The 56,715-nt window shown below is 68.1% G+C and carries 52 protein-coding genes (2 of these 52 cut by a window edge); 36 read left to right on the forward strand and 16 right to left on the reverse strand.

Going from position 1 to position 56,715, the window contains the following annotated elements; all coding sequences use genetic code 11:
- The 6 genes from E0H75_RS12165 to E0H75_RS12190 form a co-directional block, all read left to right on the forward strand.
- Positions 1–661, forward strand: the 3' portion of a protein-coding gene (locus E0H75_RS12165; protein WP_131513602.1) for an ABC transporter permease. Its footprint begins 338 nt before the window's first position; 661 of the gene's 999 nt are visible here — the last part of the coding sequence; its start codon lies beyond the left edge, outside the window; the stop codon is at positions 659–661.
- Entirely contained in the window at positions 658–1,602 is a 945-nt protein-coding gene (locus E0H75_RS12170) for a carbohydrate ABC transporter permease (RefSeq protein WP_131513603.1), read from the forward strand. The genes E0H75_RS12165 and E0H75_RS12170 overlap by 4 nt, the downstream gene beginning before the upstream one ends.
- Positions 1,603–1,657: 55 nt before the next feature.
- Positions 1,658–3,319, forward strand: coding sequence for a type 2 periplasmic-binding domain-containing protein (locus tag E0H75_RS12175; RefSeq protein WP_131513604.1), 1,662 nt, complete (start codon positions 1,658–1,660; stop codon positions 3,317–3,319).
- A gap of 6 nt (positions 3,320–3,325) precedes the next feature.
- Positions 3,326–3,520 carry a glycoside hydrolase N-terminal domain-containing protein gene (locus E0H75_RS12180; RefSeq protein WP_131513605.1) on the forward strand — a complete coding sequence of 65 codons (195 nt, stop codon included), beginning with the start codon at positions 3,326–3,328 and terminating at the stop codon, positions 3,518–3,520.
- Between the two features lie 25 nt (positions 3,521–3,545).
- The gene (locus E0H75_RS12185) at positions 3,546–4,169 is read left to right on the forward strand and encodes a glycosyl hydrolase family 95 catalytic domain-containing protein (protein WP_131513606.1); all 624 of its coding nucleotides are present in this window, start codon (positions 3,546–3,548) and stop codon (positions 4,167–4,169) included.
- A 103-nt stretch (positions 4,170–4,272) separates the two neighbouring features.
- Positions 4,273–5,289, forward strand: a complete 1,017-nt coding sequence (locus tag E0H75_RS12190) for an ABC transporter substrate-binding protein (RefSeq protein ID WP_131513607.1) — start codon at positions 4,273–4,275, stop codon at positions 5,287–5,289.
- A gap of 242 nt (positions 5,290–5,531) precedes the next feature.
- On the opposite strand, the gene E0H75_RS12195 is transcribed toward E0H75_RS12190, so the two are convergent.
- On the reverse strand, positions 5,532–5,951 hold the full coding sequence (locus E0H75_RS12195) for a carboxymuconolactone decarboxylase family protein (RefSeq protein WP_131513608.1): 420 nt from the start codon (positions 5,949–5,951) through the stop codon (positions 5,532–5,534).
- A gap of 25 nt (positions 5,952–5,976) precedes the next feature.
- Positions 5,977–6,585: a hypothetical protein gene (locus E0H75_RS12200; RefSeq protein ID WP_131513609.1), complete on the reverse strand. Its 609-nt coding sequence runs from the start codon at positions 6,583–6,585 to the stop codon at positions 5,977–5,979.
- A gap of 151 nt (positions 6,586–6,736) precedes the next feature.
- On the opposite strand from E0H75_RS12200, the gene E0H75_RS12205 reads away from it, so the two are divergent.
- The 8 genes from E0H75_RS12205 to E0H75_RS12240 all read left to right on the forward strand — a co-directional run bounded on the left by E0H75_RS12205 (position 6,737) and on the right by E0H75_RS12240 (position 15,204).
- Positions 6,737–7,732: an endonuclease/exonuclease/phosphatase family protein gene (locus E0H75_RS12205; protein WP_131513610.1), complete on the forward strand. Its 996-nt coding sequence runs from the start codon at positions 6,737–6,739 to the stop codon at positions 7,730–7,732.
- Between the two features lie 100 nt (positions 7,733–7,832).
- Entirely contained in the window at positions 7,833–9,512 is a 1,680-nt protein-coding gene (locus E0H75_RS12210) for a sodium:solute symporter family protein (RefSeq protein ID WP_131513611.1), read from the forward strand.
- Positions 9,513–9,525: 13 nt separating this feature from the next.
- Positions 9,526–9,795 carry a hypothetical protein gene (locus E0H75_RS12215; protein ID WP_131513612.1) on the forward strand — a complete coding sequence of 90 codons (270 nt, stop codon included), beginning with the start codon at positions 9,526–9,528 and terminating at the stop codon, positions 9,793–9,795.
- A gap of 64 nt (positions 9,796–9,859) precedes the next feature.
- Positions 9,860–10,753 carry a hypothetical protein gene (locus E0H75_RS12220; protein ID WP_131513613.1) on the forward strand — a complete coding sequence of 298 codons (894 nt, stop codon included), beginning with the start codon at positions 9,860–9,862 and terminating at the stop codon, positions 10,751–10,753.
- Positions 10,753–12,522, forward strand: coding sequence for a GMC oxidoreductase (locus E0H75_RS12225; protein WP_131513614.1), 1,770 nt, complete (start codon positions 10,753–10,755; stop codon positions 12,520–12,522). Before E0H75_RS12220 ends, E0H75_RS12225 begins: the two co-directional genes overlap by 1 nt.
- Before the next feature lie 97 nt (positions 12,523–12,619).
- Positions 12,620–13,387 carry a phytanoyl-CoA dioxygenase family protein gene (locus E0H75_RS12230; RefSeq protein ID WP_131513615.1) on the forward strand — a complete coding sequence of 256 codons (768 nt, stop codon included), beginning with the start codon at positions 12,620–12,622 and terminating at the stop codon, positions 13,385–13,387.
- A complete protein-coding gene (locus E0H75_RS12235; protein ID WP_131513616.1) occupies positions 13,384–14,274 on the forward strand; it encodes a helix-turn-helix domain-containing protein in 891 nt (296 codons plus the stop codon). Before E0H75_RS12230 ends, E0H75_RS12235 begins: the two co-directional genes overlap by 4 nt.
- 45 nt (positions 14,275–14,319) lie before the next feature.
- Positions 14,320–15,204 (forward strand): LLM class flavin-dependent oxidoreductase, encoded by an 885-nt coding sequence (locus tag E0H75_RS12240; RefSeq protein ID WP_202872967.1) that lies wholly within the window; start codon positions 14,320–14,322, stop codon positions 15,202–15,204.
- A gap of 4 nt (positions 15,205–15,208) precedes the next feature.
- On the opposite strand, the gene E0H75_RS12245 is transcribed toward E0H75_RS12240, so the two are convergent.
- Positions 15,209–15,664, reverse strand: a complete 456-nt coding sequence (locus E0H75_RS12245) for a hypothetical protein (RefSeq protein ID WP_131513617.1) — start codon at positions 15,662–15,664, stop codon at positions 15,209–15,211.
- Positions 15,665–15,745: 81 nt separating this feature from the next.
- Here E0H75_RS12245 and E0H75_RS12250 point away from each other — a divergent pair, with 81 nt between their 5' ends.
- The 5 genes from E0H75_RS12250 to E0H75_RS12270 all read left to right on the forward strand — a co-directional run bounded on the left by E0H75_RS12250 (position 15,746) and on the right by E0H75_RS12270 (position 22,519).
- Positions 15,746–16,360 (forward strand): TetR/AcrR family transcriptional regulator C-terminal domain-containing protein, encoded by a 615-nt coding sequence (locus E0H75_RS12250; RefSeq protein WP_131513618.1) that lies wholly within the window; start codon positions 15,746–15,748, stop codon positions 16,358–16,360.
- Positions 16,361–16,588: 228 nt separating this feature from the next.
- Positions 16,589–19,012 carry a leucine--tRNA ligase gene (leuS, locus tag E0H75_RS12255; RefSeq protein WP_131514091.1) on the forward strand — a complete coding sequence of 808 codons (2,424 nt, stop codon included), beginning with the start codon at positions 16,589–16,591 and terminating at the stop codon, positions 19,010–19,012.
- Between the two features lie 49 nt (positions 19,013–19,061).
- Positions 19,062–19,481 (forward strand): secondary thiamine-phosphate synthase enzyme YjbQ, encoded by a 420-nt coding sequence (locus tag E0H75_RS12260; protein WP_131513619.1) that lies wholly within the window; start codon positions 19,062–19,064, stop codon positions 19,479–19,481.
- A 100-nt stretch (positions 19,482–19,581) separates the two neighbouring features.
- Complete coding sequence (locus E0H75_RS12265) at positions 19,582–19,788, forward strand: hypothetical protein (RefSeq protein ID WP_131513620.1); 207 nt, start codon at positions 19,582–19,584, stop codon at positions 19,786–19,788.
- A 169-nt stretch (positions 19,789–19,957) separates the two neighbouring features.
- Positions 19,958–22,519 (forward strand): ATP-binding protein, encoded by a 2,562-nt coding sequence (locus E0H75_RS12270; RefSeq protein WP_131513621.1) that lies wholly within the window; start codon positions 19,958–19,960, stop codon positions 22,517–22,519.
- Between the two features lie 672 nt (positions 22,520–23,191).
- Here the strand turns inward: E0H75_RS12270 and E0H75_RS12275 are convergent.
- Positions 23,192–23,719, reverse strand: a complete 528-nt coding sequence (locus E0H75_RS12275; protein WP_131513622.1) for a pyridoxamine 5'-phosphate oxidase family protein — start codon at positions 23,717–23,719, stop codon at positions 23,192–23,194.
- Positions 23,720–23,770: 51 nt separating this feature from the next.
- On the opposite strand from E0H75_RS12275, the gene E0H75_RS12280 reads away from it, so the two are divergent.
- The 3 genes from E0H75_RS12280 (at position 23,771) to E0H75_RS12290 (ending at position 28,020) form a co-directional block, all read left to right on the forward strand.
- The gene (locus tag E0H75_RS12280) at positions 23,771–24,613 is read left to right on the forward strand and encodes a DegV family protein (RefSeq protein ID WP_131513623.1); all 843 of its coding nucleotides are present in this window, start codon (positions 23,771–23,773) and stop codon (positions 24,611–24,613) included.
- A gap of 70 nt (positions 24,614–24,683) precedes the next feature.
- On the forward strand, positions 24,684–25,589 hold the full coding sequence (locus tag E0H75_RS12285; RefSeq protein ID WP_238162978.1) for a ComEA family DNA-binding protein: 906 nt from the start codon (positions 24,684–24,686) through the stop codon (positions 25,587–25,589).
- Complete coding sequence (locus tag E0H75_RS12290) at positions 25,576–28,020, forward strand: ComEC/Rec2 family competence protein (RefSeq protein WP_131513624.1); 2,445 nt, start codon at positions 25,576–25,578, stop codon at positions 28,018–28,020. Before E0H75_RS12285 ends, E0H75_RS12290 begins: the two co-directional genes overlap by 14 nt.
- A 58-nt stretch (positions 28,021–28,078) precedes the next feature.
- On the opposite strand, the gene E0H75_RS12295 is transcribed toward E0H75_RS12290, so the two are convergent.
- Positions 28,079–28,642, reverse strand: coding sequence for an isochorismatase family protein (locus E0H75_RS12295; RefSeq protein WP_131513625.1), 564 nt, complete (start codon positions 28,640–28,642; stop codon positions 28,079–28,081).
- Between the two features lie 73 nt (positions 28,643–28,715).
- Between E0H75_RS12295 and holA the strand changes: the two genes are divergently transcribed.
- Positions 28,716–29,714, forward strand: coding sequence for a DNA polymerase III subunit delta (holA, locus tag E0H75_RS12300; protein WP_131513626.1), 999 nt, complete (start codon positions 28,716–28,718; stop codon positions 29,712–29,714).
- A gap of 159 nt (positions 29,715–29,873) precedes the next feature.
- On the opposite strand, the gene rpsT is transcribed toward holA, so the two are convergent.
- Together rpsT and E0H75_RS12310 are read right to left on the reverse strand one after the other, a co-directional pair.
- Positions 29,874–30,134 carry a 30S ribosomal protein S20 gene (gene rpsT, locus E0H75_RS12305; RefSeq protein ID WP_131513627.1) on the reverse strand — a complete coding sequence of 87 codons (261 nt, stop codon included), beginning with the start codon at positions 30,132–30,134 and terminating at the stop codon, positions 29,874–29,876.
- A gap of 165 nt (positions 30,135–30,299) precedes the next feature.
- Complete coding sequence (locus E0H75_RS12310; protein WP_131513628.1) at positions 30,300–30,812, reverse strand: SRPBCC family protein; 513 nt, start codon at positions 30,810–30,812, stop codon at positions 30,300–30,302.
- Positions 30,813–30,953: 141 nt separating this feature from the next.
- On the opposite strand from E0H75_RS12310, the gene E0H75_RS12315 reads away from it, so the two are divergent.
- Positions 30,954–33,818, forward strand: a complete 2,865-nt coding sequence (locus tag E0H75_RS12315) for a S8 family peptidase (RefSeq protein WP_238162979.1) — start codon at positions 30,954–30,956, stop codon at positions 33,816–33,818.
- A 46-nt stretch (positions 33,819–33,864) separates the two neighbouring features.
- Here the strand turns inward: E0H75_RS12315 and E0H75_RS12320 are convergent, their stop codons facing one another.
- From E0H75_RS12320 to E0H75_RS12330, 3 genes are read right to left on the reverse strand one after another with little or no spacing between them, the layout of a single operon-like run.
- Complete coding sequence (locus E0H75_RS12320) at positions 33,865–35,025, reverse strand: hypothetical protein (RefSeq protein ID WP_131513630.1); 1,161 nt, start codon at positions 35,023–35,025, stop codon at positions 33,865–33,867.
- Complete coding sequence (locus tag E0H75_RS12325; RefSeq protein ID WP_131513631.1) at positions 35,022–35,549, reverse strand: RNA polymerase sigma factor; 528 nt, start codon at positions 35,547–35,549, stop codon at positions 35,022–35,024. Before E0H75_RS12325 ends, E0H75_RS12320 begins: the two co-directional genes overlap by 4 nt.
- Positions 35,550–35,595: 46 nt before the next feature.
- Positions 35,596–36,495 (reverse strand): aminoglycoside phosphotransferase family protein, encoded by a 900-nt coding sequence (locus tag E0H75_RS12330; protein ID WP_131513632.1) that lies wholly within the window; start codon positions 36,493–36,495, stop codon positions 35,596–35,598.
- A gap of 115 nt (positions 36,496–36,610) precedes the next feature.
- On the opposite strand from E0H75_RS12330, the gene lepA reads away from it, so the two are divergent.
- From lepA to E0H75_RS12350, 4 genes are read left to right on the forward strand one after another with little or no spacing between them, the layout of a single operon-like run.
- A complete protein-coding gene (lepA, locus tag E0H75_RS12335) occupies positions 36,611–38,497 on the forward strand; it encodes a translation elongation factor 4 (protein ID WP_202872968.1) in 1,887 nt (628 codons plus the stop codon).
- Positions 38,497–39,402, forward strand: coding sequence for an aminoglycoside phosphotransferase family protein (locus tag E0H75_RS12340; protein ID WP_131513633.1), 906 nt, complete (start codon positions 38,497–38,499; stop codon positions 39,400–39,402). Before lepA ends, E0H75_RS12340 begins: the two co-directional genes overlap by 1 nt.
- A 44-nt stretch (positions 39,403–39,446) precedes the next feature.
- Positions 39,447–40,073, forward strand: coding sequence for an MOSC domain-containing protein (locus tag E0H75_RS12345; protein ID WP_131513634.1), 627 nt, complete (start codon positions 39,447–39,449; stop codon positions 40,071–40,073).
- On the forward strand, positions 40,070–41,281 hold the full coding sequence (locus E0H75_RS12350) for an MFS transporter (RefSeq protein WP_131513635.1): 1,212 nt from the start codon (positions 40,070–40,072) through the stop codon (positions 41,279–41,281). The genes E0H75_RS12345 and E0H75_RS12350 overlap by 4 nt, the downstream gene beginning before the upstream one ends.
- Positions 41,282–41,445: 164 nt before the next feature.
- Here E0H75_RS12350 and E0H75_RS12355 read toward each other — a convergent pair whose 3' ends face one another.
- The 3 genes from E0H75_RS12355 to kduI are packed head-to-tail and all read right to left on the reverse strand — an operon-like array spanning position 41,446 to position 43,825.
- A complete protein-coding gene (locus tag E0H75_RS12355; RefSeq protein ID WP_238162980.1) occupies positions 41,446–42,210 on the reverse strand; it encodes an IclR family transcriptional regulator in 765 nt (254 codons plus the stop codon).
- Between the two features lie 20 nt (positions 42,211–42,230).
- Positions 42,231–42,992, reverse strand: a complete 762-nt coding sequence (locus E0H75_RS12360) for an SDR family oxidoreductase (RefSeq protein ID WP_131513636.1) — start codon at positions 42,990–42,992, stop codon at positions 42,231–42,233.
- Positions 42,989–43,825, reverse strand: coding sequence for a 5-dehydro-4-deoxy-D-glucuronate isomerase (gene kduI, locus E0H75_RS12365; RefSeq protein ID WP_131513637.1), 837 nt, complete (start codon positions 43,823–43,825; stop codon positions 42,989–42,991). The genes E0H75_RS12360 and kduI overlap by 4 nt, the downstream gene beginning before the upstream one ends.
- Before the next feature lie 141 nt (positions 43,826–43,966).
- Between kduI and E0H75_RS12370 the strand changes: the two genes are divergently transcribed.
- The 5 genes from E0H75_RS12370 (at position 43,967) to E0H75_RS12390 (ending at position 51,750) form a co-directional block, all read left to right on the forward strand.
- A complete protein-coding gene (locus E0H75_RS12370; RefSeq protein ID WP_131513638.1) occupies positions 43,967–45,469 on the forward strand; it encodes a sodium:solute symporter family protein in 1,503 nt (500 codons plus the stop codon).
- A gap of 53 nt (positions 45,470–45,522) precedes the next feature.
- Positions 45,523–45,708, forward strand: a complete 186-nt coding sequence (locus E0H75_RS12375; RefSeq protein WP_131513639.1) for a tautomerase family protein — start codon at positions 45,523–45,525, stop codon at positions 45,706–45,708.
- A 192-nt stretch (positions 45,709–45,900) separates the two neighbouring features.
- Positions 45,901–46,926, forward strand: coding sequence for an aspartate-semialdehyde dehydrogenase (locus tag E0H75_RS12380; RefSeq protein WP_131513640.1), 1,026 nt, complete (start codon positions 45,901–45,903; stop codon positions 46,924–46,926).
- Between the two features lie 92 nt (positions 46,927–47,018).
- The gene (locus E0H75_RS12385) at positions 47,019–49,784 is read left to right on the forward strand and encodes an AfsR/SARP family transcriptional regulator (protein ID WP_131513641.1); all 2,766 of its coding nucleotides are present in this window, start codon (positions 47,019–47,021) and stop codon (positions 49,782–49,784) included.
- Positions 49,785–49,926: 142 nt separating this feature from the next.
- Positions 49,927–51,750, forward strand: coding sequence for an AMP-dependent synthetase/ligase (locus E0H75_RS12390; protein ID WP_131513642.1), 1,824 nt, complete (start codon positions 49,927–49,929; stop codon positions 51,748–51,750).
- Between the two features lie 172 nt (positions 51,751–51,922).
- Here E0H75_RS12390 and E0H75_RS12395 read toward each other — a convergent pair whose 3' ends face one another.
- Positions 51,923–52,438: a hypothetical protein gene (locus E0H75_RS12395; protein WP_131513643.1), complete on the reverse strand. Its 516-nt coding sequence runs from the start codon at positions 52,436–52,438 to the stop codon at positions 51,923–51,925.
- A 128-nt stretch (positions 52,439–52,566) separates the two neighbouring features.
- On the opposite strand from E0H75_RS12395, the gene E0H75_RS12400 reads away from it, so the two are divergent.
- Positions 52,567–53,433: a phosphotransferase gene (locus E0H75_RS12400; RefSeq protein WP_202872969.1), complete on the forward strand. Its 867-nt coding sequence runs from the start codon at positions 52,567–52,569 to the stop codon at positions 53,431–53,433.
- Positions 53,434–53,473: 40 nt separating this feature from the next.
- Here the strand turns inward: E0H75_RS12400 and E0H75_RS12405 are convergent, their stop codons facing one another.
- Positions 53,474–54,343, reverse strand: a complete 870-nt coding sequence (locus tag E0H75_RS12405) for an alpha/beta fold hydrolase (protein ID WP_131513644.1) — start codon at positions 54,341–54,343, stop codon at positions 53,474–53,476.
- 41 nt (positions 54,344–54,384) lie between these two features.
- On the opposite strand from E0H75_RS12405, the gene E0H75_RS12410 reads away from it, so the two are divergent.
- Positions 54,385–54,543 (forward strand): SMI1/KNR4 family protein, encoded by a 159-nt coding sequence (locus E0H75_RS12410; protein ID WP_131513645.1) that lies wholly within the window; start codon positions 54,385–54,387, stop codon positions 54,541–54,543.
- 201 nt (positions 54,544–54,744) lie between these two features.
- Entirely contained in the window at positions 54,745–55,503 is a 759-nt protein-coding gene (locus E0H75_RS12415; RefSeq protein ID WP_131513646.1) for an alpha/beta fold hydrolase, read from the forward strand.
- A 186-nt stretch (positions 55,504–55,689) separates the two neighbouring features.
- Here the strand turns inward: E0H75_RS12415 and E0H75_RS12420 are convergent, their stop codons facing one another.
- On the reverse strand, positions 55,690–56,715 hold the 3' portion of the coding sequence (locus E0H75_RS12420) for an MFS transporter (protein ID WP_131513647.1). It continues 204 nt past the right edge of the window; 1,026 of the gene's 1,230 nt are visible here — the last part of the coding sequence; the start codon falls outside the window, past its right edge — the gene reads right to left on this strand; its stop codon occupies positions 55,690–55,692.

The following is a 56,715-nucleotide window of genomic DNA, read 5'->3' on the forward strand; positions in this document are numbered from 1 at the left end:
CGTGCTCGCGAGCTTCCCGATCCCGATCATCCTGGCGATCGCGCTGAACGAGATTCGCAACGGCCGGTTCAAGAAGACCGTGCAGCTGGTCACCTACGCGCCGTACTTCATCTCCACCGTGGTGGTCGTGTCGATGACGATCCTGGTGCTGTCGCCGCGGCTCGGCTTCGTCAACGACGCGATCGGCCTGTTCGGGGTCCCGCAGATCGACTTCCTCGGCCGGCCGGACTACTTCCGGCACATCTACGTCTGGTCCGACGTCTGGCAGACCACGGGGTACTCCGCCGTCATCTACCTGGCCGCGCTGTCCGGGATCGACCCGGCGCTGCACGAGTCGGCCCGGATCGACGGCGCCAGCCGGCTGCAGCGGATCTGGAATGTCGACCTGCCCGGGATCATGCCGACCGCGGTGATCATCCTGGTCCTCGGCGTCGGCAACATCATGTCGATCGGGTTCGAGAAGGCCTTCCTGCTGCAGAACCCGCTGAACACCGCCCAGTCCGAGATCATCGCCACCTACGTCTACAAGACCGGCCTGCTGAACGCCGACTTCAGCATGGCGACCGCGATCGGACTGTTCAACTCGGTGATCAACCTCTTCCTCCTGCTCGGCGTGAACTTCGTCGCCAAGCGCATCACAGGGAACGGACTCTGGTCATGAGCGTTACCTTGCAGGGATTCCGGCGTACGGCGGCCGGCCGATCGGAACGCACCGCGATCGAGGAGACCAAGACCGACCGGATCTTCCTGATCGGCGTGAAGATCATGCTCTGGATCGCGCTGATCATCGTCGCGGTGCCGCTGATCTACATCGTCGCGAACTCGTTCAGCAGCGCGTCGGCGGTGAGCGCCGGCCGGGTCCTGCTCTGGCCGGTCGAGCCGAGCATCCGTGCGTACAAGGAGGCCTTCAGCGACCCTCTCATCATGAAGGGCTACCTGAACTCCTTCATCTACGCGATCGGCGGCACCCTGATCAGCGTCACGCTGACGATCGCGATCGCCTATCCGCTGTCACGCCGGACCTTCTTCGGCCGCAACGTGATCATGAGTCTGCTGGTCTTCACCATGCTGTTCTCCGGCGGCCTGATCCCGACGTACCTGGTGGTGCAGGACCTGGGCATGCTGAACACCCGGTGGGCGATGGTCATCCCCAGCGCGATCGGGGTGTGGCAGGTGATCATCGCGCGCACGTTCTTCCGCTCGACCATCCCCGACGAGCTGTACGAGGCGGCCACCATCGACGGGGCCAGCGACCTGCGCTTCCTCTGGTCGATCGTGCTGCCGCTGTCCAAGCCGGTGATCGCGGTGATCGCACTGATGTACGCGATCTTCCAGTGGAACAGCTACTTCGACGCCCTGGTCTACCTGAAGGACCCGAGCCTGTACCCGTTGCAGATCGTGCTGCGGAATGTGCTGATCCTGAACACCCTCACCGGGTCGACCACTACCACCAACCTGGCCCAGCAGCTCGAACAGCAACAGCTGGCCAATGTTCTCAAGTACGCGCTCATCGTCATCTCGAGTCTGCCCGTACTGGTCATCTACCCGTTCGTCGCCCGCCACTTCACCAAGGGCGTGATGGTCGGCGCGGTCAAGGGCTGAAAACCCGTTCACAGCGGTCAAGGGCCGTGCGCCCACTTCAGAAGGGAACACCGCAATGCGCTCATCCGTGAGCAAAGTCGCCGCGCTGGTCGCGGCCGGAGCACTCGCCCTGGTGGCGTGCAGCTCGGACAAGTCGGCGAAGGGGGCGGCGAACGAGACGACGGCGGACGGCAAGGTCGTCATCGACACCTTCACGCCGTCGGACCAGACGATGAACCTGGACACCAACCAGGTCACGAAGATCATGAGCGACAAGTTCAAGATCCAGTTCCGCTGGCAGACCACCACGTTCGACGCCGGGCCGGCCAAGGAGAAGCGCCAGATCGCGCTGGCCAGCAACGACTACCCGGACCTGTTCTTCCTGATCCCGTGGGTCGACGCCTTCACCCAGGCCGAGGTGCTCAAGCTCGGTCAGCAGGGTGTCGCGGTCCCGCTCGAGCAGCTGATCAAGGACAACGCGCCGAACATCCAGAAGGCGCTGGACTCGAACAAGACCTACAAGGAGATGTCGACCGCGCCCGACGGTCACATCTACGCGCTGCCGCAGTGGGCCGACTGCTACCACTGCAACTACTCGGACAAGCTGTGGATGAACAGCACCTGGCTGAAGAAGCTCGGCCTGCAGGTCCCGAAGACGACCGAGGACCTGCGCAAGGTACTCGAGGCGTTCAAGACCAAGGACCCGAACGGAAACGGCAAGGCCGACGAGATCCCGATGACGTCCGACGTCCAGGACAGCGCGCTGATCCCGTACCTGATGGGCGCCTTCGCCTACGACCCGGTCGGCGCGAACAACGGCGTCCGCTCGCTGCTCACGCTGAACGGCGACAAGGTCGTGACGCCGGTGACCTCGCCGGAGTGGAAAGAGGGGCTGAAGTACATCGCCTCCCTCTACAAGGAAGGCCTGATCGACCAGGCCGCGTTCACCCAGAACGCGCAGGCACTGCAGGCCCAAGGCAACAACCCGAAGGCGATCACGCTCGGCTCGGTACCGGTGCTGCACCCGTACATCTTCGTCCAGGCCGACTCCAAGGACGGCCGGGACAAGCAGTACGACGTCGTACCGCCGCTGACCGGTCCGGGCGGCAAGAGCTTCACCGGCTGGAACTACCCGACCTCCACCGGCTACACGTTCATGCTGACCAACAAGGCCAGCAAGGAGGCCCAGGTCGCGGCGATCAAGATGCTCGACTACATCTACACCGACGAGGGCCAGATGATCACCAACATGGGCCCGGAGGGTGTCGGCTGGAACAAGCCCGGGCCTGGTGACATCGCGCTGGACGACAAGACCAAGCCGCTGTACAAGCCGGTGCAGAACGCGCCGAAGAACATCAGCTGGGGCGCGCTGGGTCAGTACAACAACACGCTCGCCTACCGCAACGCGCAGGTCGTGCCGGCCGACATCTACACCGGGGCGGGCTACGAGCGGCGACTGTTCCAGGCGACCAAGCTGTACGACGGCCACCAGGACAAGGCGCAGTACTTCCCGCAGACCTCGGTCTGGCCGGACCCGAGCCTGAGCGGTGAGCTCGCGACCCTGCAGACGAACCTCAACACCTACGTGAACCAGAACCAGTTGGCCTTCATCACCGGGTCGAAGAACATCGACACCGACTGGGACGCCTATGTGAAGGGGCTCGACAGCACCGGGATGCCGCGGTACCTGGAGATCAACCAGCAGGCCTACGACAAGTACAAGTCCGGGAGCAAGTAACTCCTCATGTCGCACGAACTGTGGTTCCGCACCCCCGCGCCGGACTGGTTCGAGGCGTTGCCGCTGGGCAACGGTCACCTCAGTGCCAAGGTGTTCGGCCGGGTCGGTGCGGAGCGGATCGCCCTCAACCTCGACGACGTGTGGTCCGGCGACGCCCCGCGCGAGCTGACTGGATGCGGTTGCCCTGGACAAGCTTCGTGAGCGGCACGTCGACGATCACGTCGCGTTGTACGACCACGCCGAGTTGGTGCTGGGTGAGCCGAGTGAGCTGCCGACCGACGAGCGGATCAAAGCGGTTGCTGCCGGGGGCAACGATCCGGACCTGGTCGCGTTGATGTTCGGCTTCGGGCGGTACCTGCTGATGGCGTCCTCCCGGCCCGGGACCCAGGCCGCCAACCTGCAAGGCATCTGGAACCAGGACCGCCGGCCGATGTGGGCGAGCGACTGGACCAACAACATCAACACCCAGATGAACTACTGGCCGGCGGATCTGACCGGTCTGGGGGAGTGCTTCGACCCGCTCACCGACCTGCTCGAGGGTCTGGCGTCGTCGGGCGCGGAGACTGCGCGAATCCTGTATGGCTCTCCGGGCTGGGTCTCGCATCACAACGCGGACATCTGGCGTTCGACCTGGCCGGTCGGCGAAGGTGGCGACGACCCGGTGTGGTCGACGTGCGCGACCTGTGGTGTTTGGCTGACCGCGCATCTGATGGAGCACTACCGCTTCCAGCAGGACGTGGGCTTCCTCCGGGACCGCGCGTACCCGGTGATCGCGGGTGCCGCGGAGTTCCTGCGTGTCTGGTCGCACTGTGGGCGCGGCTGTTCGAGCCGGAGAAGGCGGCCGAGGTGATCCGTGACTATCTGAGCCGACTCGTCTCGGACAACCTGCTGCACGGCCAACAAGTGGACCTGGTTAGGACTGCCTAACCAAAGTTGTTGTAGTCTCAACGTCCGTGAAGACGCGCATCGCAGTAGTCGTTACGGCGGCCCTGCTGGTCCTGGCCGGATGTGGTGGTGGCAACGACACCGGCAGTGCCGACACGGGGGTCGGTGACACCGACGTCGCGACCGGCGGACGGCTGTTCAAGACCGCGGACGAGGACACCGCCAAGCTCGGCTCGGACGCGCAGCCGGGCGTCTTCCCGCGGACGGTGAAGCACGCGCTCGGCGAGGCGAAGCTGGACAAGAAGCCCGAGCGGGTCGTCGTACTGGACAGTGGTGAGCTGGACGACGTACTGGCGCTCGGCATCACCCCGGTCGGGATGGCGACGACCGCGGGGCAGGCCAGCGTACCGTCGTACCTCGCGGACAGGGCGCAGGGGATCAAGACGGTCGGCGGGATCAGCGAGCTGAACCTGGAGGCGATCGCGGCGCTGAAGCCGGACCTGATCCTCGGCAGCAAGCTGCGGGCCAACGACCTGTACGACGAGCTGAACGCGATCGCGCCGACGGTGATGAGCATCCGGCCCGGGTTCCCGTGGAAGGAGAACTTCCTGCTGGTCGCGGACGCGGTCGGCGAGGAGGACAAGGCCACCGGGATCCTGAACGACTACCAGAAGCGCGCCGACGAGGTGAAGTCGAAGGTGGACGGTTCGCCGACGATCTCGCTGGTCCGGTTCCGGCCGGCCGAGATCCGGCTGTACGGCAACCTGTCGTTCATCGGCGTGATCCTGAAGGACATCGGACTGCCGCGGCCGAAGATCCAGGACGTGCAGGACCTCGCGGTCGAGGTGTCGCAGGAGAACATCTCGCAGGCGGCCGGTGACTGGATCTTCTACTCCAGCTACGGCAAGCCGAACACCACCGCCGAGAACACCGTTGTCAACGGCAACCTCTGGAAGGCGCTGCCGGCCGTGAAGGACGGCCACGTTGCCCGCGTCGACGACGAGGTCTGGTTCCTCGGCCTGGGCCCCCTCGGCGCCATGGACGTCCTCACCGACCTCGAAAAACTCCTCGGCCCCAACGGCTAGTTCCCCCGGCACCCACCCGGCCTTGAGTCGCAGGCTTTCGCCTGCGTGGTGGGTGCTGCCGCACCCGGTGGTGCGGGCTGCCGCCCGCCGGGTGACTGACGGGTGGTTGCGGCTGGAGGTGGTTCGTCGATGGCGTGTGCTTCGCGAACCGCCAGGCCATCACAATCGGTAGGCACGGCGGTGCGACCAGCGGGCAGGCAGCGTATTCAGCGCCGTTGTGCCGGCCAGGCGGTCCGCCGGGGCTAGGTGGCGATTGGGAGGAGGTCGCGTTCGGCGAAGACCTTCTTCGCCACGGTGACGGCGTTCAGGGCTCGGGGGAAGCCGCAGTAACCGGCGGCGTGGGTGAGGGATTCGACGATCTCGGTGGGGGTGAGGCCTACGTTGAGGGCTGTCTTCAGGTGGACTTCGAGTTGTGGTTCGCAGCCGCCGAGGGCGGTCAGGATGCCGAGCGTGACCAGTTGCCGTTGCTTGGGGTCGAGGCCGGGGCGCGCGTAGATGTCGCCGAAGCCGAACGCGACGATGTGGTGCGCGAGCGCGGGTGCGACGTCGGCGAGGCTGTCCATCACGGCGGGCGCTGATCCACCATCCACAGTGGCCAGTACCTCGAGACCTCGCTCGTACCGCTCTTGTTCCGCAGGGCTGTTGATGTCGGGTGCGGTCATGCCCCGACGCTAGCCGGGCCTCGGATCAGTTCCGGCCGCGGTCGGTGACGGTGATGTCCGGGGCGTAGCGGGCGACGGCTGCGACGAGGTCGTCGTAGGGGAGGGGGCGGCCGAGGATCTCGACGGTGCCGGGCCAGCGGCAGGACGGGCCCCAGGTCCTCGAACTCCGGGCCAGCGAGGTTTCGTCGTGCACCAGGACGACGAGGTACGGTTCCCAGACCTCGTCGCCTTCGGCGTTCACCTCGTGCCGCTCCACCCGGCAGACACCGTGGACGTCGGGCCAGGCGATCGTGCGGCGTTGCTCACCGCCCAGGTGGATCCCGGCCGCGTCGATCGACAGCAGTACGTCGTCGGAGTCGGCCTCGCGCCGTTCCTCGATCGTTGTCACGGCACCGACCAGCAGCAGCACCGGAAGGCCGACCGCGAAGATCAGCGGTGTTCCGCCGAAGGACAGCCAGATGGCCTCGAGCGGATCGCGGATCGGGTCGCCCCGGATCAGTTGCACGACGACGCAGAGCACGGTGAGCAGGACCATCAGCGCGAACAGCAGCGTGCCCAGGTACAGGACAGTCTTCGTCGTCCCGAGTCCGCGACGCTTGACGACGAACGGCTCGGCGGTCTGCACAGACGGCATGATCGCATTGTCAGGGCTCTCAGCCCTTCGCACCACCGTCCTCACACAACGCTAATCATTTCGGTCCGGACCGGTCCTTCCTAGGGATGAAAAGCCACGCCGGACCCTGCGTCGGCTTTGGTCCGGACCGTGTGTCCGCAACAATCGCTTCATGTCGGACCGCCAGACCACTGTCGCCGCAGCGAAACCGCCGTCGCGGGCCACTACCCGTCGGCGCGGGAAGAACGGTAAGTGGCGTCGTGGCTGGTTCATCGCCTTCCTCGCGGTGCTGTCCGCTCTTCCACTGCTCTTCCATCGCTGGGTGCCGAACTCGGTCGGCAACCTCGGCAGCCTGCTCGACACCTTCCTGCCCTGGGTCGGCGTCGCCGTACCGGTCCTCGCCATCGCGGCCGTGGTACGACGTTCCGCCACCGCCGGTGTCGCGTTGCTGGTCCCGGCGGTGGTGTGGGGCCTGATGTTCGGCAACCTGCTGATCCCCGGCAAGGGCGGCGGTGCCTACGACGTACGCGTCCTGTCGCACAACGTCGACGCGGACAACCCGAACCCGAAGGCGACCGCGCAGGACCTGCTCACCGCCGACGCGGACGTGATCGCGCTCGAGGAGGTCACCGCGGCGGACATGAAGGTCTACAAGGCGGCGTTCGCCAAGACGTACCCGTACGAGGTGGCCCGCGACACCGTGGCGCTCTGGTCGAAGTTCCCGGTGGCGCAGAGTGAGTCGGTCGACGTCGGCTTCAAGTGGACCCGAGCGCTGCGGGCCGAGGTGAGCACCCCCGAGGGCAAGGTGGCGGTGTACGTCGCCCACCTCGCCTCCGTCCGGGTCGGCGCCAGCGGCTTCACCTCGGACCAGCGCAACGACACGATCAAGGCGCTCGGCCGGCAGATCTCCGACGAGAAGCTGGCCGGGGTGATCGTGATGGGCGACTTCAACGGTACGGCGAACGACCGCAGCCTGGCCCCGTTGACCACCGGACTGCGCTCGGCGCAGGGCGCGGCCGGCTACGGGTTCGGCTTCACCTGGCCGGCCAAGTTCCCGATGGCGCGGATCGACCACATCATGGTGCGCGGCGTCACCCCGACCAAGGCCTGGGTGATGAGCTCCACCGGCAGCGACCACCGCCCCGTCGTCGCCGAGATCCGCATCTGACGCCGCTCGTTGGTGGGTCGGCGCGACCGTAGTTGAAAGCAGGAGTAACGTTCCTCACCGGTACTGCCACGATGCGTCACATCGAGGATCCGGAGGGCCGATGCTTGCACTTGAATCCATCCTGAGGCTGGATGCCACGGCGATCGACTACATCATCATCGCCACGTACTTCGTCTTCGTGCTCGGGATCGGGTACCTGGCCAAGAGCGCGGTGTCCAACAGCCTGGACTTCTTCCTGTCCGGCCGCTCGCTGCCGGCCTGGGTGACGGGCCTCGCCTTCATCTCGGCCAACCTCGGCGCGATCGAGATCATGGGCATGTCGGCGAACGGCGCGCAGTACGGCATGCCGACCGTGCACTACTTCTGGATCGGCGCGGTCCCGGCGATGCTGTTCCTCGGCGTCGTGATGATGCCGTTCTACTACGGCTCCAAGGTGCGCAGCGTCCCGGAGTTCATGCTGCGCCGGTTCGGCAAGCCGGCGCACCTGGTGAACGCGATCAGCTTCGCCGTCGCCCAGGTGCTGATCGCCGGGGTGAACTTGTTCCTGCTGGCGACCATCGTGAACGTGCTGCTCGGCTGGCCGATCTGGGTGTCGGTGATCGCCGCCGCGGCGATCGTGCTCAGTTACATCACCCTGGGCGGTCTGTCCGCGGCGATCTACAACGAGGTGCTGCAGTTCTTCGTGATCGTGGCCGCGCTGCTGCCGCTGACGCTGGTCGGTCTGCACAAGGTCGGTGGCTGGGAGGGCCTCGTCGACAAGGTGAGCGCTTCCCCGGGAGGCGCGGAGCAGATGAGCGCCTGGCCCGGCAACGCCTTGAGCGGGTTCAGCTCGGACTTCCTCTCCGTGATCGGTCTGGTCTTCGGTCTCGGCTTCGTGCTGTCCTTCGGCTACTGGACGACGAACTTCGTCGAGGTCCAGCGGGCGATGGCGTCGAAGAACATGTCGGCGGCCCGGCGTACGCCGATCATCGGCTCCTACCCGAAGATGTTCATCCCGTTCATCGTGATCATCCCCGGCATCATCGCGGCCGTGATCGTGCCCGAACTGGCCCAGTTCAAGGCTGACGGCACCGGCGAGGTGACCTACAACGACGCGTTGCTGCTGCTGATGCGCGACCTGCTGCCGAACGGCATGCTCGGCCTGGCCATCACCGGTCTGCTGGCCTCCTTCATGGCCGGGATGGCGGCCAACCTCAGCTCGTTCAACACCGTCATGACCTACGACCTGATCGAGCGGTACATCGTCAAGGAACGCAGCGACGACTTCTACCTGCGGACCGGTCGCTGGATCACCGTCGCCGGCACCTTTATCGCGATCGGTACAGCGGCGATCGCTTCCGGCTACAGCAACCTGATGGACTACCTGCAGCAGTTGTTCTCGTTCTTCAACGCACCGCTGTTCGCGACGTTCATCCTCGGTATGTTCTGGAAGCGGATGACCGCGACCGCCGGGTGGACCGGTCTGGTCAGCGGTACGGCGACGGCGATCCTGGTGTTCATCCTGTCCGAGAACGGCGTGATCGACCTGCCGGGCCAGGGAGCCAGCTTCGTCGGTGCCGGTGCCGCCTTCGTGGTCGACATCCTGGTCAGTGTGCTGGTCAGCCTGGCGACGGCACCCAAGCGAGAGTCCGAACTGGTCGGCCTGGTCTATTCGCTGACACCAAAGGAGCAGCGGACCGAGGTGGCGCAGGCAGGCGACCAGGGCTGGTACCGCAGGCCGGTGCTGCTGGCCGGCATCTCACTGGCCATGGTCATCGTCCTCAACATCATCTTCGGCTGACGGAGGTACAGAAATGGCTGAGCAGCAGAAGAAGACCGGAGCGTTCGACATCCGGGTGGTGATCGCGGCGCTGGTCGGGATCTACGGTCTGGTGCTGACGATCCTCGGCATCATCGCCGACCCGGACGAGGTCGCCAAGGCGGCCGGTATCAACATCAACCTGTGGGGCGGCATCGCGATGCTCGTGTTCGCGGCCCTGTTCGTCCTCTGGGCCCGGCTCCGGCCCATCGTCGTACCAGTCGAGGAGCAGGCCGCCGCCGAGGCCGCAAAGACCAAGGAGTAACCCCGATCCGCGCAACTCGTTGTCGGACCAACAGCGCAACTGGTCCCACAACGGAGGACGTCGCATGGTCGGTGCTCGAGTACATTCCAGAAGAGCCTTCCTGGCTCGGGTCGGCGTGCTCGGCGCGGCGGTCGGTGGCGGCGGTCTGCTCACGCGCAGCCTGCTCGCTCCGGCTGACGCGGCGACCGACTCGCTGCTCCCGCCGGCCGTCGACCTGATCCGGCCGGTGCTGGCCGAGCTCGCTCGGGACACCCTGAACGGGCTCACCGTCTTCGCGATGCCCGGCCGGGATCCGTACTCGCGGACCCAGGGCACGCCGAGTCCGACGCCGGGTGCGATCGAGGCGGGCGCGACCGACTTCATCATCAACTCGCTGGACAACTTCGTCCCGTTCCCGGACGCGATCGCCCAGCCGGTCGGGTCCGCCCTGGTGACCGGCCTGGCTGACTCGGGCATCGCACTGCCGGGACTCGAGGTGCTCCCGGTCGACCTCCGCCGGCTGGATCGCGCCCTGGCGACGTACCTGGAGAGCGACGAGGCGCTGCCGCTGTCGTTCCCGATCGCCGGCCTGCTGAACCTGATGGCGACCCAGGTCAACCCGCTCGCGGTGAACGGGCCGCATCTGTCGCCGTTCGCCCGGCTCTCGTACGCCGAGAAGGCGGCGGCGTTCGAGCTGATCGAGCGGACCGACGCGGACCTCGTCGAACTGCTCGACGTCCAGTTCCCGGAGCCGCTCAAGGCGTCGGTGTCCGGGCTGCTGAAGTTCGTCGGCGGCGCGCTGATCGAGTTCGCCACCTTCGGTGCGTACGGCGAATCGGCCGTCTACGACAAGGTCACCCGCACGCTGCGGAAGCGGCCGGTCGGCTGGAACCACACCGGCTATCAGCCGGACGGCCCGGTCGAGGGCTGGGACGACTTCATCGGCTACTACCAGGGTCGGCAGAAGGTGAGCGACTGATGCGCGACGTCATCGTGATCGGGGCCGGCGGCGGCGGTCCCGTGGTGGCCAAGGAGTTGGCGGCGCAGGGCCTCGACGTACTGCTGCTCGAGGCCGGTCCGCGCCATGCCAAGCCGCGCGAGGAGTGGACGACGTTCGAGGACGACGCGAACAACCCGCTCACCGGCTACCTGCGCTGGGGCCCGTCCGACCGGGACAAGCCGGCCTGGTACCGGGAATGGCCGCAGAACTCGTTCGTCTGGCAACTGTCCGGCGTCGGCGGCACCACCCAGCACTTCTACGGCAACTACCCGCGCGCCTACCCGGGCGTCTTCGAGGGGTACGACGGCCCGGACCGCAACGGCTACGACGTCGACCACCGGTTCCCGTTCACGTACGGCGAGCTGGTGCCGTACTTCGAATGGGTCGAGGCGACCATGCCGGTGATGACGGCCGCTATGGGGCACAAGGAGCAGACGTTCTTCCGCGGCGCGGAGACGCTCGGGCTGCCGGTGCAGACCACCAAGACCACGCATCGGCCGTCGTACCGCCCGCAGGAGAACGCGATCTTGCAGCCGGGCGGCACGGCCGGGAAGACGGCCGACAAGGATCTGCTGGTCTATCCGAAGGCGACCGGCTGCACCTTCTGCGGCTACTGCTTCCAGGGGTGCATGCGGCCGAACGGTGCCCCGCGCAACCAGTTCGCGAAGCGCTCGACCGACAACAGCTACGTGCCGATGGCGCTGACCGCGGAGGTGTGGTCGCGCGGCGGCAAACCGGTCGAGCTGATCGCCGACGCCTTCGTCACCCAGGTGCACACCGAGAAGCGGCACGGCGTACTGACCGCTACCGGGGTGACGTGGCGCTCCGGTGACACCGAGCATCGTGAGGACGCGCGTGTCGTCGTGATGTCCGGCGGCTGCACGGAGAACCCGCGGCTCTGGTTCAGCAGCGGCCTGCCGAACCCGAACGGCTGGGTCGGGCGCGGCTACACCGATCACTTCTTCGACTGGGTGTTCGGCGTCTTCGGCGACTACACCGGCAACCCGAAGGGCGTCGGTTCGAGTGCGCGGCTGGACTACCCGCCGTACGGCGGTCTGGAGAACGTCGGTCTGCCGCCGGCGCTCGCGGCGTTCGCGGGGACCTTGTCGGACAGCGGGATCCGCGGGCACTACAAGAACGGTCGTGGGCGGACCGGGCCGTGGGACGGTCCGGCCGGCCGGGTGATGGGGCCGGAGTTGAAGGAGGTCCTGTCGCACGGGATGGACCGCCTGCTGAGTGTGCTGGTGATCACCGACGACGACGTCGAGGCGCAGAACCGGGTCACCCTGTCGGCGCTGCCGGCGGACGAGAACGGGCCGATCCCGAAGGTCACCTTCAAGCAGCGCCAGCGCACCGCGCGGACGCTGAGGAATCGCGAGTTCATGGCCCGCAAGGCGGCCGAATTGCTGCGCGGTGCCGGCGCGGAGAAGGTGTACCGGATCGACTGGGCGCCGCTGATCCTGCACGTCCAGTCGTCGATGCGGATGGGCTCGTCGGAGCAGAACTCCGTGGTCGATCCGCGGGGCGAGACCCGCGCGGTCAAGGGCCTGTTCATCGCCGACAACTCGGCGCTGTCGAACGGTCTGGGCGGCCCGAACCCGACGCTGACCGCGCAGGCGCTGGCGACCCGGACGGCCGAGAAGATCTTCGCGACGTACTTCGACGGCGATCCGTGGGTGCGGTCGAGTGCGCCCGTGGTCTCGACGGATCCCCGGATCAGCGTGCGGCTGGCACAGCTCGGACTGTAGTCATGTCCGTTTGACGAACATCGGCGTCCGGTCCGGTCCTGCCACCCGGGCGCCGGTGTTCGTAGTCTCGAAGTACCCGAGGAGGAGGAACTTCGAGATGACTGTCACCTCTGCCAAGCCCGATCTGTCGACCTTGGCGCACCAGTACGCCGAGGACGGCTTCGTCCTGGTGAAAGGCCTGCTCAGCAAGGAGGAGGCGGCCTACTACCGGCAGCGCAGCCACGACCTGCTGGCCCAGCTGAACAGCAACGAGGACGCCACCTGGAAGTCCGCGATGGGACTGTCCGACGGGGCGACCCGGCTGCAGCATCTGCACGACGCGCAGTTCTACGACGCCGAGTTCAGCAAGCTCGTGATCGACCCGCGGTTCACCGACGTGGCCGCCGCGGTGATGGGTGTCGACAACGTGCAGCTGCACCACACCAAGCTGTTCGTGAAGCCGCCGGAGAACGGCTCGCCGTTCCCGCTGCACCAGGACTACCCGTTCTTCCCGCACAAGTACCACCGGATGGGCGCCGCGATCTTCCACTTCGACGACGCGCCGGTGGAGAAGGGCTGCGTCCGGGTGATCCCGGGCAGCCACAAGGACGGGCCGCGCGAGCACGAGGCGGAGGGGTCGTACCACCTCATCGATCCGCCGTTCGAGGCGGCGACGCCGCAGCCGGCCGAGGCGGGCGACGTACTGTTCTTCACCTATCTGACCGTGCACGGGTCCGGGGTGAACACCAGCGACGAGGCCCGGACCACCTGGCTGATCCAGTACCGCGACCCGGCGGACCCGCCGACGGTGAAGACGCACGACCACTCGCTCGGGCAGGGCATGATGCTGCGAGGAGTCGACCCGACCGGCAGGAGCGCTGTTTGACCCTCGCGGACGTCGCGACCGCGGACCGTTTCGTCGACCTCGCCGGACTGCTCGAGTCCTGCGAGGTCGACGGGTTCCGTGCTGACTTCCTCAGCTGGGGGCACTACCAGCCGGAGTACTGGCGCAACTACTGGCACAGCCATTCGTTCCACGAGGTCTGCCTGGCCTACTCCGGCACGGGCCGCTTCAACTCAGGAGACCTGAGGTACGACGTTCAGCCGGGCTCGGTGTTCCTGGCCCGCCCCGGCGACGTCCACGAGATCGAGTCCAGCCGGAGCGAGCCCCTCGGCATCGCCTTCTGGGGCTTCACCTTCAGGCCTGGCTCTGATGAACCCGGGTGGTGGTCCGGCCTGACGCGTTCAGGCGGACCGGTGATGTCAGACCGGACCGGCTCACTCCCCGCACTGATCACTGCGCTGGCGGCCGAGGCAGCAGCACCGGTGTCCGGCTACAGCACCGCACTGGGCGCTCTGGGCGCCACTCTGGTCATGGAGACCGCCCGAGCCTTCGCCCTCGACGAGGACCTCGCAGTCGAGCCGGTACGGCGTGACCGCGGCCCTCTGGTGGTTGAGGCGATGCAGCGCCACCTCCGCGACAACCTGTCCCGCCCGATCACCGTGCGGGACGTAGCAGCCGCCGCGCACCTCTCGGAGCGCCACGCCGAGCGACTCTTCCAGCAGCAGACCGGCGCCTCGATCATGTCCACCCTGCGCCGCCTCCGCCTGGAGCTGGCCGCCCAGCTACTGCTCGACCCCGCGGTCACTGTCACCGAGGTGGCCCGGTCCTGCGGCTACTCCGACGTACGCCCGTTCTCCACTGCGTTCCGCCGCCACTACGGCCGCACTCCCGGCGATCACCGCCGCGCCGGTGGCACCGAGTTCGTGTAGGGAGAATTTGACCTCGACTTTGGTTGAGGTCCGAAGCTGGCTCCCATGATGAAGATCGGTGTCATCCTGCCCTCCGTCGACGTCCAGCGAACCGAACACCTCGACCTGCGCGCGGCGGCCAGGTACGCCGAGGAGGCGGGGCTGGACAGCATCTGGATGGGCGACCACCTCGCCACCGGTGCCGCGACCGTGGATATGACGATCGGGTTGGCGACCGCGGCGGCCGCCACGGAGCGGGTCGCGATCGGCGCGAGTGTCTTCGTACCGGCGATCCGGCCACTGGCCTGGGCTGCCAAGCAGATCGCCTCGTTGCAGTACGTCTCCGGCGAACGGGTGATCCTCGGGGTCGGATCGGGTGGTGGCGAGGAGCAGTGGCGGGCGGCCGAGGTTCCGTTCGCCGAGCGCGGGCGACGTACCGACCGGGCACTGCGCTCGCTGCCCGACCTGCTGGCCGGCAAGCCGGTGGAGATCGGCCCCGACGGACAGGCCGTTCAGTTGGCGCCCGCCGTCGCGAGGCCACGCTTCTGGGTCGGCAACGATTCCGCGGTGGCACGTCGACGGGCGGCGCAACTGGGTGACGGCTGGTTCCCCTCGCTCGTGCCGGTCGAGGACGTAGCCACCGGCCGCGAGCATCTCGAGGAGCTCGCGGGCCGGTACGCCAGGCCCGTGCCCACGATCGCCATCGGCGGGGTGTCAGCCGGGGGTGCCGACGACGGTGCCGTCCGAGCATTGGCAGCGGGGATCGCCGACGGCTACGGCATGCCGTACGAACGGGCGCTGTCCTTGCCGCTCACAGGCACTGCCGAGCAGGCGGCCGATCGGCTCGGTCAGTACGCCGACGCCGGCGCGACTCACGCCGTACTGGGCGTTGGCGGCACCGACTGGCGAGTCCAGGTCGTCCACCTCGCCGCCGTACGCGCACTGCTCTGACCGGTCAGGTCCGGCGGCGCCAGAGACCCACAACCGCGACCAGTCCGGCCAGAGACGGCAGCACTCCGATGACGCCGTGCAGCGGCGGGACGATCGTGCTGTAAGCCTCGCCGCCGACGGACAGATCGGTGAGTTGGATGGTCGCTCCGAGCAGGAGCAGGGTGGTGCTGACCCAGCGGGCCCAGCGCTTGTTCCGGGCGACGCCGACGATCGACGTCAGCCAGCCTGCGAGCCCGACGACGCCGACGGCGACCAGATAGATCGTGATCGCGGCGCGGTCCTTGGCGACGTCGTCAGCCGACCAGCTCGGGTAGGCAGCGCGGACGTGGTCACCGATGCTGTCGGCCGTGGCGAGATCGATCAGCGGCGCGAGCGTGGCCAGAACGGTCAGCAGCAGGCCGGCGTACAGCGCCGGTCTGACGTATGCCGGTGAGCGGGGTGGTGCGGCGATGGTGGTCATCGCGATCCTCCTGATTCTTATGGTGTATGTTTCAGGGTATACTTACGCCGTAAGAATGATCAAACGAGATTCAGGGACCCGATGACTGCACGCCGTACCCGTGGCCACAGCGTGGGGCTGACCCGTGAGGCAGTACTGCGGGCCGCTCTCGCACTGGCCGATCGCGAAGGGCTGAAGGCGCTCTCGATGCGCCGGCTCGGTGCCGAGTTGGACGTCGAGGCCATGACGATCTACCACCACGTGCCGAACAAGGACGCACTGCTGGACGGCCTGGTCGAGCAACTCGTCGCCGCGATCGCCCCTCCGGTGTTCGAGACGCCCTGGCAGGACGGGATCCGTCGATATGCGCTGGATCTGCGGGCCGCCCTCCTCGCGCACCCCAATCTGGTCCCACTGATCGCGTCCCGGCCGGCCATCACCGCACAGAACCTTCAGACGCTGGAGAGCGCGTTGGAGAGCCTGCGGTCTGCCGGTCTCGCACCCGCTGACGCACTGGATGTCATCTACGCGGTGACCGGCTTCGTCGTCGGCCAAGTCGTCACCGCATCGGAGGGCGATCCGGTCGATCAGTTGGTGCCGCTCGACCTCTCCGGTTTCCCGTTGCTGGCCGAGGCCGCGAAGGGACCGCGGGACGCGGAAGCACGCTTCGTGTTCGCACTTGACGCCCTGGTGTCCGGTCTCGGCTCGACGCGCTAGACTGGTCGCATGCGAGTGAGCCTGCTCCTTAGTTAGCCGTACTGGCATCCAGGCGCCGATGAGCGCCGGTCAGTGCGGCGTCCCCTCCTGTGTGAGGGGCTTTTTCATTTCTGGGAATGCCGTCTGGCAGATTTGGGCTCAACAACACACGAGTGCGGGAGTAGGACCGTGAGCGAGCAGGTGGAGGCTGAAACCCCGATCGACCGGGGTGGGTACGACTTCAATGTCATGCAGGCCAAGTGGCGGCCGGTGTGGGAGAAGCTGGACCCGTTCAAGGCACGTGACGACGGCTCGGCCGAGCGGCGTTACGCGCTCACGATGTTCTCCTACCCTTCCGGCGACCTGCACATGGGCCACGCCGAGGTTTTCGCGCTGCACGACCTGCTGTCGCGGTACTGGTTCCAGAAGGGGTACGACGTACTGAACCCGATCGGCTGGGACTCCTTCGGGCTGCCCGCCGAGAACGCGGCGATCAAGCGCAACGAGCACCCGGCGACGTACACCTACGCCAACATCGAGACGCAGGCCGAGTCGATCCGGCGCTACGGCATGAGCTTCGACTGGTCGCGCCGGCTGCACACGTCCGACCCGGAGTACTACAAGTGGACGCAGTGGCTGTTCCTGCGGTTCTACGAGCGCGGGCTGGCGTACCGCAAGGCGTCGTTCGTGAACTGGTGCCCGTACGACCAGACCGTGCTGGCCAACGAGCAGGTGATCCAGGGTCGCTGTGAGCGGTGCGGGCACGAGGTCACCAAGCGCGAGCTGACCCAGTGGTACTTCAAGACCACGGAGTACGCCCAGCGACTGCTGGACGACATGGAGCTGCTGCAGTGGCCGGAGGAGATCCTGCTGATGCAGCGCAACTGGATCGGCCGGTCCGAGGGCGCGTTCGCGAACTTCCAGGTCGAGGGTCGCGACGAGCCGATCAAGGTCTTCACGACCAGGCCGGACACGCTGTTCGGTGCCACCTTCATGGTGGTCGCGCCCGATGCGAAGCTGGCCGCCGAGCTGGTCACCCCTGACCAGCAGGCCGCCTTCGACGAGTACCTGACCGCGGTCAAGTCGACCACCGAGATCGAGCGGCTGAGCACCGAGCGGGACAAGACCGGTGTGTTCCTGGGGTCGTACGCGATCAACCCGGTGACCGGGGAGCGGATCCAGATCTGGGCCGCCGACTACGTGCTGGCCGACTACGGCACCGGCGCGATCATGGCGGTGCCCGGCCAGGACACCCGGGACTGGGAGTTCGCGGAGAAGTTCGGCCTGCCGATCGTGCGCACCGTGCAGCCGTCGGCAGACTTCGAGGGGAAGGCGTACACCGGCGAGGGCCCGGCGATCAACAGCGCGAACGACGAGATCAGCCTGGACGGGCTGGGCGTCGACCAGGCCAAGGCCCGGATCATCGACTGGCTGGACAGCAAGGGGCTGGGCGAGCGGACGATCAACTACCGGCTGCGCGACTGGCTGCTGAGCCGGCAGCGGTTCTGGGGCGCGCCGATCCCGATCATCCACTGCCCGGCGTGTGGCGAGGTGCCGGTCCCGGACGATCAGCTGCCGATGGAGCTGCCCGACCTGCGCGGTGCCGATCTGGCGCCGAAGGGTGTGTCGCCGCTGGCCGCGGACCGCGAGTGGGTCGAGGTCGACTGCCCGAAGTGCGGTGGCAAGGCCGAGCGTGACACCGACACGATGGACACCTTCGTCGACTCGTCCTGGTACTTCCTGCGCTACCTGTCGCCGGAGTACACCGACGGCCCGTACGACCCGGCCGCCGCCGAGCGGTGGATGTCGGTCTACCAGTACGTCGGCGGCAAGGAGCACGCCGTACTGCATCTGCTGTACGCGCGGTTCTTCGTCAAGGCGCTGCACGACATGGGCCTGCTGAGCGTGGTCGAGCCGTTCACCCGGCTGCTGAACCAGGGCCAGGTGATCAACCAGGGCAAGTCGATGAGCAAGTCGCTGGGCAATGGCGTGAACCTGGGCGACCAGATCGACCTGTACGGCGTCGACGCGGTCCGGCTGACCATGGTCTTCGCCGGTCCGCCGGCCGACGACATCGACTGGGCCGACATGTCGCCGGGAGGCTCGCTGAAGTTCCTGCAACGGGCCTGGCGGCTGGCGGGATCGGTCGAGGCGCCGCTGGGCTCGGATCCCTCGACCGGTGACGTCGAGCTGCGCCGGATCACCCACCGGACGATCGCGGACTCGGCCGAGCTGATCGACTCGATGCGGTTCAACGTGATGGTTGCCCGGATCATGGAACTGGTGAACGCGACCCGGAAGGCGATCGACGCCGGCCCGGGTGCGGCAGATCCGGCGGTGCGGGAGGCGGTCGAGACGGTGGCGGTGCTGCTGAGCCTGGTCGCGCCGTACACGGCCGAGGACATGTGGGAGACGCTGGGCTACGAGCCGACCGTCGCCAAGGCCGGCTGGCCGGAGGTCGACCCGGCCCTGCTGGTCCAGGACACGGTCACCTGCGTTGTCCAGATCGCCGGCAAGGTGCGGGACCGGCTGGAGGTCGCGCCCGACATCGGCGACGCCGATCTGGAGCAGCTGGCGCTGGCCTCCGATGCGATCCAGAAGGCGCTGGACGGCCGTGGTGTCCGCAAGGTCATCGTCCGCGCGCCGAAGCTGGTCAACGTCGTTCCGGCCTGATCCTTCCGGCCTGGCCCGTGCCCAGGTGGGCACGGGCTAGGCTGCTCAGATGCGTTCTGAGCTGATCGATGTCACGACCGGCGGTACGGAAGTCGTCTTCGACCTGACGAGCAGGTGTGAGCAGTTCGTCGACTCCGAGGCTCATCAGGCCCAAGGCGACGGATTGCTGCACATCTTCGTCCCGCACGCGACGGCGGGGATCGCCATCCTCGAGACCGGGGCCGGCAGCGACACCGACCTGCTCGCGGTGCTCGAGCAGGTGCTGCCGCGCGACTTCGGGTGGCAGCACCGGCACGGTACGCCGGGGCACGGGCGCGACCACGTGGTGCCCGCGCTGATTCCGCCGTACGCGACGATCCCGGTGCTGGACGGGCGGATGATGCTCGGCACCTGGCAGTCGATCTGCCTGGTCGACACCAATGTCGACAATCCCCGGCGGCAGGTCCGGCTTTCCTGGCTGCCCTGTTAACGGACTACCAGGTAACTCGCCGGGAGGGATTTCGGTGACTTATCGTGATGTTGCCGATCGCGTTACGTTCGCGAAACACGGCTCCGATTGAATTGCCCACATGGCAGCCCTTGAGACTCTGCGGGACCACTGGCATGGCCTCGGCACCGAACTCCTGATCCGCGCCACCCGCGGCATTTGTGTCGGCAGCCTGACGAATGCCGATTCCGGCCGCGCGGACACCCGGGCCCGGCTCGACGACTGGGCCGGAATCCTTTCCCTCTACGCCGGCGACAATGAATCCGCCTCGGTTCGCGCAAGTGCTTGAATCACCGGGTGGGATGTTTTTCTGCGCGTTCAGTAATTGCGTTCTGAAGTAAACTAGTTGCCTTGGTCAACAGTTCTGTGTGACACCGCTCACTGGACGCACCCGGCACCGACCGCTCAGTCACGCTATGTTGTGACAGGAACGTGAGGCTCTAGAGGGGTGACGGGCTTTGTCGGACACGGATGGCCGGGCTGAGGGGCGGCGGGGCTTCGCCGATCTCCTGCTCGACTTGAGAGTCCAGTCGGGCCTGTCCCAGGAGGAGCTGGCCGACCGGGCCGGGCTCAGCGTGCGGAGCATCCGCGAGATGGAAGCCGGCCGGGTGGCGCGTCCCCGGAAGGACTCCGTCCGGTTGCTCGCCGAGGGTCTCGGGCTCGGACCCGGCGACGCGGACCGCTTCCTCGCCGCGGCCGGGCACGGCGCCGTACGACCGGTGATCTCGGTCGCCGACCCGGCACCCACCGGACTGCGCTGGCGCGGGACGCGGCCGATCCCGGACGGCCTCGTCGGCCGTGAGCAGGAGCTGCTGGAGCTGGAAGGGCTGCTGCGGCAGAACCGGCTCGTCACGCTCGTCGGCCCTGGTGGGGTCGGGAAGACCGAGCTCGCACTCGCCGCCGCCGACAAGTTCTCCGGTGCTGACACGACGGTGGTGGTCGTCGACCTCACGACCGTCCAGCGGGACGCCGCCGTACCGTCGGCCATCCTGGACGCCTTTGGCACGGCTCCCGGTACGTCGGACCTGGACGACGTACTGTCCGGCCGCCGGCCGGGTGACTTGGTGATCGTCGAGGACAACGCCGAGCATGTGCTCGACGGGGTGGCGACGGTGGCGAACCGGATGGTCCGCAGCTTCCCGGGCATCGGCGTACTGGTGACTTCGCGGATCCCGCTCGGGCTGCCGGACGAGGTCGTCCGCCGGGTGCAGGTGCTCGGCGTACCGGAGAACGATCGAGACTTCGAGGACATCGCGGCCAGTCCGGCGGTGGAGATGTTCTGCCGACGGGTGGCTCGGGTCCGTCCCGACTTCGTGCTGAGCGAGGAGAACGCGTCGATCGTCGCGCGGCTGTGTCGCCGGCTGGACGGGCTGCCGCTGGCGCTGGAGCTGGCGGCCGCGCGGGCCGGGTCGCTGTCGGTGGAAACGATTCTGGCCGCGTTGGACGACCGGTTCCGGCTGCTGTCCGGACCGAGGCGGTTCGGTGCGCCGCATCAGCGGACACTGGCCGATACGATCGCGTGGAGTGTGGACGCGCTGTCCGACGCCGCGCGGCAGCTGCTGTACCGCACCTCGGTGCTCGGGTCGCCGTTCACGCTGGACGCTGTGGCCGGCGTGTGTACGGGCGATCCAATCGACGCGGCCGACGTACCGATGCTGCTGGCCGAGCTGGTGGACAAGTCGCTGCTGCAGCCGGTGCATGAGTTCGAGCAGTTGTACGGCGCCCGGTACAAGCTGCTGGAGACCATCCGCGAGCACGCGTACGCCGGTCTGTCGTCGCAGGGCGACGATCTGATCGAGTTCCGGGATCGCGCGGTGGCGTGGTGCTCCAACTACGTCTCCGGGCTCGAGGGCGCGTGGTCGTCGCCCGATCGGGAACAGCGCTACCGGGCTGCGAACGCGAACTCGGCGCTCTTCGAGGTGGCGCTGGCTCGCGCCGCCGAGCTCGGGCAGTGGGATGTCGCCGCGAGGATTGTGCTCGGCTTCCGGATCGCGTGGCAGTACCAGGCGAGTGTGGCCGAGAGCGGGATCCGCTGGGCGACCTTGTGCGCGGACAACGTCGCGGACAAGGAAGTCAGCGGCATGCTGCGCGCGATCGCCGGACGGCTGTCCAGCCTGACCGGCGACGTCCGCGGTGCGCGCCGGCACTACGGCGAGGCCCGCACACTGATCCCCGGCGAGACCGAGATGGGCCTGGTCGCCCGCGGCGGGTGGGTGTCGTCGGGTTCGCATCTGCTCGACACCCAGAGCCTGGCCGAGATCCCGGCGCTGGTGGATGACGCACGCAAGCACGGCGACGTGCAGCGGTCCGCGACCGTGCAGGCCATCTGTGGACTCGCACTGCTGCGTTGGGGTCGCCTGCCCGAGGCCAAGGAGCTGCTGCTCGCCTGGCAGGCCGCACTGGTCAACCCGGGTGTGTACCCGGACGAGATCGCCTACATGGCGCTCAGCCGGGTCGAGCTGGAGCTCGGCAACCTGGCCGACGCGCGCCGCTGGGCGCTGCTCGCCCGCGGCAGCCAGGCCTCCGACGACCCGGAGCGCACCAAGGTGGCCGGCTGCCTGGCCATGGTCGAGTACCACGACGGCCAGTACGACGAGGCCCGGGCGCTGCTCGACGAGGCGGACGCCGACATCCGCGGGCACCGTGGGTACTTCGACTACCAGGTCATGCGCTACCGCAGCCGCATGGCCCGAGACGCCGGTGACGCGGAGCAGGCTCGGATCTGTATCCGCGACGCGGTCAATAGGCTGCTGGTCGAGGGCCGGGTCGTCTACCTGCTCGAGGTCCTGCCGGAGGCCGCGGCCGTCCTGCACGCCCTCGGGAAGTCCGAGGACGGCGACGCCCTGTGTGGCCAGCTGCTGGCCTGGCAGCGGTCCATGGACCCGCCGATGCTGCCGACCGCGTGGGCGGTGCTCCAGGAGTCCTGCGAGAGTGCGTCGGTGGCTCCCGGCTGGCCGGAGCCCGACCCCGCTGCAGCGGTGCTGCGGCTGGCGAACGACGTACTCGCTGCGCTTTCGTGACGCCGATCCGCTGAAGCTGCCGGACAACTGCCGGTTCTTCTGCCTCGTCCTGACATGGCTGCCGGACGAAGAATTACAGCCGTAGGACAGGTTCCACGAAGCAGAGTCCGACACCGGCAGCGGCGGCAGGGAAGGGGTGGTGAGCCATGACGAGGCCTTGGTTCACCGCAGCACTGCGGTCGAGTTCGGGGGAGGCAACGCGGAGGGTATCCGGTGGCCGAGTGGTGGGGGCGCCGATCGGCTGCCGAGAGCTCCGGAGTGCTGCACAGTGCGGAGCTGTCCTGCCTGAACCGGGTGCCGTGCGCCGTCAGGGCACCGGACCCGGGGCGAGGTCCCAGTATTGGGCCGGGCACACGACACAGGGGACGAGTGCCGGTCCGGCTGACACGGGGAAGCGGCGGGTTTGGTCACCTGTCGCGGTGGGTCGGCTGCTGGGACCTCCCGGGACCTCGACGGGCTCGCGGTCAGACCGGTACTTCGCGGAACCGGCACGGGGAGTAGCTCGCCGAGGTTTCTGAGCTGAGCTGACAACAAGGGGGAGTCAGCAGAAGAAGTTGGAACGCTGGCAACGAGGGGAGTCAGCGTGACGAGGTGAGGGCCGGTCCAGTGGGGGGCGCCGGCACAACGAGGTGGAGGCCACCGGAGGGGTTGGCCTCCACCTCGTCGCTTGTCTCAGCGCTCTGGAGTGTCCGCTTGATCGAGGACCGCCTTCTTGTCGAAGGCGTAGCCGACCATCCAGGTCGGCTGGAGGCGGTAGTAGACGATGTCATCGCCCCAGCTCGACGGTGAGCTGCCGTAGTGCTTGGTGAGGTGCGCCTCGATCTCCGCGAAGTCCGGGTGGTCCGGGGTCAACGTCTCCACCTGGCCGTGGCTGAAGACGCCGATCCGCTCGCCGTCGACGTACGAGACGCTGGCTGAGGGCCGGACCTTCAGGTGGCGCGCCTTGGCCGCTGACCCGGAGGTCGTGAACACCCACCGCGCGTGCAGGAAGTGTCCGTCGACCGCACTGATCCGTGGCTCACCCCTGGCGGTGACGGTGGCCAGGTTCAGCGTGCACATGCCGGTCAGAACCCGCACCAGCTCGCCGGCGTCCAGCCGGCGCGAGTCCGTGATGATGTTCTGCAGATGCTCCGTCGAGCGCTGGTACGCCGCGTCGAGGAGTTGCTGCAGCTCGGTGACTTCTGCCGCTGTCTCCTTCATCTCCGCAGTCTGGCACTGCGCGCCGACTTAACTGTCCGGTAACCTCGCTTCATGTCAGCCCGCGTGCACGTCGTCACCGACTCCACGGCTGGGCTGGCCACGCACGAGGTGCTCCGCCACCCGCTGACCGTCGTACCACTCCAGGTCGTCATCGGCGGGACGTCGTACGACGACGGCGCCACCTCCACCGACGCGGTCGCCGAGGCGCTCAAGACCTTCACCCCCGTGTCGACGAGCCGTCCAGCGCCGCAGACCTTCGCGGACACGTACGCCGCTTGTGCGAAGGACGGAGCGGAATCGGTGGTGTCGATCCACCTCTCCGGGGACATGTCCGGCACCGTCGAGGCCGCCATGATCGGCGCCAAGGAGTCGCCGATCCCGGTCCGCGTGATCGACTCCCGCTCGCTCGGCATGGGGCTCGGGTTCCCCGTCCTGGCCGCGGCCGCCGCAGCCGCCGCGGGGGAGGATCAGGCCGGCGTCGAGGCCGCGGCTCGCGCCCGGATGGCGTCGATCTCGGCGTACTTCTACGTCGACACCCTCGAATACCTCCGCCGCGGCGGACGCATCGGCGCGGCTCAAGCCCTCCTCGGTACGGCGCTCGCCGTCAAACCACTGCTGACGATCAGCGGCGGCCGGATCGTCCCGCTCGAGAAGGTCCGCACCTCCAGCCGCGCCATCGCCCGCCTCGCCGACATCGCCGTCCAACGCGCCGGCGAGACCCCGGTCCAGATCGCCGTCCACCACCTAGCCAACCTCGAGAAAGCCCAAACCCTCGCCGACGGCCTCTCCGACCGCCTCCCCGCCGCCGAAGAAATAGTCCTCCGCGAAGTAGGAGCCGTCATAGGCGCCCACGTAGGCCCCGGCCTCCTAGCCGTAGTAGTAGCCCCGCGCTGATCTTCTGTGAGTTCTCCACAGGTTTGAATTCGCGGTTTCTGGCGGGTCTCGGACTCGTACTTTCTCTGGCGTGAAAGTCACACGTCGTGCTCCGGCGCCCGACCCGGGCGCCCGTGAGCGTGCGCTGGCGCGGCTCGCCGCCAACGCACGCGAGCACGCACCCGGCGAACACCTGGAGGAGCGTGATGAGGACGTGCGCGGTGGATGGATCCCCGATTCGATCCGGCCCGAACGACTACGAGACGCCCGCTGGACTCTGTCCCCACGGCACGTCGTGGTCCTGGCCGCCGTACTGGCCATCGGCCTGTCCTGGGCCGCCTGGCAAGTCTTCCGCGTCCGCCCCGAAACCCTCCCCGACGCCCGCCCACCCACGACCGTCACGTCAGGCTCACCCGTCGCCGGCGCTGGTTCCTCACCCGGTCAGCCAGGCGGGACCCCCGGAGCCGCGGTTTCACCCGGTGCCGCGCAGCCGTCTGCCGGTGCGGGCCAACCCTCAGCCGGCGCTACGCAGGGTTCGGGCACCGGACAGTCGCCTACCGGCGTGGTCGTCGTGGACGTTGCCGGCAAGGTCCGCCGCCCTGGCCTCGTCCGAGCCCCCAGCGGCTCCCGAGTAGCCGACGTACTCACGCTCGCCGGCGGCCCACTCCCCGGCGTAGACCTCACCACCCTCAACCTCGCCCGCCCAGTCACCGACGGCGAACAAATCCTCGTCGGCATCCCCATCCCACCCGGCGCCACCACCGCGCCGGGCGCCACCCCAACAGCTCCGTCCACCGCCTCCAACGCCCCCGTCAACCTCAACACCGCCGACCTCACCCAACTGGACACCCTCCCCGGCGTTGGCCCAGTCCTGGCCCAACGCATCCTCGACTACCGCACCCAGAACGGCCCGTTCGCCACCATCGACCAACTCCAAGAAGTCCCCGGTGTAGGTCCCAAGAAGTTCGACTCCCTGAAGTCCCATGTCCGCATCTGAGGAGGTCCTCGAGCAGCCGGGGGAGGCGCTTGATCTGCGGCTGTTGGCGCCGGCGGCCGCGGGCTGGGTGGCAGCCGTCGTCCTGGTCGGCGAGCGACCACTCGCAGGTGTAGTGACGGCAGCCGTGTCACTTGCGCCCGCTTGTGTGGCCGCCGTGTTCCTGCGACGCCGGCTGCAGGCGACCAGGTCCCGCGGGAGACGTGCGGTCTGGGCAGTCGTGGGAGTGCTTGTGGTGGTCGCAGGCATGGGGCTGGGGGCCGCCCTGCAGGTGAAGGGATTGCGGGCCGGCCCGGTGCCGGGGTTGGCAGCGGAGGGCGCAACGGTTGGCGTCACGTTGAGGATCGACGCAGACCCCGCCGTACGCCGGAGTCCGGGCCGGCGCCCGCCGTACGTCGTGGTGAAGGCAACCATCGAGGAGGTTCGAACTCGGAGTACGACGTCGTCGACCGGGACCCCGAGCTCGCAGGCCGCTGGGGAAGTGAGGACTCGGATGCGGACTCGGGTGTTGGTGGTGGGGGATGAGGCGTGGAGAGGAGTGCGGTTCGGGGAGCGGGTGGATGGAAGGGGACGGTTGGAGGCGGCTGAGCGTGGCGGTGACGTGGCAGCCATGCTGTCGGTTCGCGGGGAGCCGCGGATGGTGGACGAGCCGGCCTGGTGGCTGCGCGCGGCCGAGCGGGTGCGGGCCGGCCTGCGGGGAGCCGTGGCGGGAGAGCCGGACGACGTGAAGGGTCTGGTCCCGGCGCTGGTGATGGGCGACGAGTCCGGCCTCTCCGACGAACTCGCCGACGACTTCCGCACGACCGGGCTGACCCATCTGTCCGCAGTCTCGGGCACCAACCTGACCTTGCTGCTGGCGTTCATCCTGCCGTTCAGTCGGCTGATCGGCGTACGGGCGCGAGGGCTGACTGCGGTCGGCCTGATCACGGTCGTCGTGTTCATCATTCTGGCGCGCCCTCAGCCGAGCGTGTTGCGAGCGGCCGCGATGGGCCTGATCGCGCTGGCCGCGATGACCAGCGGAGGCGGCCAACGTCGCGCGGCCCGCAGCCTGTCGGCAGCGGTCATCGTGCTCCTGCTCTTCGACACCTCGCTCGCGCGATCAGCCGGGTTCGCGCTGTCCGTGCTCGCGACCGCGGGCATCGTGCTGCTGGGTCCAAGCTGGCGCGACGCGCTTTCCCAATGGCTTCCGACCTGGCTCGCCGAGGCGATCTCATGTCCGCTCGCCGCCCAACTCGCGTGTACGCCGATCGTCGCCTGGCTCTCCGGCCAGGTCTCACTCGTCGCGGTCGCCGCGAACCTGCTCGCCGGTCCCGCAGTCGGCCCGGCAACCATCCTGGGCTTCGCAGCCGCCGGCGTCGCACTCGTGAGCACAGAGGTAGCTCAGCTCGTCGGCTGGGCCGCCGGCTGGCCGGCCCGCTGGATCATCCTGATAGCTCGAGAAGGCGCAGACCTCCCGGGCGCATCCAACCCCTGGCCAGCCACGGTGATCGGAGTCGCGGTACTGACGATCCTCTGCCTGGCCATCGTGATCGGCCTGCACCGCATCCTCGCTCGCCCGATCGCAGCGATCCTCGCGGTCGTCCTGCTGGCAGTCGTCGTGCTGCGTCCGGTCGGCTCGATCGGCTGGCCACCAGGCGACTGGCTACTGGTGATGTGCGATGTCGGGCAAGGCGACGGCTTGGCGTTGCGAGCAGGTGAGAAGGCGGCGGTGGTGGTCGACACCGGCCCGGATCCGGCCGCGATGGATCGGTGCCTGCGGGATCTCGGAGTCGAGTACATCCCGGTGCTCGTGCTCACGCACTTCCACGCGGATCACGCCGGTGGACTGGCCGGCGTACTGAAGGATCGGCGCGTGGGTGAGATCGAGGTGACGCCGTACTTCTCGCCGCGCGCGGAGTACGAGCGTGTCGTCGACCTCGCGGCACAGCACGGCATCAGCCTGCGGACAGTCACGTACCACGAGAAGCGCGTCGTCGGCGCACTCAGTTGGACCACGCTCTGGCCAGCTCGCGTGCCGGCGCTTCCACCACCCGGTACGTCGTCTGCGACCTCCAGCGACGAGGGTTCACCGGAGAACAACGCCAGCATCGCGATGATGGTCGAGGCGTCCGGTCTCCGGATCCTTCTCACCGGCGACCTGGAACCCGAATCTCAGCGAGCCATCCTTGCCTCTGGCGCCGACCTGCGAGCCGACGTCCTCAAGGTCCCGCACCACGGGTCGGCTCAGCAGGACCCGGCCTTCATCGCCGCCACCGGCGCCCGCCTCGCGTTGATCTCGGTCGGTCGCGACAACGACTACGGCCATCCAGCACCCAGGACCCTGACGCTCCTGGCCCACCAGTCCACCCGAACCGCCACCACCAGCACCAACGGCCCCCTGACCGTCACCAACCCCGCCAACCACCTGACCCTCACCACCGCCCACGACCCATGAGCACCAGCCACAAGCCAGGCGCCAGCCGCCAGATGTCAGGAGGCGGGAGCCCGCAGGGTCAGGCGAAGGTGACGCCTGCGGCCGGGACTGTGCTCTCGGGTTCGTCGCCGAGGGACCAGGCGGCTACTCGGGAGACCACATCGGCTGGGACTTCATCGCTGATGCCGCTGACAGCGGGGATGTCGTAGGTGCCGTGCGCGTCGTACGGGAGGACGACGCGGTAGCCGCGGGCCAGGGCAGTTCGCGCGGTGGCCTGCACACACATCTCGGACATCACGCCGCAGATCGCGAGCGACCTCACGCCGGCGGCAACCAGCAGCTGGCCGAGCGGTGTCGCGTCGAAGCCGTCGTCGCGAGGCTTACGAATCACCTGCTCACGGGGCCCCGCCTTCACCGGCAGGTACAACTCCCAACCTCGCGTACCCGGCTCGTCGGCCGCACCTGGCACGCCGTCGTTCTGCAGATGCACAACGACCGCCCCAGCCTCCCGCGCACGGTCGAGCAACTCGGTCGTCCGGTCGAGCAGACGATCGGCTCCGGGTACGGCGTTCTCGCCGGAGACGAAAGCCGATTGCAGGTCCACCAGGATCAGGGCGTCGACAGGAGCAACGGGGTCGGTCATGCGGCCATCCTTGCCGGTCGGTGCAAGCGACCTCCAGCGAGTTTCTGTCGACGGGACATGGGATGCTGGCCGGGTGGCTGCTCGTAGGGGTTCCGCGCCCAAGCTGGGCGACGTACTGCTGGTGACCGGTGCCGAGGCGTTCCTCGCGGACCGGGCCGTCAAGTCGGCGATCGCCGCGGTGTCCAAGGAAGCGGCGTCCAGAGGTGGTGCCGACGTCGAGGTGACGGACGTCGATGCGACCGGGCTGGACGTGGGGGTGTTCGCGGAGCTGACTGGGCCCTCGCTGTTCGCGAGTGAGCGCGTCCTGGTCATGCGAGCGTTGGAGAACCTGCCGTCCGACATGGTCCCGCACCTGCTCGAGTACGCCGGCAGTCCGTCGGACGACGTACTGGTCGTGCTGGTGCACTCAGGCGGCCAGAAGGGCAAAGGCGTCCTCGACAAGTTGCGCAAGGCATCGGTCAATGAGGTCGTGGCGACGGCTCCGAAGGCGTGGGAGTTGCCGCAGTTCGTGGCGGGGGAGATCCGGCTGCTCGGCGGCAGTGTGGACGAGCGGGCGTCGTCGGCCCTGGTCGACGCGGTCGGTCATGATCTGCGCGCGCTGGCTGGGGCATGTTCCCAGTTGGTGTCCGACTCGGGCGGGCAGGCGGTCACGGCCGAGCTGATCGGGCAGTACTTCGGTGGTCGCGCGGAGGTGACGAGTTTCGCGGTTGCGGATGCGGCCATCGCGGGCCGGACCGAGCCGGCGCTGGAGCAGTTGCGGTGGGCGCTGGACTGTGGCGTCGCGCCTGTGCTGGTGACGAGCGCGATGGCGGGCGGTCTGCGCGGGCTGGCGAAGTTCTCGAGTGCGCCGGGCGGGCTTCGCGAGGCGGATCTGGCCCGGGAGGTCGGCGTACCGCCGTGGAAGCTGAAGCAGCTGAAGCAGCAGGTTCGCGGGTGGACCCCGGGCGGGCTGGCGACCGCGATCAAGGCGGTGGCCCAGGCCGACGCCGACGTGAAGGGCGCCTCAGGCGACGCCGGCTACGCCCTCGAGCGAATGGTCATCACCGTAAGCCGCTCCCACGGCCGCCGCTAACCCCAGCCAGTCGACCGCGACGTTCGGCCCCCAAGGACGGTCGAGCCGCAAGCCGACGAATCCCGGGCGAGCCTAGGGGATCCCGGGCGATCCTATTGGATCCCGGGCACGCAAAAACGATCGGCCGGTCTAGGACGGGCCGATCGTTGGCGGGCTGCCTCAGAGAGAGGCGGCCTTCTTGAAGATGGCCGACTTGCGGTTCGCGGCCTGGTTGGCGTGGATGACGCCCTTGCTGACGGCCTTGTCGAGCAGGCGGCCGGCCGTGCGGGCCTGCTCCTGCGCCTTCGCGGCGTCGCCGCCCTCGGCAGCCTCGTTGAAGCGGCGAACAGCCGTCTTGAGGGTCGACTTCACCGACTTGTTGCGAAGTCGCGCAGCCTCGTTCTGGCGGTTGCGCTTGATCTGGGACTTGATGTTCGCCACGTGAGCAGAGCCTCGATCAGGAGTATGCGGTCATTAACAGGAAGGTGTCGCGCGCACGGCTGTACACCACCCGTGGGTGCGCGAAGAGCCAGATTACCAACAAGCCACCGCCAGCTCCAAACCCAGCCACCCCGGCGACAACCTGGGCCAGCCTGGGCGACGACGTCAGTCTGCCTCGGCCGCGGTCTTCAGCCGCTCCAGCGTCACCCGGATCCCGCGCCGATTGAGCCGCGTCCGATCCCCGAACACGCGCTGAAACACCGTCCGCAGCACCACCGGCCGACGATCCGTCCACGACTCCCTCACCTCACACCCGTCGACGGTCGGCGCGAACTCGTAGCTCCACAGCGAGATCGGCACCGGCCCGAAGTGGATCCAGAACGCGAACCGCCGCCCCGGCTCAGCCTCCACCACCCGCCCCTGCGTGAACCACCGCAGCGCGCCCACCCGGTTGTGCCCAACAAACCGCGCACCCACCACCGGCCCCGCCGTACCCGACGTCCAACTGACCCGCGTGCACTCCGGACTCCACTCACCCATCCGAGGCAAATCACTGACCAGCCCATAAACCCGCTCCGCCGAAGCCCCCACCGCAACGCACTCCACCAAGTCCGCCATAACCCTCCTCCGCCAACCCATATCCTGCCCGAGCGTGACATAGCGACTACTGGGCGGCATACTCGGGCGCTCCGTCGCTGTCTGAGGAGTTTTGTGTTTCGTCGTATGCCGGTTGTTGTGGTTACTGCGGTTGTTGCCTCGTTGGCGGGGGTTCCGCTTATCGCTCGTGCGGCCAACGCGTTGCAGAGCGGTGAGACAGCAGTGGCGGCTGATCCGCTGGTGAAGCGGTCTGACACCGGGTCTTACATCGTCCAGCTCGATGACGCACCGGTGGCGGAGTACGGCGGTGACATCGCCGGACTGCCTGCCACACGTGTGCTGCCGGGCGCGAAGTTGGTGAAGACGGCCGGCCAGGTCGTCGGGTACGTCAAGCACCTGGCCGAGGAGCGCGAGCAAGTCCTGAAGGCAGTGCCCGGGGCAACGAAGCTCTACGACTACAGCTACACGTACTCAGGTTTCTCCGCGCAGATGTCGTACGACGAAGCCGTCAAGCTGGCCAAGTCGTCCGGAGTGAAGAGCGTCGAGCCGAACGAGCTCCAAAAGCAGGACACCGTCGACACACCGCGCTTCCTAGGCATGGACAGCGCGTGGCAGCAGGCCGGTGGGGTGGACAAGGCCGGCGACGGCGTGATCATCGGTGTCATCGACTCGGGCTTCGTCCCCGAGCGGGCCGGCTTCGCGCCGATGACGACCACCAAGCGGTCGGATGCGATCGTCGCGAAGAAGTGGAAGGGCACCTGCCAGGCCGGCGAGGAGGCGCCCGTCACCTGCAACAACAAGGTGATCGGCGCCCGGTACTTCGACAAGGGCATCGGCAGCCGACCGATCGCGGAGGAGTTCAAGTCGCCGCGGGACTACGGCGGTCACGGCACCCACACGGCCAGTACGGCGGGCGGCAACCACGGCGTCGAGATGAGCGTCATGGGTCGGGACTACGGCAAGGGCTCCGGCATCGCCCCGCACGCACGGCTGGCGATCTACAAGGTGCTCTGGGCAGTCGACCAGAGCGGTGGCGGCAGCGGCACCGACGCGGACATCGTGGCCGGTATCGATGCAGCGGTCGCGGACGGTGTGGACGTGATCAACTACTCGGTCTCCGGCTCTGGCTCGACGTACGTGAATGCCACCGGCCTGGCCTTCCTGCGGGCCGCGAAGGCGGGCGTGTTCGTGGCGACGAGCGCAGGCAACACCGGACCGGGCGAGTCCACTGTCGGCAAGACCTACCCCTGGGTGACGACGGTTGCCAACGGCACCCATGACCGCGACATCCAGACCACCGTCGAACTCGGCGACGGCAAGTCCTACACCGGCGCGGGCATCGGCGCCGGTACGCCGTCCGCCCCCGTGATCCTGGCCAAGAACGCCGGCGCGGACGAGACCGACCTGTGCCAAGCCGGCACGCTCGACCCGGCGAAGGTCAAGGGCAAGATCGTGGTCTGCGACCGCGGCGTGAACGACCGGGTCGACAAGAGTGCGCAGGTGAAGAAGGCCGGCGGCGTCGGCATGATTCTGCTCAACATCACCCCGGGCACGCTGGACGCCGACCTGCACACAGTCCCGACCGTGCACCTCGACGACAAGGTCGCGCCCGCGGTCAAGGCGTACGTCGGCGGTACGGCGAACCCGACCGCCACCATCGGCCCCGGTAAGCCGGTCCGCGTGACAGCACCGAAGGTCGCGACCTCGTCCAGCCGCGGCCCGTCCGCGGCCGGCAACGGCGACCTGCTCAAGCCGGACATCATGGCGCCCGGCACGAACGTGCTCGCCGCGACGACCGCGTTCAGCGCGGCCGGTGGCGAGTACGCATTCATGAGCGGTACGTCGATGGCGTCGCCACACATCGCCGGCGCCGCAGCGGTGCTGAAGGGCAGGCACCCGGACTGGTCCCCGATGGCGATCAAGTCGGCGCTGCTGACCACCGGCACCGACCAGGACACCAGCGGCAAACCGATCCGGAACGACTCCGGCTCAGAGGCCAACCCGTTCGGGTACGGCGCCGGCCTCGTGCAGCCGAAGAAGGCGATGGACCCCGGTCTGGTCTACGACTCGTCGTACGCCGACTGGGCCAAGTTCGTCTGCGGCTCCGGCCAGGTGCCGGCGACGCACGAGTTGTGTGCGGGCGGCAAGATCGACCCGAGCGACCTGAACTACCCGACGATCGCGGTCGGCGACCTGGCCGGCAAGCAGACCGTCACTCGTACGGTGAAGAACGTCGGTCAACTGCCAGAGGTGTACTTCCCGAAGGTGGAGGGCCTCAAGGGGGTCAAGGTGACCGTGACACCGCGCCTCCTGATCACGCTGCCCGGCCACACGGCGACGTACAAGGTCACCTTCGAGAACACGGGCGCGCCACTCGAGCAGTACGCGTTCGGCAAGCTGACCTGGAAGTCGAACCAGCACGCGGTGACCAGCACGCTCGCGATGAAGCCACTCATGGTCAAAGCGCCGACGCAGGTCACCGGCACCGGCACCACCGGCTCCGCAAGCGTGCCGATCACTGCGGGCTACACGGGCACGCTCACCACGACGTCGGTCGGTCTGACGCCGGCGACCACCGCACAAGCCGGCCTGAAGAACCCCGGCGGGGTGTCGTTCCCGACCGCGAACCCGCAGGTCAACGACCACGTCGCCAAGTTCACCGTGAACATCCAGGCCGGTGTGAAGTACGCCCGGTTCTCCACATTCGATGCGGACTATCCAGCCGGCACCGACCTCGACGTTTTCGTCTACCAGGCGGGGATGAAGACCCTGCTCGGCAGCAGCACCGGCGGCACGGCCGAGGAGCAGGTCAACCTCCCGGCACCCGCAGGCGGCGCGGTCGATGTGTACGTCGATCTGTTCGCCGGAGCCGATGAGCAGCAGGTGAAGCTCGACCACTGGGAGCTGCAGAACCCTGAGGACAACCTCACCGTCACGCCGTCGTCGCAACCAGTCCAGGTGGCAGGCGAGACCACTGTCACCGCCCAGTGGTCCGGCCTGACCGCCGGCACGCGGTACCTGGGACAACTCCACTACTCCGACGGCGCCGACGGCTCCGGCGCGACCGTCCTCCGCGTGGACAGCTAGTACATCGGCTCAGCAGGCAACCAGCCTGCTGAGCCGATGTCGGGGGTCAGGGCTGTACCAGCGCGATGATCTCGTTGCGCTTGGCGATCACGAGCTGCTTGCACTCGCCGGTCGCGACGCCGCACCGGAAGATCTTCTGCGCCGGCTGAGAGTCGTCGACGAGGATCAGATTGGCCGGGTCCTCGAAAACGCCACCGTCGGCCATCCTGGACCTGGCCGGGAGCCCCAGCTCGGTGGTCTTCCCGGTGGCGATGTCGACGGCGACCCCCGTGCTGAGGGCGATCGTCGCTCCGTCCGGCGACAGCGTCGCGTACGGCGCGCGCTGGGTCGCGACCTCGAAGCAGTATTCACGCTTCACCACGAGTCCCTTCGCGCCCAGCGTGGCGGCCTTGGCGCAGGCCTTCTGGCTGCCCGTGCTGCTCAACAGCACGACGGTGCCGCTGCCGCGCGCCACCTCCAGCTCACCAGCGAGATTCCCGGCCGTCCGCACCTCGCTCGATCCGGGCTGCCACACGGTCACCGGCCGGGCACCCGGGGAGTGCGGATTCATCCAGATGCCGTCCGTGTTCCAGCCGAGGAGCTCGAGGTTCGGGGTCTGGACGGTGACGCTCGACACCTCCTTGCCGTTCTTGAGGTCGACGACGACCACGCGACCGGTCTTGTCGCCGTACGTCGAGAGCGCGACGGCGATCTCGCGTCCGTCGGGCGAGACCGTCGAGTTGATGGCGCCGAGCGGTCCGATCGGCCTGACCTTGCCGGCCGGCGAGACGACCGCGGCCTGCGACTTCTTCGGATCGGGGTACCCGGTGTCGACGAGCCAGCCGCCGTCGACCCGCGCCCGGACGTCCCCCTTCACCCCCGGGTTCTCGACGGTCCCGCCGCGGTCGTGGAGGACGGCCCACCAGGTGTCGAGCGGGTTGTCCGGGTTGTTCTGGACGGTGACCGCATACGGGATCGACGGTGCCTGCGTCGACACCGCGGCCGGCAGGCCGGACACGGACGGCTGGTGGTCGGACAGACCGCGGAGGAACGGTACGGCCAGGAGCAGTGCGGCGGCGATGCCGGCGGCGGCCAGGGCCATCGGCGCCCAGCGCCGGGTCGAGCTGCCGGTGCTGTCCAGCTCCAGGCCCGGGCCCTGAGCGGAGCCAGGCACAGTGTTGGCCTCGGCGTGCAGATAGTCGCGCAGGCGGGTTTCGGTGTCGTTCATCGGACTTCCTCAAGCTTCTGGGTCAGGGCCGTGAGGCCACGGGAGGCGGTCGCCCGGGCGGTGGACGGGCTGATCCCGAGGATCTGGGCGATCTCGTCGAACGGGAGATCGAGGTAGTAGCGCAGTACGAGCACCTCCCGGCTGCGGGCAGGCAACGCCTGCAGTGCGCGTCTGACCTGCAGCCGGTCCTCACCGAGTACGGCGGTGCTCTCGGCGGAGTCGTGTGGTTCCTCGTGCGGCGGGGTGTAGAGCTGCGCTGTCCGGCGACGGCGCAGCACCGACCGGCAGCGGTTCACCACAGTGGTCCGCAGCCACCCGAGCGCCTTGTCGTTGTCCCGGAGCGGCCAGTGCCGATACAGGTCGGTGAAGGCCTCCTGTACGGCGTCCTCGGCCGCGGGCCAGTCGTTCACCACCAGCACGGCCAGGCGGACCAGCCCGGCCCAGTGCCGGCTGTAGAGCTCCGACACCGCGGTTCGCGCGTCGTCGTGCGCCAGAGACCCGACCGGTCCTCTGATACTCACCATTGAATTCGTCACACCCAGGAGACGCGCGACGCGCCGAAACGCTGCGTCAGGCGAGACGCTCCCGGACCCAGTCCAGGTGGATCAAGGCGTGCTTGCGCTGCCAGGGCCGGATGGTGGGTAGGCCAGGCGGGGCCGGCTGGAACGCGCCCCACCACAGGCCGCCCGCGACGGCGGCGAGGAAGCCGGTGATCGCCACGTCACCCGACAGCGGCGGCAGCGTGACCGACTCGCGCATGTCCGCCTGCAGAATGACCTCGTCGGTCCACGGTGGCGCCAACGCTGCGTGCGCCCAATCGATGAAGACCACCCGGTCGTCGGTCAGGATGATGTTGTCGGCGCGCAGATCCCAGTGCGACAGGGCCTTACCCCCCGCCAACGCCCGCAACCCGATCCGGGCCAGCTCCGCCAGCTCGTCCTCGCGTCCGGCCACCCAGTCGGGTACGTCCAGTCCGTCCGCGATGACGTTGTCCCAACGACTCAGGAACTCCTCACTCCGTACGGCGGCGAGCGGCGCGTCCGGCCACGGTGAAGGGTCGAGTGCTGCGGTCAGCTCGGCGAGAGCTTCCAGGACACGGTCGGCCTCGTGCTGTTCCCACGGGTGGGACGGCAGCCAGCCCTCGATGTCCTCCAGGAGCAGCCCGACCCAGTCGCCGTCGTCGTACACGTCGTACAGCGCCGGGGCCGTCGGCAACGGGCCGACACCCTGGATCGCGGCGATCTCGTTGCGGAACAGCGTCGGGGTCTTCGGGTTGAGCGACGTACCGACGGTCTTGACGAAGGCGCGGCGGCCGGACGCGGTCACCAGGCGGGCGGCGACGCCGGGGGAGAACCCGCCCTGCTGGGTCGTGGCGGAGACCACCACCGACCCGAGCGCGCGTTCCACCCACGCCCGCACCCCGGCGGGCACCTCCTCGAAGGGCAACCGGACCCCTGCAGCGTGTGCCATGCCCACAGACGGTAGGCGCCGGGCGGGTCCGCCCGCTCGCGATTTTCGAATCCGCTGGCCCCGCATGGGATGATTGACCGATTGCCCGTCACCCGAGCTGAACTGGATCCCCTCCGTGCCCGCTGGCCCCACGACCGTGCCTCAGCCGGGTCGTACCGACCCGTCGCTGATCCGGAACTTCTGCATCATCGCCCACATCGACCACGGCAAATCGACGCTGGCCGACCGGATGCTGCAGATCACCGGGGTGGTCGACGACCGCTCGATGCGGGCGCAGTACCTGGACCGGATGGACATCGAGCGTGAGCGCGGCATCACGATCAAGTCGCAGGCGGTCCGGTTGCCGTTCACGCCCGGACCCGACTCCCCGGGTGGCCTGCTCGCCCCGGACGGTACGACGTACATCCTGAACATGATCGACACCCCCGGGCACGTGGACTTCACCTACGAGGTGTCGCGGTCGCTGGAGGCGTGTGAGGGTGCGGTGCTGCTGGTCGACGCCGCGCAGGGCATCGAGGCGCAAACGCTGGCGAACCTGTACCTCGCGCTGAACGCGGACCTGCACATCATCCCGGTGCTGAACAAGATCGACCTGCCCAGCGCGCAGCCGGAGAAGTACGCCGCCGAGCTGGCCCACATCATCGGCTGCGACCCGTCCGACGTACTCAAGGTGTCGGCGAAGACCGGCGAGGGCGTCGAGGAGCTGCTCAGTGAGATCGTGGCGCAGGTCGAGCCGCCGAAGGGCGTCAAGGACGCGCCGCCGCGGGCCCTGATCTTCGACTCGGTGTACGACACCTACCGCGGCGTGGTCACCTACGTCCGCGTCGTCGACGGGGAGCTGACCCACCGGGACCGGATCAAGATGATGTCGACCGGCGCGGTCCACGAGATGCTCGAGGTCGGCGTGATCTCGCCGGAGCCGATGAAGACGCCGAGTATCGGTGTGGGTGAGGTCGGTTACCTGATCACCGGCGTGAAGGACGTCCGCCAGTCCCGGGTCGGTGACACCGTCACCGCGGCCGTGCGCGGCGCGACCGAAGCGCTCGGCGGCTACAAGCATCCGCAGCCGATGGTGTACTCCGGGCTGTTCCCGATCGACGGCGACGACTACCCGACGCTGCGGGACGCACTCGAGCGGCTGCAGCTGAACGACGCGGCCCTGCAGTACGAGCCGGAGACCTCGGGTGCGCTCGGGTTCGGGTTCCGCTGCGGCTTCCTCGGCCTGCTGCACATGGAGATCGTCCGCGAGCGGCTCGAGCGCGAGTTCGACCTCGACCTGATCTCGACCGCGCCGAACGTCGTCTACCGGGTCGAGATGGAGGACGGCAAGGAGCACGTCGTCACCAACCCGAGCGAGTTCCCCGAGGGCAAGATCGCCGAGATCTACGAGCCGGTGGTGAAGGCGACCATCCTCAGCCCGAAGGACTTCATCGGCGTGATCATGGAGCTGTGCCAGGCCAAGCGGGGCAACCTGCAGGGCATGGACTACCTGTCCGAGGACCGGGTCGAGCTCCGCTACACGCTGCCGCTGGCCGAGATCGTCTTCGACTTCTTCGACCAGCTCAAGTCGAAGACCAAGGGCTACGCCTCGCTCGACTACGAGCCGACCGGTGAGCAGGCGGCCGCGCTGGTCAAGGTGGACATTCTGCTGCAGGGCGAGACCGTCGACGCGTTCTCGGCGATCGTGCACCGCGACAACGCGTACTCCTACGGCGTCGCGCTGGCCGGCAAGCTGAAGGAACTGATCCCCAGGCAGCAGTTCGAGGTGCCGATCCAGGCCGCGATCGGGTCCCGCATCATCGCCCGCGAGTCGATCCGGGCGATGCGCAAGGACGTGCTGGCCAAGTGTTACGGCGGTGACATCACCCGTAAGCGCAAGCTGCTGGAGAAGCAGAAGGAAGGCAAGAAGCGGATGAAGATGGTCGGCCGGGTCGAGGTGCCGCAGGAGGCCTTCATCGCCGCCCTGCGCACCACCGACACCGGGGAGAAGGCCAAGAAGTAGTGCCGGTCGACATCCCCGCCGGGTTGCTGGTCGTCGCGTCGCGCGGTCCGGACTGGGCGGACTGGCTCGACCGCCTGCCGCGGCTCACCCGCGAACTGCTCGACGAGTGGCAGTTGCGTGTCGACGGTACGTCGGCGTACGGGAACTGTGCTCTGGTCGTCCCGGTGACGACGGCGGACGGGCAGCGCGCCGTACTGAAGGTGCAGTTCCCGCACTGGGAGGCGGAGACCGAGCATCTCGCGCTGCGGGCGTGGGCCGGGAACGGCGTGGTCCAGTTGCTGCGGGCCGATCCGCGCCGGTTCGCGTTGCTGCTCGAGCGGCTGGAACCGCGGGACCTGACCACGATCGATGCCCTCGACGCCTGCGAGATCGTTGGCGGCACCTACAAGCGGTTGCATGTCCCGGCCGGCCCGCAGTTCCGCACGCTATCGGGTGAGCTGAAGCGGTGGCTCGAACGGTTCCGGCAGTTGCCGGCCTCGGCGCCGGTCCCGCATCGGTACGTCGAGCAGGCGATCGCGCTGTCCGAGGACTTCGTCGCGGACCCGGCGACCGACGGCCGGCTGGTCCACACCGATCTGCACTACGAGAATATGCTGGCGGCAGAACGCGAGCCCTGGCTGGTGATCGACCCGAAGCCGTTGTCCGGCGACCCGCACTTCGAGGTCGCGCCGCTGATCTGGAACCGCTGGGACGAAGTCGTTGCCTCCGGCGACCTTCGGTTCGCGGTCAAACAGCGTTTCTACACGGCGATCGACGCGGCCGGCCTGGACGAGGAGCGCGCCCGCGACTGGGTGATCGTCCGGCAGATGCTCAATGTCTTGTGGACGCTGGAGGACGCCGACGAATCATTGCCGCAGGACTGGCTCACCCGCAACATCGCCATCGTGAAGGCCATCCAGGATTAGAAATTCGGTGGAGACCGCGGGCCGGGCGAGGGAGTATGCCCGGTATGCGGGTGCTGACGGTCAACGTGGTGGAGAAGCTGATTCCGGGTCCGAAGGAGACCGGTCTCACGGCCATCGACAAGCGACCGCAGGCGGGCCGAGTACAGGTCGGTGAGCTCGGGCTCACCGGTGACATGGTGTGCGACACCAAGAACCACGGCGGCCCCGACCTGGCGCTCTACGCGTACGCCGACGAGGACGCCAACTGGTGGTCCGCGCAACTGGGCCGGGAGATCCCGACCGGGCTTTTCGGTGAGAACCTGCGCACCGGGGGCCTCGACATCACCGGCGCATTGCTGGGCGAGACCTGGCGGATCGGTGCCGAGGTCGAGGTCATGGTCCGGGCGCCGCGGATCCCGTGCATCACGTTCCAGCACAGGATGCAGGAGCCGCACTGGGTCAAGCGATTCCACCAAGCCGGCCGTCCGGGCGCCTATCTGAAGGTACTGCGGACCGGATCCATCGGTGCCGGTGATCCGGTCGAGGTGCTGAGCCGGCCGGACCACGAGGTCACCATCGGCGTCATGTTCGGCCAGCAGGAACCGGCGAAGATGCAGCGAATGCTGGAGTCCGACGTCGACCTGATGGATGAGCTCCGCGAGACCGCGCAGCGCGTGGTGGCGCGCGCATGAGGGGTCTGCTGCCCGCACCTGGACCGCTTCGCCCACTCGCACTGGCCACCCTGCTCAGCCGGGTCGGCAACGGGCTGCTGATGACGGTCAGCGTGCTGTACTTCACCCGGATCGTCGGATTGTCGATCGCACAGGTTGGTCTCGGGCTCACCGTCGCCGGACTGTTCGGTCTGCTGTCGGCCGTGCCGATGGGGCATCTGGCCGACCGCCGCGGCCCGCGCACACTGTTCGTCATCCTGAGCCTCATGCTCTGCGGCGTGTCGCTGCTCTATCTGCTGGTGGACACCTTCTGGCAGTTCCTGATCGTGTCGATCGTGCTGACTGCCTTCGACCGGGGCGCCGGAGCCGTCCGGGGCGCACTGATCGCCGCCATCACGCAGGGGGCGGGCCGGGTTGCTGCCCGCGCCTACCTGCGGGCCGTGACCAACATCGGCATCATGGCCGGCGCCGGAATCGGTGCGTTCGCCCTGCACTTCGACACGAGTACGGCGTACCGGTTGATGTTCGTGCTCGACGCGGTGCTCAGTGCGATCGCGGCGTTCGTCGTACTGGCTGTGCCTGCTGTGGCACCGCTCGAACGAAGCGACGACGGGCCGGTCTGGGTCGCCCTGCGCGATCGCGGGTATCTCGCGGTGGCCGCGCTGAACGCCGCGATGTCGATCCACTACGCCATCTTCGACGTGGCGATCCCGCTCTGGGTGGTCGACCACACCGAGGCGCCGCGCTGGATGGTCGCCCTGACACTCATCATCAACACCGTGGTGGTCGCGCTCTTCCAGGTCCGGTCCTCGCGCGGGATCTCGGATCTGACCACGGCCGCGCGGGCCACCCGGACCGCCGGACTGTTGCTCCTGGCATCGATGGTCCTGTTCGCCGGCGCCTCCTGGGGCAACGCGGCCGTCGCGGTCGGCCTGCTCGCCCTCGGTGCTCTGGTCCAGGTAGCCGGCGAACTCCTGCAGTCCTCCGGCTCGTTCCTGCTCAGCTTCGAACTCGCCGCCGAGCACGCCCAAGGCCAGTACCAAGGCGTTTGGAACACCAGCATGTCCATCAGCACGATGGTCGCCCCAACCATCCTGGCCTTGCTCCCACTGGGTCTCGGGGTCCCCGGCTGGATCATCCTGGGCGTCTGGTTCGCCGCGGCCGGCCTCCTGTTCGTCCCCGTCGTCCGCTGGGCCGGCGCCCGACGTACAGCTCAGCTCGTCATGTAGTCATGGATCGTGGCGGTTGCTTCCGTGCAGCGCCACGTTCGATCCTCGAGAATCTGGAGGCGGTCGTGCAGCGCCCGTCGCACCTGGTCGGGGCGCCCATGTGAGAGCTCGTCCAGGACACCCCGGACCACGTCGAACGGCGCCCGCTACACCAGCGCCACGAGTTAGTGAGTGGGCTCCAGGTAGCCGAGGGCGGCGGAGATCTTGCGGGCGGCTTCGATGGCGGCGGGAGCCATCAGCGCGACCTGGGCGATGGATTGCTCGAGGGAGAGTGTGGAGATGCTGACGGCGGCGATCGCCGTGCCGGTGTGGTCGTGGATGACCGAGGCGACGCAGCGGATGCCCGGCTCGTTCTCCTCGTCGTCCAGCGCGTAGCCGCGGGTGCGGACCTGGGCGAGGTCGGCCTTGAGCGCGGCCGCGGTGGTGTGGGTCAGGGGAGTGCGGGCGGGCAGGCCGGTGCGGGTGATGTGCGCGTCGAGAGCCTCGTCGTCCTTCTCGGCCAGCAGTGCCTTGCCGATGCCAGTGCAGTGCAGCCAGAACGCCTTGCCCACGCGAGACGGCATCCGGTACGGTTTCGGCCCGTCGAGACGCGCGACGTAGATCGCCTCGTCACCGTTGAGCAGGCCGACGTGGACGGTGCAACGAGTCTGCGCGACCAGATCCGCGAGGACCGGGCGGGCGACCGTGGCCAGGTCGACGTTGGTGAGGGCGTGACCCGCGAGCCGAAGTGCCTTCGGACCTGGGTGGTACGACCCGTCCTCCGCCTGGGCGACGAACTCGTGCTCCACCAGCGACGCCATGATCCGGTGCACCGTCGACTTCGCCAGGCCGGTCGCGTTCACGACGTCGGTGAAGCGCGAGTGCTCCAGTACGGCGTCCAGCACCATCAGCGTCTTGTCGATGGCCGAGGGCGAACTCATGTCGGTCATCCTGCCACTCCTCACGTCACCTACCGGGCCAGCCAGCCACCGTCGACCGCGAGCACGTGCCCGTTGACGTAGTCGGCCGCCGCCGAAGCCAGGAAGACCGCGGCGCCGACCAGGTCCTCCGCCCGCCCCCAGCGGCCGGCCGGGATGCGCTCCCGGATGGCGGCGTCGCGGGCAGGGTCCGCGCGCAGCTCGGTGGTGTTGTCGGTACTGATGTAGCCGGGTGCGATCGCGTTCACCTGAACCCCGGCCGGACCCCATTCGTTGGCCAGTGCCCGGGTCAGTCCCGCGACCGCGTGCTTACTGGCAGTGTAGGCCGGAACCCTGACCCCGCCCTGGAAACTCAGCAGCGAGGCGATCGTGACGATCTTGCCGGTACGCCGTTCGGCCATCGCGGCACCGATCGGCCGGGTCACGGCCCAGGTGGAGTTGAGGTTCACGTCGATCACGTGCCGCCAGTCGGCGGTGCTGGTCTCGGCCGCCGGCCCGCGCCGGATCGTTCCCGCATTGTTGACCAGGATGTCGATCCGCCGCGTCCGCGCCAGCTCGATCGCGGTCGCCTCCACCGCGTCCGGATCGGCGAAGTCGGCGATGACGACCGTCGCCTCACCGCCGCCGTTCTGCTTGATCGCTTCGAGCGTGTCCTCGAGCGCGGCGTCGCGCGCCATCAGGATCAGGTCGGCGCCGGCCGCGGCGTACCCGGCCGCGATCGCCGCCCCGATACCCCGCCGGGCTCCGGTGACGAGCGCCGTACGCCCGCGGAGGCTGAACGGGTCAGCCGTCACCGCAGCTCCCGGACGTCGACGCCGTCCATGTCCCCGAACGCCTGGTTCTCGCCCGCCATCGCCCACACGAAGCTGTACGACGAGGTGCCCGCGCCGGAGTGGATCGACCAGCTGGGCGAGATGATCACCTGGCGATCCGCAACCAGCAGATGCCGGGTCTCGTCGGGTTCGCCGAGCAGGTGGACGATCCGCTCGGTCTCGGGCAGCCCGAAGTACAGATAGCACTCGGTCCGACGGTCGTGCGTGTGCGCGGGCATCGTGTTCCAGGTGCTCCCGGCGTGCAGCGTGGTGACGCCGAGCACGATCTGGCAGCTGCGGACGCCGTCGGCGTGGATGTACTGGTCGATCGTGCGGCGGTTCGCGGTCTGCTGGTCGCCGAGTTCGAGCCGGTTGCCTTCACCGGGATTGACCAACGTGGTCGGGAACTCGGTGTGGGCGGCGGCCGAGAACAGGTAGAACGCCGCGTCCGAGCCCTCGAAGACGACCTCGCGAGCCCCGCGGCCGGCGTACAGGCAGGCTCCGGTCGGCAGCTCGTACTTCGTGCCGTCCGCGGTGACCGTGCCCGGACCGCCGACGTTGACGATGCCGGCCTCGCGGCGTTCGAGGAAGTACTCGCTGCGCAGCTCCGGCCAGGTGCCGAGCGTCAGTGGACCGTTCGCGGGGCGGGCGCCGGCCAGCACGATCCGGTCGTGGTGGGTGAGCACCGCGGTGATCGTGCCGGGCGTGAACAGGTTGTCGACGAGGTAGTGCGAGCGCAGGGCGGCGGTGTCGAAGCCGGGCACCTGATCGGGGTGGGTGGCATGCCTGATGTGGAGGGGCGGCTGAGCATTCACGGAACTAGGTTCTAATCGACGGAACCTCCTGTCAACCGTGGAACCGGACCGAGAAAGGTTCCAGGTTCCGTGTCTTGACACCAAGTTCTGTTCAGTGGAACCTTTCCAGTCACTCGCCCATCGCCCCTGGGAGGATCTCTGATGACCGCACTGGACTGGACGGTCCTGGTCGGCTATTTCGTGCTGATGGTGCTGATCGGGGTCTGGTCGCGCACCAAGATCAAAACGGTCGTCGACTACTTCACGACCGGTGGCCGGATCCCGTGGTGGCTGTCCGGCATCTCGCACCACATGTCCGGCTACAGCGCGGTCATGTTCGTCGCCTTCGCCGCGGTCGCCTACAGCTACGGCATCACCGTCTACGTCTGGTGGGCGGTGTCGATCGGGGTCGGCGTCGGCATCGGCGCGTTCCTGTTCGCCGCCCGCTGGAACCGATTGCGCTCCAAACACGGCGTCGTCTCACCACTGGAGTACCTGGCCCGCCGCTACAACCTGCCGACCCAGCAGGCGCTCGCGTACTCCGGTGCCGCGCTGAAGGTTGTCGACATCGCGTCGAAGTGGGTGGCGATCGCCGTACTGCTGAACGGATTCACCGGCGTACCGATGCGGTGGGGGATCCTGCTCACCGGCGTGGTCACGATGCTGTACGCGACGCTCGGTGGGCTGTGGGCCGACGTACTCACCGACTTCGGGCAGTTCGTCATCCAGTTCGCGGCCGGCATCGCGATGTTCGTCGGCGTGATGGCGCACCTGGACGGCGTACCGACGCTGTGGAAGATGTGGGACCAGTTGCCGGCCGGCCACGGTGACGCGCTGAACGGGCCCTACACCCCGATCTTCCTGATCGCGTTCCTGTTCATCAAGACGTTCGAGTACAACGGCGGCATGTGGAACCTGGCGCAGCGGTACATGGCCGCGCCGTCCGGGTCCGAGGCCAAGCGGTCCGCGCTGCTGTCGTCGGTGCTGTGGCTGGTCTGGCCGCTGATCCTGTTCATCCCGATGTGCGCCGCGCCGCTGCTGGTCCACCCGGGCAAGCCGGAGCAGTCGTACGTCGAACTGGCGCAACTGCTGCTGCCGACCGGACTGATCGGGCTGGTGCTGGCTGGGTTCTTCTCGCACACGATGGCGATGGTGGCCTCGGACGCGAACGTGATCTCGTCCGTGATCACCCGCGATTTGGCGCCGGTGCTGGTGCCGAAGGTGCGCCGGCTGACCGATGCCGGGGCGCTGAAGTTCGCGCGGATCACGACGTTCACGTTCGTCACGCTGAGCATGCTGATCGCGATCGCGACCAACGGTGAAGGTGTGGTGCTGAAGATCGTCGTCGACCTGGTCGCCGCGACCATGGGGCCGATCTCGATCCCGCTGATGCTCGGTCTGCTGCCGTGGTTCCGGCGCTGCGGGGCGCGGGCCGCGCTGGCGTCGTGGGCGATCGGACTGGTGGTCTGGGCGATCGTGAAGTGGGGCCTCGACTCCACCGACACCACCCTGGTCGTCGCGTTGCCGCTGGCAACTTCCTTGGTCGTGTACGTCGGCCTCGGGCTGCTGCTGCCGGAGCGTCGTACCGACGTGGACGAGCTGGTTTCGTCGCTGGACACCGACCCCGACGACCTCACGACGAGACGGGCCGCCGCCGTCGGCTGAACCCTGGAACACTGTCCCACAACACAGAACCGCCAACTCTCTGGAGAATCTGTATGCCGAACATCACCGTCGAACTCCTCTCCGGCCGCACCCTCGACCAGCGCCGCGAGTTCGTCGCCGCCGTCACCGAGTCCGCCATCGCCATCCTCGGCGCCAAGGGCGAGTCCGTCCGCATCGTGTTCACCGAGATCGAGACGACCGACGTCGCCAACGGCGGCACCCTCGTCGCCGACGCCTGAGGGCCGCGGTCCGGCGCCTCTCCCGCCCCGAGGCGCCGGACCGCCGGCACTCATCAATGCCGTCGAAGGCCCCGAACGCAACCCGCCTGAGCGTGAGCACACCCGGCGAGCGCGCATTGATGAGTGCCGGCGGTCCGGCCGCATGCTGAAACTCGCAGGCGTCAGGGCGGTGCGCCCATTACCGTTTCCGGCATGCGAGTAGGAGTTTTCGGAGCCACAGGACAGGTCGGCAGCGTGATGCGAGAGCTGCTGGTCGAGCGCGAGTTCCCGGTTGACGAGGTGCGGTACTTCGCGTCGGCGCGGTCGGCAGGGAGCAAGCTGCCGTTCGGGGACACCGAGGTGACGGTGGAGGACTCCGCGACGGCGGACTTCAGCGGCCTCGACCTCGCGCTGTTCTCGAACGGGAAGACGGCCTCGAAGGAGTACGCGCCGAAGGTGGCCGCGGCCGGGGCCGTCGTGGTGGACAACTCATCGGGCTGGCGGATGGACCCGGAGGTGCCGCTCGTCGTGTCCGAGGTGAACCCGGGCGACCTCGACCACCTCCCGAAGAACATCGTCGCGAACCCGAACTGCACGACGATGGCCGCGATGCCCGTCCTCGCCCCGCTGCACCGCGAGGCGACCCTGACCCGCCTGATCGTCTCCACCTACCAGGCCGTCTCCGGCTCCGGCGGGGTCGGCGTCAGCGAGCTCGAGGACCAGGCGAAGGCCCTGATCGAGTACGGCGGCCGCCTCGCTCGCGGCACCGACGGCGTCCCCCTCCCCGAGCCCAAGGTGTACGCCGGCCCGATCGCGTTCAACGTCCTGCCGCTGGCCGGGTCGATCGTTGCCGACGGCACCGGTGAGACCGACGAGGAGCAGAAGCTGCGGAACGAGAGCCGCAAGATCCTGCACATCCCGGACCTCCCGGTCGCCGGCACCTGCGTCCGGGTGCCCGTGTTCACCGGTCACTCGCTGAGCATCCACGCCGAGTTCGCGGAGCCGATCAGCCCGGAGCGCGCCACCGAGATCCTCGGTTCGGCGGCGGGCGTCGTACTCGCGGAGCTGCCGACGCCGCAGCTCGCGGTCGGCCAGGACCCGTCGTACGTCGGCCGGATCCGGCAGGACCAGTCCGTCCCGGGCAACCGCGGCCTGGTGCTGTTCGTGTCGAACGACAACCTCCGCAAGGGCGCCGCCCTGAACGCCGTACAGATCGCGGAGCTCCTCGCCCGGCGCTGATCGCAGAGCGTTCGTTTGAATGTGCGGCCCTCGTGCGGAGGGGCGCCGATGGACCAGCCGCGAGGATAGGGTGAGGTCTCCTTCGTGCGGAGGTGACCGAGCTGGAGCAAGGGGCTGTGATCGGATCCGCGAATCTGCGGTTCCGGTTGCTGGGGACGGTGGAGGTTCGGACCGCCGACGGTGACGTCGTTCCGCTGCCGTCACATCGTCCGGCGGTGCTGCTGGCCGCCCTGTTGCTGCGGCTGAACCGGACCGTGCGGGCCGACGATCTCGTCGACGTGCTCTGGGATGACGACGATCTCCCGACGAGTCCGCGGGCGGCGCTGCAGATCTACGTGTCCCGGTTGCGCGCGGCGCTGGGCGACACCGATCGGACGATGATCCAGACCGGCGACGGCGGGTACTCCCTGCGGGCGGACCCGTCCCGGCTCGACCTCGAGGTGTTTCGGGTCTTGGTACGGCGGGCCGGTGAGACGACGGATCCCTCGGCCAGGGCCGAACTCCTCACCGAGGCCCTCGCGCTCTGGCGAGGCGAGCCGCTCGCCGGCCTGGACACGGGCGCTCTCACTCGAGAGATGACTCCGCGCCTGGTCGAGGAGCACCTCCGGGCCTTGGAGCTGTCGTTCGACGCCCGGCTCGCGCAGGGCGGCGCGGCCGACGTCATCCCCGAACTCACCGAGCTCGTCCAGCGATACCCGACCCGGGAGCGCTTCTGGGCCCAGCTCATGCGCGCCCATCACGCGGCCGGGCGGCAGGCTCTCGCGCTGTCGACGTACAGCGAGGTGTCGCGGCGGCTCCGCGATCTCCTCGGCGTCGGACCCGGTGCCGAGCTCCAACGGCTGCATGCCGAGCTGCTCGCCGCGACCGACACCGAGAGCATGGTCGTACCGCGGCAGCTGCCATCCGTCGCACCGGCGTTCGCCGGCCGCACCGAGCACCTCCGGCAGCTCGACGACCTCCTGCCGGGCTCGCGCGTCGCGCTGGTCATCGGCCCGGCCGGGATCGGCAAGACATCGCTGGCGATCCACTGGGCCAAGCAGGTCGCGGACCGCTTCCCGGACGGCATCCTGTACGCCGACCTGCTCGGCTACTCGCCTGCCGCGGTCCCGGCGGACCCGCTCTCGGTGCTGCCCCGGTTCCTGGCCGCGCTGGGGATCCCGGCCGACCGCCTCCCGGTGACCGCGGACGAACAGGTCGGGTTGTACCGCAGCCTGCTCGTCGACCGTTCGGTCCTGGTCGTGCTGGACAACGCCCGTACGGCGGAGCAGGTCCGGCCGCTCGCGGCCACCGGCGCGACCTGTATCACCCTCGTCACCAGCCGCAACGAACTCGCGGGTCTGGTCGCTACCGAGCAGGCCGAGCCGATCCGGCTCGACGTACTCGACCCGGACCAGTCGAGACAGTTGCTCGTGGCAAGAGTCGGCGAACGCCGGTTGCGCGAGGATCCGGCCAGCGTCGACACCCTGATCGACCGGTGCGCCGGTCTTCCGCTGGCGCTGTCGCTGCTCGCCGCCCAGATCGCGCTGCGGCCGCGGCGAGAGCTGAAGTCGTTCGTCGAACTGGTCAACGAGGCGCCGCTCGACGCGCTGGCGACCACCGACGGAGTCGACGTACGGACGATCTTCTCCTGGTCCTACCGGCAGCTGCGGCCTGAGCTGGCGCGCACGTTCCGGTTGCTCGCGCAGCACCCCGGCAGTGAGATCACCACGGGTGCCGCAGCAGCCTTGGCCGGTACGCCGATCCGCGACGCCCGGAACATGGTCGCCGTACTGGTGGCCAATCACCAGCTGGTCGAGATCACACCGGATCGCTACGTGCTGCACGATCTGCTGCGGACGTATGCGCGCGAGCTGTGCGAGCCCGACGAGGCCTCGGCCGCGTTCACACGATTGCTCGGTTACCTGGTGCACACCGGGTTCGCTGGAGCGTTGCTGCTTGCTCCGAGCCGGGAGCCGGTCGAGTTGCCTGAGCTCGATCCGGCGGTGGAGCTCGTGCTGCCGGCCAGTCGCGACGAGGCATTCGCCTGGTTCGACTCGGAGCAGCCGAACAATCTCGCCGTACTGCAGTCCGCTGCCGGGCGGGCCGATCAGTGGCTCTGGCTGTATGTGTGGGCGATCGCGGACTATCTCGACTTCCGCGGCCGGTCCGGGTACATGGAGGCCGAGGGACTGGCGCTCGAGGCGGCGGTGCGACTCGGTGACCTGCGCAAGCAGGCTCAGACACGCCGCGACCTCGCCCGCGGCCACATGGCGATGCGGGAGTGGGACGACGCCATCCGGCACCACGAACTCGCCATGGGGATCGCGGAGGAGCTCGACGACCAGCCCGCGATCGCCCACGGGTCGCTGAGCCTGGCCCGCGTGCTCACCCGGATGGGCAAGCATCGCGAGGCGATCGAGAAGACTATCCGCGCGCTGCGGATCTACGAGCGCACCGGGCACACTGACCCGCGAGGGACGGCACTGAACAACCTCGGCTGGTACTACGCGCAGCTCGGCGAGTACGAGGCTGCGGTCGACTATGCACAGCAGGCGCTGAAGCTCTTCGAGGAGCAGGACTCGGAGTACGGGCGTGCCGTCGTCAGCGACACGATGGCCTTTGCACTGGCTGCCGCCGGCCGGCTCGACGACGCGATCGCCAGCTACACGACCGCGGTCGACATCGTGCGCGCCCAGGGCCGTCGCCTGGAGACGGCCGAGTGCCTGATGGCGCGGGCCGGCGTCGAGGAGCGAGCCGGGTACGACGACGCGGCCCATGCCAGTTGGACCGAGGCGCTGGAGATCCTGGAGGCTCTCGATCACCCCGATGCCGAGGCGGCCCGGCACGCCCTGGATCAGCAGCGGTTGAACGGACAGTAAGACTGGAGGCACCGGCCGTAGGTACCTGTTCCCTGTTGCGGAAACGTAATGCAGAAGGCTGCCGTGGGTACGCGAGTGCCATGGTCAGCGGTGCCCGGTACCGATTACTCTCCGGTTACTTGACCCCCGATGGAGGCCAGTTATGACGCCTGTCGCCGATTCCGGCCAGCTCGCGCTGCTCAGCAACCGCAAGGACACCATGGCCCAGATGTTCCTGGACCGGGTCGCCGCGACTCCTGACCGAGAAGCTTTCCGGTACCCCTCGGGTGACGCCTGGAAGTCGGTCAGCTGGCGCGCCATGGATGTACTGGCGCGCCGTCGCGCGGCCGGCCTGGTCGCCCTCGGCGTCCAGCCCGAGCAGCGGGTCGCGATCGCGTCCAGCACGAGGATGGAATGGGTCGAGTGCTACCTGGCCGCCGTCCTCGCCGCGGCCGCGACGACCACGATCTATCCGACCACGATGTCCGTCGACGTCGCCTTCATCATCGCGGATGCCGACGTACAGGTCGTGTTCGCCGAGGACGCGGCTCAGGTGGACAAGCTGCGCGAGCGCAAGTCCGAGATCCCCTCGGTGCGCAAGGTGGTCCTGATCGACGGCGAACCATTGGAGAGCGATGCAGACTGGGTCATCAGTCTCGCCGCCCTGGACGCGCTGGGCGCGGACGAGGCGGACGCCGTCGACGGCCGGATCGCCGAGGTCAAGCCGGAAGACCTCTGCACGCTGATCTACACCTCCGGCACCACCGGCCGGCCGAAGGGCGTGCGGCTGCCGCACTCGGTGTGGACGTACGAGGGCGCTGCCGTCGAGGGGATGCGGGTGCTCAGCCCGGACGATCTCCAGTTCCTCTGGCTGCCGTTGTCGCACGTGTTCGGTCAGGTGCTGCTCGCCGTACAGTTCCAGCTCGGGTTCGCCACCGCGATCGACGGGCGGATCGACAAGATCGTCGAGAACGCCGCCATCGTCCAGCCGACCTTCATGGCCGCGGCGCCGCGGATCTTCGAGAAGGCGCACGGCCGGATCGTCACGATGATCGCGTCCGAGGGCGGGCCGAAGGCCAAGCTGTTCGACTGGGCCTTCGGGGTGGGCGCGCGTGTGTCCGCGCTGCGCCAGCAGGGCAAGGAGCCGGGCGGTCTGCTGGGAGCGCAGTACGCCGCCGCCGATCGGCTCGTGCTGTCGAAGATCCGGGATCGCTTCGGTGGACGGATCCGGTTCTTCGTGTCCGGGTCGGCGGCGCTGGACAAGAAGCTGGCGGAGTGGTTCCACGCTGCTGGGCTGCTGATTCTCGAGGGGTACGGGCTGTCGGAGACGGCGGCTGGGGCGACGCTGAATCGGCCCACGCAGTACCGGCTCGGCAGTGTTGGTCCGGCGTTCCCTGGGACGCAGTTCAAGATCGCCGAGGACGGGGAGATCCTGATCAAGGGCGACGGCGTGATGAGCGGGTACCACAACCAGCCGGAGCAGACGGCCGAGGTGATCGATGCGGACGGGTGGTTCCACACCGGGGACATCGGGCACTTCGAGGACGAGTATCTCTTCATCACCGATCGGAAGAAGGACCTGTTCAAGACGTCGGGCGGGAAGTATGTCGCGCCGCAGGTGATCGAGGGGCGGTTCAAGACGATCTGCCCGTACGCCAGCCAGTTTGTTGTGCATGGCAACAAGCGGAACTTCGTGTCGGCGTTGGTGACGCTGGATCCTGATGCTGTGGTCGGGTGGGGCGCGGCTAATGGGCTTGGTGGGAAGTCGTATGCGGAGATCGTGAGCTCGGACGCGGCTCAGGTGATGGTGCAGGGGTACGTCGACGAGCTGAACGCCGGGCTGAACCGGTGGGAGACCATCAAGAAGTTCACGATCCTCGAGCGGGATCTGACGGTCGAGTCGGGTGAGATGACACCTAGCCTGAAGCTCAAGCGCAAGCACGTCGAGATCGAGTACGCCGACGTACTGGACAAGATGTACGAGTAGTTCTCCCCACGCAACCGCTACGCGCGCTCCTGTCGTTGCGTGCTCGCGGTCGCTCCCGCCCGCCCGGCCTTGAGGGCGGGCTGCCGCCCGCGGTCGACTGCGGGATGTGCGGTCGTGCTGGCGTGATCAGTCGAGGCGACTGGACTTCGGCGTGCTGAGTCTGTGCTGCGGGTTAACGTGCGGCGGCGTGGAGTTTGTTGGGCCAGGGGAAGACGAGGGGGTCGGGGTTTGATTGCCAGCGGTGGCTCAGGTCTCGGAGTGTGTTGGTGGCGCGGTCCAGGTCGGCGTTGTCGTAGGGGCAGGGGGCGGCTTGGGTGATGCCCCAGCTTTCGCGGGCTTGGGTGTAGGGCGTTGGGCGGTCGTTCTCGACGGCTTCGTGGATGACGCTGGTGAGGACTTCGCTGATGCCGATGCTGTTCGGTGCCTTCAGGATTCGGGTGCTGCGGGTCTTGGCGTCGTGGCGTTTCTTGCCTGCGGTCTGTTGCATGCTGTCGAACACCGCTCCGGCCGCGATGCAGCCGAAGATTCCGTCGGGGATTCCGAGCTCGCGTTCGGTGACTGCGTGCGCGAGGTCGTGGGGGACGCGGTGCTTGCGTGAGTACGAGGAGAGGGTGAACACCGCGCCGTCCGCTCGCCGGATCAGCGTGAAGCATTCGCCGCGCGGGTCGTGATGGAACGTGAGGTGCATGATCACCACAGTGGACCCTCGCACCTCGGCGTACCACCGGATTTCCCGCCTGCACAGCATCCCGACGTACCGCAGCCCGGCCGAATACGAAGGACAGAACCAGATCGCGAAGGTAGCCTCACCACATTATGGAGCTGTCCGACATCACCCGTGCGATCGCGGCTGCGACTTCGATCGCCACTGAGCTCGACCTGCCAGCCAACGACGCAATCGTTCTCCACAACTCGAACAAGCTGGCGCTGCGGCTGACGCCATCCGACGTCTTCGCCCGGGTCGCCCCAGTGGGGGAAGAGGTTGCAGAGTTCGAAATCGAGCTCGCTCAACGGCTCGCTGAGGTCGGGTCCCCGGTGTGCGCCTTGGAGCCTCGGGTGGACCCGCTGGTGTACACGCGCGATGGCTTCGCGGTGACGCTGTGGACGTACTACGAGCCCGTGACACCTCACGTCCCACCAGCCGACTACGCCACGGCGCTGGAGCGGCTGCACGCCGGCATGCGCAAGGTTGATCTGCCGAGCCCACGGTTCACGGATCGAATCGCGGAAGCGGAAGAAATCGTTGCCAACCCCGATCTCTCGCCGGAGCTCGCCGATGCGGACCGCGTGTTCCTCAGTGGCAGACTCGAAGGCCTGCGACGGGCGATCGAGGACCGCGGCGCTGAGGAGCAGCTGCTTCACGGCGAGCCGCATCCAGGCAATCTCCTGAGCACGAAGAACGGCCCGTTGTTCATCGACTTCGAGACGTGCTGCCGAGGACCTGTCGAGTTCGATCTCGCCCATATTCCCGTGGCGATCTGCGAGCACTACCCGGGCGTTGACCAAGAACTGCTGGACGACTGCCGGCAGCTCGTGCTCGCCATGGTCGCAGCGTGGCGTTGGGACATTGGCGACCAGTTTCCGGACAGGAGGCGGCTCGGAGAGGGATTCCTGCGCTTGCTGCGCGAGGGTCCCCCTTGGCCGACCCTCGACGCGGTGGACGCGCGTCTGGATGGCCTGTAAAAGTCGCTGATGTGAGGACAGCTCCGTGTCGTACCAGGCGTCAGATGAAGCTGCTGATGGCTTCGACGTACTCGGCCGGCTGTTCCTGGTCGATCAGGTGACCGCTGCGGTCGAAGATCCGCAGTACGGCGTCGGGCATCCGGTCCGCGAGGTCGCGGGCCATGTCGAAGCCGACGTGGCGATCCCAGAGCCCGATCATGACCAGCGTGGGGATCGTGATCGCAGCCAAGTCGTCGGCAAGGTCGGGTCGTTCGGTGCCGACCAGTGCGAGCGTCATCTCCAGGTTGATCTTGGGCGCGGCAGGGTCGGGCTCAGGCACGTTGTCCGGGTCGTAGTAGAAGAATCGCGCGGCGTTCTCGCTCGACGAGATCGCTTCGATCGCGGCGAGAGTCCGCTGGATCGGATCGGTCAGGGTGTCCAGTTGCGTCCGCAGTTGTGTCCGTTCGGCCGGGGCGAGGAATGTCTCGACGGCGTTCGGTCGCAGCGACCAGAGGCCGGGATGCAACGGGCCGACGATCGGGGGAGCGTGCAGGATGAGGCGCTCGACATTGTTGGAGTGGGCAACGGCGTACTCCGCGGCGACCAGGCAGCCGAACGAGACACCCCACGGGATGATCCGGTCCACACCCAATGCCGACCTGAGCTCCTCGAGGTCGGCCACCAACCGTGTCATGGTGTAGGTATCCGGGTCGGACGGCCTCGCCGACCGGCCGCACCCGCGTTGGTCGTAGAAGATCACCGTCGAGACCTTCGCCAGTTCGTCCCCGACCGACCGCTCGACCGAGTAGCAACTCTCACCCGGCCCACCGTGCAACAAGACCAACGGCACCCCACCGTGATGAGCCCCAGCGACCCGAACCCAATGCTCAACCCCGCCCGCGACCACAACCCGCACCCCGTCACTCAACATGCCCGCGAGCCTACGTCCTACCCCAGGCCATCCTGTCCGCGATGAATCCAGACGATGAGGCGACGACGATCGAGGTGGGGCATGGTGTGTCGGAGGCGGTGATCCGCGCGGCCGAGGGCGTGGTGGGGCGTCTGCCGCAGGATTATCGGCTGTTCCTGTCCAGGTTCGGTCATGCGCAGGTCGGGGCTGTCGGCGGATGACTGGCAGCCCACCGGAAAATGTTTGGGCGGTGTGAGGTGAGCGCTGGTAGTTTGCGGGTGCACGTGACACTGCTCTAGGAGGTGAGACCCATGAACCTGCATCCTCGTGGGTGCTCCCCGGTCGTGGTCACGGTTGGGCGACTGACGTAGGTGTCGCCGGGAGCGCCTGAATCTGAAGGCACTTCCGAAAGGCGACACATCATGCATTTCACTACGCAGACAGCATCGAACGGCGTGATCGAACGCGACTTCGTCCTAGGCGACGTCACCGGCGTGCTCTGGTCCCCGGAATCCGGCTCCGACGGCGCGCCACTGCACCTGATGGGGCACGGCGGCGGCCTGCACAAGAAGGCGCAGGGCCTCGTGGCTCGTGCTCACTACTACGTGACCACCTGCGGTTTCACCGTGGCCGCCATCGACGCCCCCGGGCACGGCGACCGGCCGCGATCGGCGGAGGACGGGAAGTGGGTCTCGGCTCTCCTCGAGGCTCGAGCGGCCGGCCAACCGATCGGCCCGATCGTCATCGACTACAACTCGTCGCTGGCGGAGCGCGCCGTACCGGAATGGCAGGCGACCCTGGACGCGCTCCAGGCACTGCCCGAGATCGGCACCGACGCGCCGGTCGGCTACAGCGGCATGACCTTGGCCAGCACGATCGGGTTGATGTGGACAGCGATCGAGCCGAGGATCAGCGCCGCGGTCTTCGGCGGGGTCTTCGTGTACGACGCCCTGACCGAGGCGGCACGGCAGATCACCATCCCGGTCGAGTTCATCCTGCCGTGGGACGACGCGGAGATCGACCGCGAATCCGGGTTCGCCCTGTTCGACGCCTTCGCCTCGAAGGAGAAGACGTTGCACGCCAACCCAGGCGGTCATCACGAGGTTCCGTGGTTCGAGACCGAGATCTCGGGCCATTTCTTCGCCCGCCATCTGGGCCGATCCGTCCCATCGCGGGCCTGAGCTGAAGCTGTCGGCGGCCGGCTCACACCCGGCCGCCGTACAGCTGTGCTCAATCAGACACGCACTGGGCAGGTCGCTAATCGAACGACGAGCAACACTGGATGTACGGACGGCCGACTTCGCCGAACCTGATTGAGCTCACCCCCCCAGCTCCAGGACGCGAGGCCGGCCGTCTGGTGTGGGAGCTCACCGAGATTCCGCGGACCTCGCGCGGCGCCGCGGCAGGCAGAGTTGGGCGGACAGCACCCCGGCCGCGCCGATCAGAGCCCACAGCGCCCAGGGGTTGATCGCGTACACGGCACCGCCGATGAGCGGGCCGGCGCCCGTACCGATCGTGTACGCGACGCCGTGCAGCCCCTGGTAGCGCCCGACCAGGTGCGGCGGAGCCAGGCTGCCCAGGTACGCCTGGGAGTAGGTGCTGGTCACCATCTCGCCGAACGTCCAGATCAGTACCGTTGCCGACAACAGGACCATGCCGGTCGCGAACCCGGTCAGCGCGAGACCGACTCCGACGATCAGGTTGCCGATCGCCAGGACGTACTCCGGCCGGTACCGCGAGACCCAGCCGGTGATGGGCAGTTCCAGCACGAGCACCAGCAGACCGTTGAGCCCGATCAGGAGGCCGAAGTCGCGCGCGCTCAGCCCCGCGTCGTTGACGTGCAAGGGCAGGCCGACGGTGGACTGGATGTAGACGAACTCGGCGACCACGGTCATCAGCAGGAATCGCACCAGCAGGCGGTCGGACAGCGCCTGCCGGTACCCAACCGCCCGGTCATCCTGCGGTTCCACATCGTCGGACCGCACCTGGGGCGCATCCCGCAGCAGCGCCGCCACAACCACGCCGAACAGCAGGCACGCTGCGGCATTGCCCAGGAAGAGCCCCACATAGGACGTGCTCGCGAGCACACCGCCGATGACGCCGCCCAGGGCAGCGCCGATGTTCATCGCGAACCGGTACACCCCGACAGCGGCGAGCCGTTGCTGGTTGGTCGTGACGGAGTCGATCAGTACTGCGGCCGCGGCCGGACGGTAGAGCTGCGACGTCACGCCGATGAGCCCGGCCGCCGCGACGATGGCCAGCAGCGGTCCGAGGAACGGCACGATCGCGGTCAGCCCAGCGGTCGTCACCGCGGACAGCACGATCGTCCATCGCCGGCCGAGCTTGTCGGCGAGATAACCGCCGACGGCGTTGCCGAGCACCTTGCCCAGGCC

The organism is Kribbella capetownensis, from assembly GCF_004331485.1.
In the GTDB taxonomy this organism is placed as follows: Bacteria; Actinomycetota; Actinomycetes; order Propionibacteriales; family Kribbellaceae; genus Kribbella; species Kribbella capetownensis.

What these genes read in the sequence shown, in the direction of transcription:
- E0H75_RS12170 (WP_131513603.1), top strand. Translation starts at nt 658, where the DNA reads ATGAGCGTTACCTTGCAGGGATTCCGGCGTACGGCGGCCGGCCGATCG.
- E0H75_RS12175 (WP_131513604.1), top strand. Translation starts at nt 1,658, where the DNA reads ATGCGCTCATCCGTGAGCAAAGTCGCCGCGCTGGTCGCGGCCGGAGCA.
- E0H75_RS12180 (WP_131513605.1), top strand. Translation starts at nt 3,326, where the DNA reads ATGTCGCACGAACTGTGGTTCCGCACCCCCGCGCCGGACTGGTTCGAG.
- E0H75_RS12195 (WP_131513608.1), bottom strand. Translation starts at nt 5,951, where the DNA reads ATGACCGCACCCGACATCAACAGCCCTGCGGAACAAGAGCGGTACGAG.
- E0H75_RS12200 (WP_131513609.1), bottom strand. Translation starts at nt 6,585, where the DNA reads ATGCCGTCTGTGCAGACCGCCGAGCCGTTCGTCGTCAAGCGTCGCGGA.
- E0H75_RS12205 (WP_131513610.1), top strand. Translation starts at nt 6,737, where the DNA reads ATGTCGGACCGCCAGACCACTGTCGCCGCAGCGAAACCGCCGTCGCGG.
- E0H75_RS12210 (WP_131513611.1), top strand. Translation starts at nt 7,833, where the DNA reads ATGCTTGCACTTGAATCCATCCTGAGGCTGGATGCCACGGCGATCGAC.
- E0H75_RS12215 (WP_131513612.1), top strand. Translation starts at nt 9,526, where the DNA reads ATGGCTGAGCAGCAGAAGAAGACCGGAGCGTTCGACATCCGGGTGGTG.
- E0H75_RS12220 (WP_131513613.1), top strand. Translation starts at nt 9,860, where the DNA reads ATGGTCGGTGCTCGAGTACATTCCAGAAGAGCCTTCCTGGCTCGGGTC.
- E0H75_RS12225 (WP_131513614.1), top strand. Translation starts at nt 10,753, where the DNA reads ATGCGCGACGTCATCGTGATCGGGGCCGGCGGCGGCGGTCCCGTGGTG.
- E0H75_RS12230 (WP_131513615.1), top strand. Translation starts at nt 12,620, where the DNA reads ATGACTGTCACCTCTGCCAAGCCCGATCTGTCGACCTTGGCGCACCAG.
- E0H75_RS12240 (WP_202872967.1), top strand. Translation starts at nt 14,320, where the DNA reads ATGATGAAGATCGGTGTCATCCTGCCCTCCGTCGACGTCCAGCGAACC.
- E0H75_RS12245 (WP_131513617.1), bottom strand. Translation starts at nt 15,664, where the DNA reads ATGACCACCATCGCCGCACCACCCCGCTCACCGGCATACGTCAGACCG.
- E0H75_RS12250 (WP_131513618.1), top strand. Translation starts at nt 15,746, where the DNA reads ATGACTGCACGCCGTACCCGTGGCCACAGCGTGGGGCTGACCCGTGAG.
- leuS (WP_131514091.1), top strand. Translation starts at nt 16,589, where the DNA reads ATGCAGGCCAAGTGGCGGCCGGTGTGGGAGAAGCTGGACCCGTTCAAG.
- E0H75_RS12260 (WP_131513619.1), top strand. Translation starts at nt 19,062, where the DNA reads ATGCGTTCTGAGCTGATCGATGTCACGACCGGCGGTACGGAAGTCGTC.
- E0H75_RS12265 (WP_131513620.1), top strand. Translation starts at nt 19,582, where the DNA reads ATGGCAGCCCTTGAGACTCTGCGGGACCACTGGCATGGCCTCGGCACC.
- E0H75_RS12275 (WP_131513622.1), bottom strand. Translation starts at nt 23,719, where the DNA reads ATGAAGGAGACAGCGGCAGAAGTCACCGAGCTGCAGCAACTCCTCGAC.
- E0H75_RS12280 (WP_131513623.1), top strand. Translation starts at nt 23,771, where the DNA reads ATGTCAGCCCGCGTGCACGTCGTCACCGACTCCACGGCTGGGCTGGCC.
- E0H75_RS12290 (WP_131513624.1), top strand. Translation starts at nt 25,576, where the DNA reads ATGTCCGCATCTGAGGAGGTCCTCGAGCAGCCGGGGGAGGCGCTTGAT.
- E0H75_RS12295 (WP_131513625.1), bottom strand. Translation starts at nt 28,642, where the DNA reads ATGACCGACCCCGTTGCTCCTGTCGACGCCCTGATCCTGGTGGACCTG.
- E0H75_RS12310 (WP_131513628.1), bottom strand. Translation starts at nt 30,812, where the DNA reads ATGCCGCCCAGTAGTCGCTATGTCACGCTCGGGCAGGATATGGGTTGG.
- E0H75_RS12320 (WP_131513630.1), bottom strand. Translation starts at nt 35,025, where the DNA reads ATGAACGACACCGAAACCCGCCTGCGCGACTATCTGCACGCCGAGGCC.
- E0H75_RS12325 (WP_131513631.1), bottom strand. Translation starts at nt 35,549, where the DNA reads ATGGTGAGTATCAGAGGACCGGTCGGGTCTCTGGCGCACGACGACGCG.
- E0H75_RS12330 (WP_131513632.1), bottom strand. Translation starts at nt 36,495, where the DNA reads ATGGCACACGCTGCAGGGGTCCGGTTGCCCTTCGAGGAGGTGCCCGCC.
- E0H75_RS12345 (WP_131513634.1), top strand. Translation starts at nt 39,447, where the DNA reads ATGCGGGTGCTGACGGTCAACGTGGTGGAGAAGCTGATTCCGGGTCCG.
- E0H75_RS12350 (WP_131513635.1), top strand. Translation starts at nt 40,070, where the DNA reads ATGAGGGGTCTGCTGCCCGCACCTGGACCGCTTCGCCCACTCGCACTG.
- E0H75_RS12355 (WP_238162980.1), bottom strand. Translation starts at nt 42,210, where the DNA reads ATGACCGACATGAGTTCGCCCTCGGCCATCGACAAGACGCTGATGGTG.
- E0H75_RS12370 (WP_131513638.1), top strand. Translation starts at nt 43,967, where the DNA reads ATGACCGCACTGGACTGGACGGTCCTGGTCGGCTATTTCGTGCTGATG.
- E0H75_RS12375 (WP_131513639.1), top strand. Translation starts at nt 45,523, where the DNA reads ATGCCGAACATCACCGTCGAACTCCTCTCCGGCCGCACCCTCGACCAG.
- E0H75_RS12380 (WP_131513640.1), top strand. Translation starts at nt 45,901, where the DNA reads ATGCGAGTAGGAGTTTTCGGAGCCACAGGACAGGTCGGCAGCGTGATG.
- E0H75_RS12390 (WP_131513642.1), top strand. Translation starts at nt 49,927, where the DNA reads ATGACGCCTGTCGCCGATTCCGGCCAGCTCGCGCTGCTCAGCAACCGC.
- E0H75_RS12395 (WP_131513643.1), bottom strand. Translation starts at nt 52,438, where the DNA reads ATGCACCTCACGTTCCATCACGACCCGCGCGGCGAATGCTTCACGCTG.
- E0H75_RS12400 (WP_202872969.1), top strand. Translation starts at nt 52,567, where the DNA reads ATGGAGCTGTCCGACATCACCCGTGCGATCGCGGCTGCGACTTCGATC.
- E0H75_RS12405 (WP_131513644.1), bottom strand. Translation starts at nt 54,343, where the DNA reads ATGTTGAGTGACGGGGTGCGGGTTGTGGTCGCGGGCGGGGTTGAGCAT.
- E0H75_RS12410 (WP_131513645.1), top strand. Translation starts at nt 54,385, where the DNA reads ATGAATCCAGACGATGAGGCGACGACGATCGAGGTGGGGCATGGTGTG.
- E0H75_RS12415 (WP_131513646.1), top strand. Translation starts at nt 54,745, where the DNA reads ATGCATTTCACTACGCAGACAGCATCGAACGGCGTGATCGAACGCGAC.